Source organism: Paraburkholderia sp. J8-2, from assembly GCF_905220195.1.
In the GTDB taxonomy this organism is placed as follows: Bacteria; Pseudomonadota; Gammaproteobacteria; order Burkholderiales; family Burkholderiaceae; genus Paraburkholderia.
Window position 1 is genome coordinate 569885 of sequence record NZ_CAJMZA010000002.1, and the last position, 57463, is coordinate 627347.

52 protein-coding genes (2 of these 52 cut by a window edge) are annotated in these 57463 nt (G+C 65.9%); 39 read left to right on the forward strand and 13 right to left on the reverse strand.

The genetic code is table 11. The features are described from left to right. From U5A52_RS07860 to U5A52_RS07920, 13 genes are all read left to right on the forward strand, one after another. Window positions 1-55: the end of an endonuclease/exonuclease/phosphatase family protein gene (locus U5A52_RS07860; RefSeq protein WP_321907407.1), read on the forward strand. The gene continues 746 nt to the left of window position 1, outside the view; only the last 55 of its 801 coding nucleotides appear in the window; the start codon falls outside the window, past its left edge; the stop codon is at window positions 53-55. 132 nt (window positions 56-187) lie between these two features. Beyond that, window positions 188-832 carry a LysE family translocator gene (locus tag U5A52_RS07865; RefSeq protein WP_158756696.1) on the forward strand — a complete coding sequence of 215 codons (645 nt, stop codon included), beginning with the start codon at window positions 188-190 and terminating at the stop codon, window positions 830-832. Window positions 833-1492: 660 nt separating this feature from the next. Then, a complete protein-coding gene (locus tag U5A52_RS07870; RefSeq protein WP_321907404.1) occupies window positions 1493-2263 on the forward strand; it encodes a ferredoxin--NADP reductase in 771 nt (256 codons plus the stop codon). Window positions 2264-2680: 417 nt separating this feature from the next. Next, window positions 2681-3646, forward strand: a complete 966-nt coding sequence (locus U5A52_RS07875) for a sensor histidine kinase (protein WP_321934432.1) — start codon at window positions 2681-2683, stop codon at window positions 3644-3646. After that, window positions 3643-4299, forward strand: coding sequence for a response regulator transcription factor RqpR (rqpR, locus tag U5A52_RS07880; RefSeq protein WP_321907401.1), 657 nt, complete (start codon window positions 3643-3645; stop codon window positions 4297-4299). Before U5A52_RS07875 ends, rqpR begins: the two co-directional genes overlap by 4 nt. 300 nt (window positions 4300-4599) lie before the next feature. Then, window positions 4600-6018 carry an amino acid permease gene (locus U5A52_RS07885; RefSeq protein ID WP_321907399.1) on the forward strand — a complete coding sequence of 473 codons (1419 nt, stop codon included), beginning with the start codon at window positions 4600-4602 and terminating at the stop codon, window positions 6016-6018. Window positions 6019-6454: 436 nt separating this feature from the next. Continuing rightward, window positions 6455-6952 carry a (2Fe-2S)-binding protein gene (locus tag U5A52_RS07890; RefSeq protein ID WP_321907397.1) on the forward strand — a complete coding sequence of 166 codons (498 nt, stop codon included), beginning with the start codon at window positions 6455-6457 and terminating at the stop codon, window positions 6950-6952. Between the two features lie 14 nt (window positions 6953-6966). After that, complete coding sequence (locus U5A52_RS07895) at window positions 6967-9357, forward strand: xanthine dehydrogenase family protein molybdopterin-binding subunit (protein ID WP_321907395.1); 2391 nt, start codon at window positions 6967-6969, stop codon at window positions 9355-9357. 13 nt (window positions 9358-9370) lie between these two features. Continuing rightward, the gene (locus tag U5A52_RS07900) at window positions 9371-10168 is read left to right on the forward strand and encodes a xanthine dehydrogenase family protein subunit M (RefSeq protein ID WP_321934433.1); all 798 of its coding nucleotides are present in this window, start codon (window positions 9371-9373) and stop codon (window positions 10166-10168) included. A gap of 78 nt (window positions 10169-10246) precedes the next feature. Continuing rightward, window positions 10247-11134 (forward strand): MoxR family ATPase, encoded by an 888-nt coding sequence (locus U5A52_RS07905; RefSeq protein WP_321934434.1) that lies wholly within the window; start codon window positions 10247-10249, stop codon window positions 11132-11134. Window positions 11135-11139: 5 nt separating this feature from the next. Beyond that, a complete protein-coding gene (locus U5A52_RS07910) occupies window positions 11140-12372 on the forward strand; it encodes a VWA domain-containing protein (RefSeq protein ID WP_321934435.1) in 1233 nt (410 codons plus the stop codon). Beyond that, window positions 12363-12935 (forward strand): carbon monoxide dehydrogenase subunit G, encoded by a 573-nt coding sequence (locus U5A52_RS07915; RefSeq protein ID WP_321934436.1) that lies wholly within the window; start codon window positions 12363-12365, stop codon window positions 12933-12935. Before U5A52_RS07910 ends, U5A52_RS07915 begins: the two co-directional genes overlap by 10 nt. Beyond that, on the forward strand, window positions 12908-13930 hold the full coding sequence (locus U5A52_RS07920; RefSeq protein ID WP_321907387.1) for an XdhC family protein: 1023 nt from the start codon (window positions 12908-12910) through the stop codon (window positions 13928-13930). Before U5A52_RS07915 ends, U5A52_RS07920 begins: the two co-directional genes overlap by 28 nt. 19 nt (window positions 13931-13949) lie before the next feature. Here the strand turns inward: U5A52_RS07920 and U5A52_RS07925 are convergent, their stop codons facing one another. The 3 genes from U5A52_RS07925 to U5A52_RS07935 all read right to left on the reverse strand — a co-directional run bounded on the left by U5A52_RS07925 (window position 13950) and on the right by U5A52_RS07935 (window position 17084). Further along, complete coding sequence (locus U5A52_RS07925; RefSeq protein ID WP_321934437.1) at window positions 13950-15356, reverse strand: DUF308 domain-containing protein; 1407 nt, start codon at window positions 15354-15356, stop codon at window positions 13950-13952. A gap of 185 nt (window positions 15357-15541) precedes the next feature. Continuing rightward, on the reverse strand, window positions 15542-15670 hold the full coding sequence (locus U5A52_RS07930; protein ID WP_321907385.1) for an MFS transporter small subunit: 129 nt from the start codon (window positions 15668-15670) through the stop codon (window positions 15542-15544). Between the two features lie 13 nt (window positions 15671-15683). After that, window positions 15684-17084 (reverse strand): OFA family MFS transporter, encoded by a 1401-nt coding sequence (locus tag U5A52_RS07935; RefSeq protein WP_321907384.1) that lies wholly within the window; start codon window positions 17082-17084, stop codon window positions 15684-15686. Between the two features lie 449 nt (window positions 17085-17533). On the opposite strand from U5A52_RS07935, the gene U5A52_RS07940 reads away from it, so the two are divergent. Further along, entirely contained in the window at window positions 17534-19492 is a 1959-nt protein-coding gene (locus U5A52_RS07940; RefSeq protein WP_321934438.1) for a DUF3857 and transglutaminase domain-containing protein, read from the forward strand. A gap of 22 nt (window positions 19493-19514) precedes the next feature. Here the strand turns inward: U5A52_RS07940 and U5A52_RS07945 are convergent, their stop codons facing one another. Both U5A52_RS07945 and U5A52_RS07950 read right to left on the reverse strand, forming a co-directional pair. Beyond that, window positions 19515-20576, reverse strand: a complete 1062-nt coding sequence (locus tag U5A52_RS07945; RefSeq protein ID WP_415765062.1) for a serine/threonine protein kinase — start codon at window positions 20574-20576, stop codon at window positions 19515-19517. Window positions 20577-20702: 126 nt separating this feature from the next. After that, window positions 20703-20915: a hypothetical protein gene (locus U5A52_RS07950; protein WP_321907377.1), complete on the reverse strand. Its 213-nt coding sequence runs from the start codon at window positions 20913-20915 to the stop codon at window positions 20703-20705. A gap of 547 nt (window positions 20916-21462) precedes the next feature. On the opposite strand from U5A52_RS07950, the gene U5A52_RS07955 reads away from it, so the two are divergent. The 5 genes from U5A52_RS07955 (at window position 21463) to U5A52_RS07975 (ending at window position 29301) form a co-directional block, all read left to right on the forward strand. After that, window positions 21463-24636 carry an efflux RND transporter permease subunit gene (locus U5A52_RS07955; RefSeq protein WP_321934439.1) on the forward strand — a complete coding sequence of 1058 codons (3174 nt, stop codon included), beginning with the start codon at window positions 21463-21465 and terminating at the stop codon, window positions 24634-24636. Window positions 24637-24646: 10 nt separating this feature from the next. Then, window positions 24647-25885, forward strand: coding sequence for an efflux RND transporter periplasmic adaptor subunit (locus tag U5A52_RS07960; RefSeq protein ID WP_321934440.1), 1239 nt, complete (start codon window positions 24647-24649; stop codon window positions 25883-25885). Beyond that, window positions 25882-27447, forward strand: a complete 1566-nt coding sequence (locus U5A52_RS07965) for an efflux transporter outer membrane subunit (protein ID WP_321934441.1) — start codon at window positions 25882-25884, stop codon at window positions 27445-27447. The genes U5A52_RS07960 and U5A52_RS07965 overlap by 4 nt, the downstream gene beginning before the upstream one ends. A gap of 93 nt (window positions 27448-27540) precedes the next feature. Continuing rightward, entirely contained in the window at window positions 27541-28782 is a 1242-nt protein-coding gene (locus U5A52_RS07970) for an MFS transporter (RefSeq protein WP_321934442.1), read from the forward strand. A 333-nt stretch (window positions 28783-29115) separates the two neighbouring features. After that, window positions 29116-29301 carry a hypothetical protein gene (locus U5A52_RS07975; protein WP_028203177.1) on the forward strand — a complete coding sequence of 62 codons (186 nt, stop codon included), beginning with the start codon at window positions 29116-29118 and terminating at the stop codon, window positions 29299-29301. A gap of 85 nt (window positions 29302-29386) precedes the next feature. On the opposite strand, the gene U5A52_RS07980 is transcribed toward U5A52_RS07975, so the two are convergent. After that, window positions 29387-30424, reverse strand: a complete 1038-nt coding sequence (locus U5A52_RS07980) for a fatty acid desaturase family protein (protein WP_321934443.1) — start codon at window positions 30422-30424, stop codon at window positions 29387-29389. Window positions 30425-30583: 159 nt separating this feature from the next. Continuing rightward, a complete protein-coding gene (gene mgrA / locus U5A52_RS07985) occupies window positions 30584-31627 on the reverse strand; it encodes an L-glyceraldehyde 3-phosphate reductase (RefSeq protein ID WP_321907368.1) in 1044 nt (347 codons plus the stop codon). Window positions 31628-31869: 242 nt separating this feature from the next. On the opposite strand from mgrA, the gene U5A52_RS07990 reads away from it, so the two are divergent. After that, window positions 31870-32076, forward strand: a complete 207-nt coding sequence (locus U5A52_RS07990) for a DUF3185 family protein (protein WP_201698297.1) — start codon at window positions 31870-31872, stop codon at window positions 32074-32076. 34 nt (window positions 32077-32110) lie between these two features. Here U5A52_RS07990 and U5A52_RS07995 read toward each other — a convergent pair whose 3' ends face one another. Beyond that, window positions 32111-32872, reverse strand: coding sequence for a phytanoyl-CoA dioxygenase family protein (locus tag U5A52_RS07995; protein WP_321907365.1), 762 nt, complete (start codon window positions 32870-32872; stop codon window positions 32111-32113). Window positions 32873-33411: 539 nt separating this feature from the next. Between U5A52_RS07995 and U5A52_RS08000 the strand changes: the two genes are divergently transcribed. Then, window positions 33412-33780: a hypothetical protein gene (locus U5A52_RS08000; RefSeq protein ID WP_321907364.1), complete on the forward strand. Its 369-nt coding sequence runs from the start codon at window positions 33412-33414 to the stop codon at window positions 33778-33780. Between the two features lie 152 nt (window positions 33781-33932). Here the strand turns inward: U5A52_RS08000 and metK are convergent, their stop codons facing one another. Then, on the reverse strand, window positions 33933-35123 hold the full coding sequence (metK, locus tag U5A52_RS08005; protein WP_321907362.1) for a methionine adenosyltransferase: 1191 nt from the start codon (window positions 35121-35123) through the stop codon (window positions 33933-33935). Window positions 35124-35385: 262 nt separating this feature from the next. Here metK and U5A52_RS08010 point away from each other — a divergent pair, with 262 nt between their 5' ends. The 9 genes from U5A52_RS08010 (at window position 35386) to hslU (ending at window position 44908) form a co-directional block, all read left to right on the forward strand. Next, the gene (locus U5A52_RS08010) at window positions 35386-36273 is read left to right on the forward strand and encodes a lipid A biosynthesis lauroyl acyltransferase (protein WP_321907360.1); all 888 of its coding nucleotides are present in this window, start codon (window positions 35386-35388) and stop codon (window positions 36271-36273) included. A gap of 70 nt (window positions 36274-36343) precedes the next feature. Continuing rightward, window positions 36344-37210, forward strand: a complete 867-nt coding sequence (gene dapF, locus U5A52_RS08015) for a diaminopimelate epimerase (protein WP_321907358.1) — start codon at window positions 36344-36346, stop codon at window positions 37208-37210. Between the two features lie 137 nt (window positions 37211-37347). Further along, window positions 37348-38031: a DUF484 family protein gene (locus tag U5A52_RS08020; RefSeq protein WP_321907356.1), complete on the forward strand. Its 684-nt coding sequence runs from the start codon at window positions 37348-37350 to the stop codon at window positions 38029-38031. A 57-nt stretch (window positions 38032-38088) separates the two neighbouring features. Further along, on the forward strand, window positions 38089-38991 hold the full coding sequence (gene xerC, locus U5A52_RS08025) for a tyrosine recombinase XerC (RefSeq protein WP_321907808.1): 903 nt from the start codon (window positions 38089-38091) through the stop codon (window positions 38989-38991). A gap of 75 nt (window positions 38992-39066) precedes the next feature. Next, the gene (locus tag U5A52_RS08030) at window positions 39067-40269 is read left to right on the forward strand and encodes a class I SAM-dependent rRNA methyltransferase (protein ID WP_321934444.1); all 1203 of its coding nucleotides are present in this window, start codon (window positions 39067-39069) and stop codon (window positions 40267-40269) included. 229 nt (window positions 40270-40498) lie between these two features. Then, window positions 40499-41581: a GTP-binding protein gene (locus tag U5A52_RS08035; RefSeq protein ID WP_321934519.1), complete on the forward strand. Its 1083-nt coding sequence runs from the start codon at window positions 40499-40501 to the stop codon at window positions 41579-41581. 604 nt (window positions 41582-42185) lie between these two features. Further along, a complete protein-coding gene (gene dksA / locus U5A52_RS08040; protein ID WP_028203189.1) occupies window positions 42186-42605 on the forward strand; it encodes an RNA polymerase-binding protein DksA in 420 nt (139 codons plus the stop codon). A 380-nt stretch (window positions 42606-42985) separates the two neighbouring features. Then, entirely contained in the window at window positions 42986-43522 is a 537-nt protein-coding gene (gene hslV, locus U5A52_RS08045) for an ATP-dependent protease subunit HslV (protein WP_321907352.1), read from the forward strand. A gap of 36 nt (window positions 43523-43558) precedes the next feature. Continuing rightward, complete coding sequence (hslU, locus tag U5A52_RS08050) at window positions 43559-44908, forward strand: ATP-dependent protease ATPase subunit HslU (protein ID WP_321907350.1); 1350 nt, start codon at window positions 43559-43561, stop codon at window positions 44906-44908. 67 nt (window positions 44909-44975) lie between these two features. On the opposite strand, the gene U5A52_RS08055 is transcribed toward hslU, so the two are convergent. Both U5A52_RS08055 and U5A52_RS08060 read right to left on the reverse strand, forming a co-directional pair. Continuing rightward, window positions 44976-45518, reverse strand: coding sequence for a response regulator transcription factor (locus tag U5A52_RS08055; RefSeq protein ID WP_321907348.1), 543 nt, complete (start codon window positions 45516-45518; stop codon window positions 44976-44978). 18 nt (window positions 45519-45536) lie between these two features. Next, window positions 45537-46991, reverse strand: a complete 1455-nt coding sequence (locus U5A52_RS08060; protein WP_415773635.1) for an ATP-binding protein — start codon at window positions 46989-46991, stop codon at window positions 45537-45539. 117 nt (window positions 46992-47108) lie between these two features. Here U5A52_RS08060 and U5A52_RS08065 point away from each other — a divergent pair, with 117 nt between their 5' ends. Then, window positions 47109-48782: a hypothetical protein gene (locus U5A52_RS08065; RefSeq protein ID WP_321934445.1), complete on the forward strand. Its 1674-nt coding sequence runs from the start codon at window positions 47109-47111 to the stop codon at window positions 48780-48782. Here U5A52_RS08065 and U5A52_RS43280 read toward each other — a convergent pair. Beyond that, window positions 48772-49008, reverse strand: a complete 237-nt coding sequence (locus U5A52_RS43280; RefSeq protein ID WP_415764966.1) for a cysteine-rich CWC family protein — start codon at window positions 49006-49008, stop codon at window positions 48772-48774. The genes U5A52_RS08065 and U5A52_RS43280 overlap by 11 nt on opposite strands. Window positions 49009-49342: 334 nt before the next feature. Here U5A52_RS43280 and argB point away from each other — a divergent pair, with 334 nt between their 5' ends. The 8 genes from argB (at window position 49343) to U5A52_RS08110 (ending at window position 57174) form a co-directional block, all read left to right on the forward strand. Then, on the forward strand, window positions 49343-50242 hold the full coding sequence (gene argB, locus U5A52_RS08075) for an acetylglutamate kinase (protein WP_233878880.1): 900 nt from the start codon (window positions 49343-49345) through the stop codon (window positions 50240-50242). A 52-nt stretch (window positions 50243-50294) separates the two neighbouring features. Further along, window positions 50295-51095: a pyrimidine 5'-nucleotidase gene (locus U5A52_RS08080; RefSeq protein WP_321934520.1), complete on the forward strand. Its 801-nt coding sequence runs from the start codon at window positions 50295-50297 to the stop codon at window positions 51093-51095. 30 nt (window positions 51096-51125) lie between these two features. Further along, window positions 51126-51812: a nucleoid occlusion factor SlmA gene (gene slmA, locus U5A52_RS08085; protein WP_321907341.1), complete on the forward strand. Its 687-nt coding sequence runs from the start codon at window positions 51126-51128 to the stop codon at window positions 51810-51812. A gap of 60 nt (window positions 51813-51872) precedes the next feature. Next, a complete protein-coding gene (locus U5A52_RS08090) occupies window positions 51873-52463 on the forward strand; it encodes an HdeD family acid-resistance protein (RefSeq protein WP_321907339.1) in 591 nt (196 codons plus the stop codon). Window positions 52464-52775: 312 nt separating this feature from the next. Continuing rightward, window positions 52776-53921 carry a homoserine O-succinyltransferase MetX gene (metX, locus tag U5A52_RS08095; protein ID WP_321907337.1) on the forward strand — a complete coding sequence of 382 codons (1146 nt, stop codon included), beginning with the start codon at window positions 52776-52778 and terminating at the stop codon, window positions 53919-53921. Further along, complete coding sequence (gene metW / locus U5A52_RS08100; RefSeq protein WP_112170109.1) at window positions 53918-54526, forward strand: methionine biosynthesis protein MetW; 609 nt, start codon at window positions 53918-53920, stop codon at window positions 54524-54526. The genes metX and metW overlap by 4 nt, the downstream gene beginning before the upstream one ends. A gap of 81 nt (window positions 54527-54607) precedes the next feature. Then, window positions 54608-56014, forward strand: a complete 1407-nt coding sequence (locus U5A52_RS08105; RefSeq protein WP_321934521.1) for an AmpG family muropeptide MFS transporter — start codon at window positions 54608-54610, stop codon at window positions 56012-56014. Beyond that, a complete protein-coding gene (locus U5A52_RS08110; RefSeq protein ID WP_321934447.1) occupies window positions 56011-57174 on the forward strand; it encodes a M48 family metallopeptidase in 1164 nt (387 codons plus the stop codon). Before U5A52_RS08105 ends, U5A52_RS08110 begins: the two co-directional genes overlap by 4 nt. 30 nt (window positions 57175-57204) lie before the next feature. On the opposite strand, the gene U5A52_RS08115 is transcribed toward U5A52_RS08110, so the two are convergent. Next, on the reverse strand, window positions 57205-57463 hold the final stretch of the coding sequence (locus U5A52_RS08115; protein ID WP_321907334.1) for an exodeoxyribonuclease III. 521 nt of this gene lie beyond the right edge of the window; only the last 259 of its 780 coding nucleotides appear in the window; its start codon lies off the right edge, out of view — the gene reads right to left on this strand; its stop codon occupies window positions 57205-57207.

Here is a 57463-nt window from a genome sequence, read left to right on the forward strand (position 1 = left end):
CGCCTGGCTCTCCGACCACCTGCCGTACATGGCACGCCTGCGCCTCGAAGACTGACGCGCTGAACCTGGGCGCGCCGCCAAGCCGAAGCATCCGCGCGACACTCACCCGATCGCGGCCAGCGGCCCGCGCGAGCCCACGCTAAGATGTCGGGTCGCGCGCGCCGCGCGTTTCGTCAGGTGTCCTCAGATGCATTACCTCGCCACGCTGCTGCAGATCGTTGTCGTCTATCTGTTTGCGCTCATCAGCCCAGGCCCGAACTTCTTCATGGTCACGCAGCTTTCGCTCGCCGGCCGACGGGGCCTCGGCGTAGCGTCGGCCGCGGGCGTCGGGGTGGGCTCCACACTCTGGGCGGCGCTCGCCATGCTCGGCTTCGCGGCCGTGCTGCAGCACATTGGCTGGCTCTACAACGGCGTGCGCGTGGCGGGCGCGCTCTATCTCGTCTGGTTCGGGCTCAAGCTGCTGCGCTCGGGCGTGCGGCGCGAACTGGCCGCCGCGGCGCAAGCCGTCGTCGCACCGCCGCCGCCTGCCGACCGGCGCGCCTGGCTGCGCACCTGGCGCGCCGGACTCATTACCTGCCTCACGAACCCCAAGTCGTGCGTGTTCTGGACCAGCGTATTCGCGGCCGTGTTTCCGGCGCACCCGCCGCTGTGGTTCTACGGTGTCGCGCTCGCCACGGTCGCCACGATGTCGTTCGGCTGGCATTGCAGCCTCGCCTTCCTGTTCGCCGACGACCGCACCCAGCGCGGCTACCGCCGCCTGCGCCGTCCCATCGACGCGTTTTGCGGCGCCGCGCTGATCGGGCTCGGCGTGAAGCTCGCGGCCGACCGCTAGGGCGCGGTCACAGGTCTCGCGCGCCTCATGCATTTCACGCGCCGCGGCGCACTGCCGCACCACTGCTGCAGCGTCGAAAATGGCGCCATTACGCACGCATCGGCGCCTAAAAGTGGCGCCGAAACTGCCCCGCCAACAGGGTCAATGCTGCGGGCTGTCAGAGCTTCCGGTATCATCTAGCCGAAAATTCGCACGCGCCGGTCGCCTGATCGGGATCTGGCGCGCGTTGCCAGCGGCACAAACCCGCTCTCGCGGGTCTTGGCAAGGTGCAGCGCGGGCCCGCGTGAGCGCGCGGCTGACCCCGCCGCCACCTTTTGCCGTCGCCAGCAGACCCCGCCGATGCGCGCCGATACGTGGTGCGCCCGCGTGCGGGAGCCAGCACACACTGCCGCAGCGAGCCACCCTCCCTTGCAGCGCTTGGGGAACCCAACCCGGTTCAGGCGGATCGACAAGCGGGATCGAGCGGGATCACGCAGGTCTTCGCGGCTCGAGCGCGGTAAAATAGCGGATTGCGCTTCGTTCGCAGCGAAGCGAACTGGCAACACAACAGGGACTCGCGCATCCGGGTCCCGGGCATATCGTCAAAGACTACGCTGTACTGGACAGCAGGCCGGCAGGATCGCCGCAGTCAGGCGGCGCTTGTTTCGCACTTCAGGAACCATGAGCAAATTCACCGAAGAAACCGTTCTGAGCGTCCATCACTGGACCGACACGCTTTTCAGCTTCACCTGCACGCGCGACCAGGCCCTGCGGTTCGACAACGGCCAGTTCACGATGGTCGGCCTCGAAGTGGACGGCAAGCCGCTGATGCGCGCGTACTCGCTCGCGAGCGCGAACTATGAAGAGCATCTCGAGTTCCTGAGCATCAAGGTGCCGGACGGCCCGCTCACGTCGCGCCTGCAGCATCTGAAGGTCGGCGACAAGGTTCTGATCGGCAAGAAGCCCGTCGGCACGCTGGTGGCCGACAACCTGCTGCCCGGCAAGGTGCTATGGATGCTCTCGACTGGCACGGGCCTCGCCCCGTTCATGTCGATCATCAAGGACCCGGACATCTACGACCGCTTCGACAAGATCGTGCTCACGCACACCTGCCGTTTCGTCGACGAACTCGCGTACAAGGACTTCATCACCCAAGAGCTGCGCGAGCACGAATACCTCGGCGAGATCGTGCGCGAGAAGCTCGTGTATTACCCGACCGTCACGCGCGAAGTGTTCGACAACCGCGGTCGTATCACCGAGCTGATCGACACGAAGAAGCTGTTCGAAGACCTCGACCTGCCGCCGTTCTCGCCGGAGCGCGACCGCATCATGCTCTGCGGCAGCACGCACATGCTGCGCGACACCGTCGAGCTGCTCGAACAGGCCGGCCTCAAGGAAGGCAGCAACAACGAGCCGGGGCACTACGTGGTGGAAAAGGCGTTCGTCGGCTGAGCGCCGCGCCCTCGTCGCCCGCGACTCGAAAAACCGGAGCCTTGCGCTCCGGTTTTTTTTCGCCCGCGCGCTTTAATTTGGCCCCTTATTTTGTCGAGGATTTGCCGAGAAGGCAGTTACAGTTGTCACACAAATACGATACCTTTCCTGTCAGTATTTTTCCTACATGACAAAGACCTGCGACCTCATGCTACACCTGAGGTTTTGTCGCTAACCCTTGTCCAGCCTGAAGTTTTTTTATTTTTAAGATATTATCGCAGCGCAACATTGGATACACTGCACCGTGTCCAGGGGCAGAGCCAGGTTGTTACTGGTTGTAAATTTCGTTACGCTGCGCCGTGCTGTTTGCCGTCACGCCGGAGAGTCCAATACCGACGGATGTCTGACAGCAGGAACCGGTTCCTGAACGGGGGATGGATGGAAACGTCGAGATATGCCGCGCCGAACGCGCGCACGCCTGCCGGCGATGCGCCGCGCGCCGCTCATGGCGTCGACGTTCTCGCTTTCCTCGCGTGGTCCGCCGCCGACGAAGCGGCCACGGTGGCCGCGCTCGAAGACCTCGACAGGACGCTGTCCCACCGCAGCGCCGCCCAATCCATTCACGCCGACGAAGCCGCGCGCCACCGTCTCGCGCGCGACCTGCACGACAGCGTTGGCGCGGAGCTCGCCGCCACGCACTTCGCGCTCGCCAACGTTCACACCTGGCTGCCCGCCAACGCCCCGCCGCAATGCGCCGAGGCGCTCGCGCTCGTGGCCCGCTCGCTCGAAGCCGCGACTGGCGCGATGCGCCACGTGCTAGACGGCCTGCACGCGCCGCAACTCGATGCGGGCCTTGCTCCCGCGCTCTCGGGCTGGGTGCGAGGCTTCGCCGCGCGCACGGGCCTCGCCGCCCGCGTGGCCAACGCCAGCGACGACGCGCGCCTCGCACGTCTGCCTGCCGAGGCCGCGCTCGCCGTGTTCCGGGTCGCCCAGGAAGCGCTCGCCAACGTGGCGCGCCACGCGCAGGCCACGTGCGCCGAGGTGCGGCTCGAAAGCACCGCGCGCCACCTCACGCTCACCGTCGCCGACGACGGCATCGGCCTCGTGCGCAGCGCCGGCCGCACGCGCCGCAACCCGGCGTACGGTCAGAACGACGGCAGCACCGAAAAACGCGACGCCCGCTCCGGTCACTACGGCCTCGCCGGCATGCGCGAGCGCTGCGCCGCCTTCGGCGGCTCGCTGCGCGCCGTCAAGGGCGGCCTCGCGCGCGCGGTTCACGACGGCGCACAGCACGAAGCCCCCCAGCGCGGCACGACCGTGCGCGCGCGCTTTGCCTGGGACGCGCTGCTTGCCGTCTCCCATTCCGCCTCGCCCCTCCTTATGAAAGAAGGCGCCCGCTCATGACCCATCGCATCCTGCTCGTCGACGACCATGCCGTCGTGCGCCAGGGCGTTCGCCAGCTGCTGCTCGACCGCGGCATCGCCACCGAGGTCATCGAGGCGCAAACGGGCGCCGAAGCGCTCGCCGCGATCGCAAAGCATGTGTGCGACGTGGTCCTGCTCGACATCTCGCTGCCGGACATGAACGGCGTGGAGGTGCTCAAGCGCGCCAAGAAAAAGGCGCCGCGCGTGCCGGTGCTGATGTTCTCGATGTATCGCGAGGATCAATACGCGGTGCGCGCGCTCAAGGCGGGTGCAGCGGGCTATCTCTCGAAGACGGTGGACGCCGCGCAGATGATCGGGGCGATCCAGCAGGTCGCCGCGGGCCGCAAGTACGTGAGCCCGGCCATGGCCGAAGCACTCGCCGACTACGTGCTGGTGGACGGCGAACAACTGCCGCACGAGAAGCTCTCCGACCGCGAATACCAGACGCTGTGCATGCTCGCCTCAGGCAAACGTCTCACCGACATCGCGCACGCGCTCTCGCTTTCGGTGAAGACGGTGAGCGTCTACCGCACGCGCCTGCTCGAAAAAATGAAGCTCACCAACAACGCCGAGCTGACCTTCTACGTGATGAGCAACCGGCTCGTCGACCTCTCGCCTACCGTCAGCGCCTGATCCCAGCCGACATGGCGGCATCAAGGCTGCCTTCTCGCCACAACCCGTTGATCCGGAAATGAAATTCGCCGTTTGCGCGGCTCCCGGCAAGGATCGCGCTCGCGCGTCCCGGTTTGCGGCGGAATCGTCCGCGCAAAACGTACGTTTGCGACCCTGCTCAACCGGTCTCCCACAGTACATCCGCTAAAATTTAGGGTTTCCCCCAGACATCCGGCACGCGAAGCCGGCGAAGGCGGGGGTGGGTCGACCCACCGCGCCGGTTCCTCGCCTTCGCGCGTTTTACGTGGAGTTCCCCGCCAAATGTCCCTCTTTCGCAAGAAGAACGTCGAACACATGCTGCAGGCGAGCGCCAAGGGCGCCGGCCTGAAAAAAGCACTCGGCGCGCTCGACCTCACCTTTCTCGGCATCGGCGCGATCATCGGCACCGGCATTTTCGTGCTGACCGGCACGGGCGCCGTGCAGGCCGGCCCGGCCCTCATGCTCTCGTTCCTGTTCGCGGCGGTGGCCTGCTGCTTCGCCGCGCTCGCCTACGCCGAATTCGCCTCGACCATTCCCGTGGCCGGCTCGATCTACACCTACTCGTACGCCACGCTCGGCGAACTGGCCGCGTGGGTGATCGGCTGGGACCTGATGCTCGAGTACGGGCTCGCCACTTCGGCGGTCTCGGTGGGCTGGTCGGGCTACCTGCAGTCGCTGCTCTCCGGCTTCGGCCTCACGCTGCCCGCGGCGCTCACGGCCGCACCCGGCGCCGTGCCCGGCGTGCACACGCTCTTCAACCTGCCCGCCTTCCTCGTGATGATGGCGATCACGGCGCTCCTCTCCGTGGGCGTGCGCGAATCCACCCGCATCAACAACATCATGGTGGCGATCAAGGTGACCGTGGTGCTGCTCGTGATCGCCGTGGGCGTGTTCCACGTCACCCCCGCGAACTGGCATCCGTTCATGCCCAACGGCTGGCGCGGCGTGTTCGGCGCCGCGGCCGTGATGTTCTTCGCGTTCATCGGCTTCGACTCGGTGTCTTCCGCCGCCGAGGAGGTGAAAAACCCCAAGCGCGATCTGCCTATCGGCATCATCGCCTCGCTCGCCGTGTGCGCGGTGCTGTACGTCGCCGTGGCGGCGGTCGTGACCGGCATCGTGCCGTCGCCGCGCTTCGCCCATGTTGGCCACCCGGTCTCGTTCGCGCTGCAGGTGGTGGGTGAAAACTGGGTTGCGGGCTTCATCGATCTCGGCGCCGTGCTCGGCATGCTCACCGTGATCCTCGTGATGAGCTACGGCCAGACCCGCATCATCTACGCGATGTCGCGCGACGGCCTCTTGCCCGCCAAACTGTCGAAGGTGCACCCGCGCTTCGCCACACCGTTCTTCACGACCTGGCTCGTGGGCATTTTCTTCGGTTTGATCGGCGCGCTCGTGCCGCTGAACGTGCTGGCCGAACTCATCAACATCGGCACGCTCGCCGCGTTCTCGATGGTGTCGATCGCCGTGCTCGTGCTGCGCAAGACCCACCCGCACCTGCCGCGCGCGTTCCGCTGCCCGGGCGTGCCCGTGGTGCCGATTCTCGCGGTGGCCTCGTGCCTCTTTCTCATGATCAACCTCCAGCCGCTCACGTGGGTTGCGTTCCTCGTCTGGACCGGCTTCGGCCTGATCGTCTACTTCGGCTATTCGCGCCGGCATTCGCGCCTCGCGCATGCACCGCACGAGTCGGTGCATCACGATTGATCAGCGCGTGATCCTGCTTTAATCGCTGCACTGCAACGCAAACGGCCCGCCCCGAGTCATCGAGGCGGGCCGTTTTTTTACGCGCTTCGCAAGCATTCTGGAGGGTAAAACCCCGCGCAGCGGAATTCAGCAAAGTGTGCTTTACTGTCCGGGCGTCACCCCCAGGCTTCACTGAACAGCAAGGCACCAGCCGGACCCCGATTCCGCTCCACCCGCACTTGTTCCACTCGCCCGAATCGCCTCGCGCGTTTTGCGCGGCGGCATGCGTTGCGCGCGCAATGAGGCGCAATGCGTGAGACGGGCAAGTTCGATTGCGGGCGGTTATGGCGGTCGATTCAGTGTAAAAAAGCGGGCCCAGGCAGGTCTCTATCCCATCACATGGTATGGGACCGGAGTCACGCGCAGCACCGGCTCCGGTCGACATTGGAGACAATCAATGACGATCAGTATTAGCCTCACGGTCAACGGCGCGCCCGTGACCGCCGAGGTCGAACCCCACACGCTCCTCGTCCAGTTCCTGCGCGAACAGCAGCGTCTCACCGGCACGCACGTCGGCTGCGACACGGCGCAATGCGGGGCCTGCACTGTCCACCTGAACGGCCGCGCGATCAAGTCGTGCAACCAGCTCGCCGTGCAGTGCGACGGCATGGAAGTGACGACGATCGAAGGCCTCGCGAAAAACGGCACGCTGCATCCGATGCAGGCCGCGTTCCGCGAATGCCACGGCCTGCAATGCGGTTTCTGCACGCCTGGCATGGTGATGTGCGCGACCGCGCTCGCCGCCGACAAGCCCGACCTCACCGAAGCGGACGTGCGCGAAGGCCTGGACGGCAACTTCTGCCGCTGTACGGGCTATCACAACATCGTGAAGGCCGTGGTCGCGGGCGCGCAGGAAATGCGCGCGGGCGCAACTGCTGCCGCCACGACGGCGTGACTCGGGAGGCCACCATGAACGCACCCGAACCCAATCGCATGATCGGCGCGCCCGTGAAGCGCAAGGAAGACTACCGCTTCCTCACCGGCGTAGGCCAGTACACCGACGACGTCGTGCTGCCCGCGCAAACCTACGCCGTGTTCGTGCGCTCGCCGCACGCGCATGCGCGTATCAAGAGCATCGACACCAACGCGGCGAAGGCCGCACCCGGCGTCGTGGCTGTTTTCACCGGCGCGGACCTCGCAGCGGAGAACGTGGGCGGCCTGCCGTGCGGCTGGCTCATCCACAGCATCGACGGCACGCCGATGAACGAGCCGCCGCACCCTGTGATCGCGCACGAGAAAGCGCGCCACGTGGGCGACCAGGTCGCACTCGTGATCGCCGATTCAGTCAAGGCCGCGAAGGACGCCGCCGAACTGATCGAAGTCGATTACGAAGAACTGCCCGCCATCGTCGACACGGCGCACGCAGCCGACGCGGGCCAACCGCTCGTGCACGACGGCGTGGCGAACAACACCTGCTACACGTGGGGCCACGGCGACAAGGCCGCGACCGACGCCGCGTTCGCACAGGCCGCGCACGTAACGACGCTCGACATCGTCAACAACCGGCTCATTCCAAACGCCATCGAGCCGCGCGCCGTGAACGCGAGCTACTCGCAGCACGACGACAGCTACACCGTGTACGTGTCCAACCAGAACCCGCACGTCGAGCGCCTGCTCATGGCCGCGTTCGTGCTCGGGCTGCCCGAAACGAAGCTGCGCATCGTCGCGCCCGACGTGGGCGGCGGCTTCGGCTCGAAGATCTTTCTGTATGCCGAAGATGTCGCGCTCACGTGGGCCGCGAAGAAAATCCGCCGTCCGGTGAAGTGGACCGCCGAACGATCGGAGTCCTTCGTATCCGACGCACACGGCCGCGACCATGTCACCAAAGCCGAACTCGCGCTCGACAAGGACGGCAAGTTCCTCGCCATGCGCGTGCACACCACGGCGAACATGGGCGCGTATCTCTCGACGTTCGCTTCCAGCGTGCCGACCATTCTCTACGCCACGCTGCTCGCGGGCCAGTACACCACGCCCGCGATCTACGCAGAAGTGAAAGCCGTGTTCACGAACACGGTGCCGGTGGATGCGTATCGCGGCGCAGGGCGCCCGGAAGCCACCTACGTGGTCGAGCGTCTCGTGGAAACGGCCGCACGCGAGATGAACATCGATCGCGCCGAGATCCGCCGCCGCAACTTCATCACGAGCTTCCCGTATGCCACGCCTGTGGGCCTCACCTATGACACAGGCGACTACGAAGCATGCCTCGGGCGCGCGCTCGAACTCGCCGACGTCAAGGGCTTCGCCGCGCGGCGCGACGCATCGAAGGCGCGAGGCTTGCTACGAGGTCTGGGCTACTCGTGCTACATCGAGGCGTGCGGGCTCGCGCCATCGAACATCGCCGGTGCGCTTGGCGCGCGTGCGGGCCTGTTCGAAGCGGGCGAGGTCCGCGTGAACCCGACCGGTTCCGTCACGGTGTTCACGGGCTCGCACAGCCACGGCCAAGGCCACGAGACGACCTTCGCGCAGGTCGTATCCGATCGATTAGGCGTGCCGATCGAGCAGGTCGAGATCGTGCATGGCGACACCGGCCGCATTCCGTTCGGCATGGGCACCTACGGCTCGCGCTCGATCTCGGTGGGCGGCTCGGCCATCATGAAGGCGCTCGACAAGATCGAAGCGAAGGCGAAGAAGATCGCCGCGCATATGCTCGAAGCGGGCGTGGAGGACATCGAGTTCGTCGACGGCGTATTCCGCGTGGCGGGCACCGACCGCACGAAGACCTTTGCGGAAATCTCGCTGGCCGCGTACGTGCCGCACAACTATCCGCTGGAGACGCTCGAACCGGGCCTCGACGAAAGCGCGTTCTACGACCCGACCAACTTCACGTATCCGTCGGGCGCGTATCTCTGCGAAGTCGAAGTCGATCCCGAGACGGGCGAAACGCGCATCGAACGCTTCACCGCCGTCGACGACTTCGGCAACGTCATCAATCCGATGATCGTCGAAGGCCAGGTGCATGGGGGCCTGGGCCAAGGCATCGGCCAGGCGATGCTCGAACAGTGCGTGTACGACAACGAAAGCGGCCAGCTGCTCTCGGGCTCGTACATGGACTATGCGATGCCGCACGCGTCGGATGTGCCTTCGTACACGGTGGAAACCGCGAAAGGCACGCCGTGCACGCACAATCCGCTTGGCGTGAAGGGCTGCGGCGAAGCCGGCGCGATCGGCTCGCCGCCCGCCGTCATCAACGCGATTCTGGACGCACTCTCGCCGTTAGGCGTGAAGGACCTGCAGATGCCGGCCACGCCGCATCGGGTATGGCAAGCGATCCAGGCCGCGCAGGCCACTTCACAACCTTGAGCGGAGGCGCTCCATGTACGCATTCGACTATCAGCGCGCGACTGACGCGCAAGGCGCCGTGAAAGCCCTCGCGGCCGATGCCGACGCCAAATTCCTCGGCGGCGGCCAGAGCCTGCTCGCGGCGATGAAGCTGCGCCTCGCGCAGCCCACCACGCTCGTGGACGTCACGCGCATTCCCGAGCTCAAAGCCGTGCAGGTGGACGGCAAGGTGGTGAAGATAGGCGCGGCCGTGTGCCATGCCGACGTCGCCGAAAATGCGCAGATCCGCAACGCGCTGCCGGCGCTCGCGGACCTCGCGGGCATGATCGGCGACCGCCAGGTGCGCGCGCTCGGCACGCTCGGCGGCTCGCTCGCGAACGACGACCCCGCCGCCGATTATCCGGCTGCGGTGCTCGCGCTGAACGCGACGGTGGTGACGGACCGGCGGCGCATCGCGGCCGACGACTTCTTCCTCGGCATGTACGAAACGGCGCTGGAGCCCGACGAGCTGATTGTGTCCGTCGAATTCCAGGTGCCCGAACGCGCGGCCTACGAGAAGTTTTGCAATCCGGCCTCGCACTTCGCGCTCACGGGCGTGTTCGTCGCGAAATACCCCGGCGAGGTGCGTGTGGCCGTCACGGGCGCCGGGCCATCGGTGTTCCGCGAAGGCGCGCTGGAAAGCGCGCTGAAGACGAACTTCGCGCCCGAAGCCGCACGCGCGGTAAAAGTCGCCGCCGACGACCTCAACACCGACCTGCACGCGAGCGCGGCGTATCGCGCGCACCTCATACCGGTGCTCGCGGCGCGCGCGGTGGCGAAGGCCAACGGCTAGGCTTGTCTCGAGGGCGAGCGCTTCCTCTTTTGCACGGAAGCGCTCGCCGCCTTTGATCCGCGCCAGCAAGACAGACTCATGCAATCCGCCTCGATCGACGACACCCTCGCGCAGCTCGAAGCGCGCGGCTATTTCGCGAGCCGCGAGCTCGCCACGGCGCTCTTTCTCGCGCTGCGCATGGAGCGGCCGCTCTTTCTCGAAGGCGAACCGGGCGTGGGCAAGACCGAACTCGCGAAGGCCGCCGCGGCGATGCTCGGCACGACGGTTTTGCGCCTGCAATGCTACGAAGGGCTCGACACGGCAAGCGCGCTGTACGAGTGGGACTACCCGCGCCAGATCATGGCGCTGCGTCTTGCCGAAGCCGCCGGCGAAAAGCCACGCAACGACACGCTTTATCGCGACGAATTTCTGTTGAAGCGCCCGCTGCTGCAGTCCCTGCAACCCGATCCGCAGAACCCTTCTGCACGCCGCGTGCTGCTGATCGACGAAATCGACCGTGCCGACGAACCGTTCGAAGCCTTCCTGCTCGAACTCCTTTCGGACTTCCAGGTATCGATTCCCGAGTACGGCACCGTGCACGCGAGTACGCCGCCGCTTGTCATCATCACCTCGAACCGCACACGCGAAGTGCACGACGCGCTCAAGCGGCGCTGTCTTTATCAATGGCTCGGCTACCCCGACCGCGCGCGCGAACTCGCGATCGTGGCTGCGCGCGCGCCTGAAACCGCCCCGGAATTGCAGCATCGCGCCGTGGCGTTCGTGCATCAATTGCGCACCATGGACCTTTTCAAGGCGCCCGGCATTGCCGAAACGATCGACTGGTGCCGCGCGCTTTCCGCGCTCGCCGTGACGGAACTCGATCCGCAATCGGTGCAGGACACGCTGGGCGTGCTGCTGAAGTATCAGGACGACCTCGCTCAGCTCGACGCGCAACGCATCGCGCAAACGCTCGCGCTCGCGGAGTGAGCACGATGTCCGCAGCCGCGAACGAAACCGCCTCGATCAACACCCTGCCCACGTTCGCGCGCAACGTCGTGCATTTCGTGCGCGTGCTGCGCGGCGCGGGCCTGCCGATGTCGCCGTCGCGCGCCGTCGACGCGATCGAAGCGCTGCGCCATATCGACCTCGGCCGCCGCGACGACGTGCATGCGGCGCTCGCCGCGCTCCTCACGAGCGCGCCCGACGAGCGCGAGATCTTCGACGCCGCCTTCGCCCTCTTCTGGCGCGATCCCGATTTCGAAGGCAAGCTGCGCGCGCTCTTGTTACCGAAGGTGCAAGGCGGCGTGCCGCCGCCGCGCCGCAACAACCGCCTCGCCGACGCGCTCGCCGCACGCCCGGCCACCCGCCCCGGCGCGAAGCCGCCGCCCTCGCACGAAGAACATGAATTGCGCGCGCACGCCACGTTCAGCGCCGAAGAACGCCTGCGCCAGCGCGACTTCGACACGCTTTCCGCCGACGAATGGCGCGCGCTGCGCCACCTGATCCGCGCGCGCCGCCTGCCGCTCGCCACGGAACGCACGCGGCGCCTGAAGGCATCGTCGCACGGCACGCACGCCGATTTGCGCGCGAGCGCGCGCCACGCAGTGCGCGCGGGCGGCGACTGGACGGTATGGAAATATCGCGCGCCTGTGGAGCGCAAACTGCCGCTCGTGCTGCTGCTCGACATTTCGGGCTCCATGAGCAGCTATTCGCGCGCGGTGCTCTACTTCTGCCACGCGTTATTGCAATCGCGCGAACGCCTGCAGGTGTTTCTGTTCGGCACGCGCCTCACGCACGCCACGCGCGCGCTGCGCGAACGCGACCCCGATGTCGCGCTTGCGCAGCTCGCCACTCAGGTTGCGGACTGGTCGGGCGGCACTCGCATCGGCGCGACGCTGGCCGAATTCAACCGCCGCTGGGCGCGCCGCATGCTCGGCGGCCGCGCGACGGTGCTGATCGTCACCGACGGGCTCGATCACGATGAATGCAGCCTGCTCGGCGAGGAGATGGCGCGCCTGCACCGCTTCGCGCACCGCGTGACCTGGCTCAATCCGCTCTTGCGCTACCGCGATTTCACCCCCAAAGCGCGCGGCGTGCAGGCAATGCTGCCGCACGTCGACGCGCATTACCCCGTCCACAATCTCGACAGCCTCGAAGCGTTCGCGCGCAGCCTGTGCGAAGCCGCGCCGGTTGCACGTACGCAAGGAGACACACGATGGAGTTGACCGAAAGCCACACGCTGCCGGTGCCGCAACAGCGCGCCTGGGAAGCGCTCAACGACACGGCGATCCTCAAGGCGTGCATACCGGGCTGCGAAAGCATCGAAGCCGATGGCGAGAACGCCTACGCTGTCGCGCTGACCGCCGCCGTGGGTCCGGTGAAGGCGCGCTTCAAGGGCCGCATGCAGCTCGCCGACATCGAAGCACCGAACAGCTATACGATCGTTTTCGAGGGCCAGGGCGGCGCAGCGGGCTTCGGCAAGGGCGACGCGCACGTGAAGCTCGAATCCGCCGGCGACGAGTCGACCACGCTCACGTACACCGCGAACGCCCAGGTGGGCGGCAAGCTCGCCCAGATCGGCTCGCGCCTCGTGGACGGCGCGGCGCGCAAGATCGCAGGCGAGTTTTTCAAGCGTTTCGGGGAACAGCTCGGCGGCGATGCGCAGCACAATACCGACGCAGCGGCGACGCCTGCCGGAAGCGACGCAGAAGGCGAACAGCAAGGCGAAAGCGCAGAGGAAACACCGAAGAGGAAACGATCATGGACAGCGTGGATCTCGAAGTCCTGAAATCCAGCGTGAACTGGCTCGACGCAGGGCACCGCGCGTTGCTGGTGACAGTGGTGAAAACGTGGGGCTCGTCGCCGCGCCCCGAGGGCGCGATGCTCGTGGTGCGAGACGATGGCCACGTGGTCGGCTCCGTTTCGGGCGGCTGCATCGAGGACGATCTGATCGACCGCGTGCGCCGCGAAGGCGTCACGATCGCCAGACCCGAGGCGGTGAAGTACGGCATCACGGCCGAAGAGGCGCATCGTTTCGGACTGCCATGCGGCGGCACGATCCAGCTCGTGCTCGAGCCGCTCTCGGAGGCCTCGGGCATTCGCGAACTGCTTGAAACCGTCGAGCGCGGCGATCTGGTTGCGCGCACACTCGATATGGCGACCGGTCGCGCCACGCTCGGCCCCGCAAAAGCGACCGATGGCGTGGACTTCGACGACGCGCGTCTGCTCACGATTCACGGCCCGCGCTACCGCATGCTGGTGATCGGCGCGGGGCAGCTCTCGCGCTATCTTTGCCAGATCGCGGTGGGGCTCGACTACCAGGTGACCGTGTGCGACCCGCGCGAGGAATACACCGACATCTGGGACGTGCCCGGCACGGCGCTCGTGCGCACCATGCCCGACGACACCGTGCTCGACATGAAGCTCGACGAACGCTGCGCCGTGATCGCACTCACGCACGACCCCAAGCTCGACGACCTCGCGCTAATGGAAGCGCTCAAGACGCCCGCGTTCTACGTGGGCGCGCTGGGCTCACGGCGCAACAATGCGGCGCGGCGCGAGCGGCTCAAGGAGTTCGACCTGAGCGAAGCGGAACTCGCGCGGCTGCATGGCCCGGTGGGCATTTACATCGGCAGCCGCACGCCGCCGGAGATCGCAGTGTCGATCCTCGCGGAAGTCACGGCGGCGAAGAACGGTGTGTCCCTGCCGACCATTCTCCAGGTGGAAGGCGCCAAGGCAGCGCGCGAACATGCCGCGGGTGCGGGATCGACGTGCGACGTGTGAGGCCGGTTTGTTGGTAGCGTCACGCGTGAGGCGAGCGCCCGTCGCGATCGGCCTCGTGCTTGCGCTCGCGCTCGTGCCTGCGCTCCCGTCTTAACATCCGCGCGCGCAGCGATCTGAGCATGCGCGTCCATCCCGAAGGACGCGGGTCCGCCAGCATGCTCAGCGCGCGAGCGTAGTCGAGCGTGAGTCCCGGCGTCCACGCCATTGTCTGGCCGCGTTTGCGCACCTGCGCCGCCACCCATAGCTCCGGCGTCGTGAGCATGCGCGCGAACGCGAGCCACCCGTGGCCCCACACACGCGGCGTCGCGCCTTCGAGCGCCGCCTCCAGCGCGTGCGAAACCGTGCTCGAGCAATTGCGGTGCGTGAGGTTATAGGTCGTGTCCTCGCGATAGCGCTGCCAGAAGCTTTCCAGCCGAAGCGGATCGTAGTTGCGAATGCGCACCTGACGCGTGGACGGACACCACGCCTGCGACTCCGTTACGTAGTCGGGCTGGAAAAGGCCCGGCACGTCGTTCTCGCGGGTCGCGCGCAGCGTGCGCGTGAATTCATCGGGAGAACGATCGATTTCCACGGCCGGATAGAGGCTGATGTACACGCGCTCGGGCGATTCGAGCGCGGCGTGCCCCGTGGAAATCACGCCATCACGATCGACGGCGGCAATATAACGGTCGATGAGCGGCTGGCGCCGCGCCTCGGCTCTCGAAGTGCCCACTGGCGTCCACACGTGTACCGTGAGCGCGTGCTCGTGCGGCGCGGGCGGCCCGTCGAACACGGCTTGTGCGAGTCTCTGCGCCTGGCCTTTGGCCGCATTCGCCGCGCCCACCGCGCTCGCCACGAGCGCTGCCGCGCCGCCCTGCGCCGCCGCCGGATTCACGGCAAGCCGGCGCGCGCGCAACGCGAGCAGCAGCAGGTTCCAGCCGGCGAACATCAGAATGAGCCCGAGGCAGTACGGCACGGTGCCCTTGTAGTGCGTGGGATAAGGCTGGTAGAGAAAGATGGCGATGGCGATCTGCAGCGCGCCGCCCGCCAGCGCGAGACGCCACGTGCGATAGCGCACGACCCAGGCCGACGCGATCTGCAGCAGGCCATCGGCGAGAAAGAGCGTGGCGAACACCATCGAAATAATGAACGACGCGTGCCGGTAGCCCGAAAGCACGAGCACCGCAGTGATGCAAAAACCGAAGCCCTTCACATAGCGCAGCGTGCGCTGGCCGCCCATGCCGGTCCATGCCACCGCGAGCGTGGCGAGGCCTTCGATCAGCAGCAGCCACGCGAACGGCGCGATATGGAAATACAGCACGCCGTCGAGTGCGTCGATAAAGAGCGCCGCGCCCACGAGCGCGCTCATCACGCCCACGGCCATCACGCCGCGCCAGCGCTCGCGCAGATACTCCACGCCTAGCAGGATCATCATGATCCGCACCATCGTCCGTCTCCGGATGCCGCGTTACGAAAACGCATCGTACTGCCGTGCGGCGAGGGATCGCCACAAGCGTGCACGCGACTACGCGCCCCCAAAAAAACTGCGGGCCGCGACTCGCGTCGGCGGCCCGCAGTACGGGTTTTTCGCGGGCGGCTCGCGCCGCCTCGCCTCACTTCAACGTCGAGGCATCAGCCGAACAGCTTCATCGCCTGCGTGAGCGTGTTGGTCACGCCCCACACGAGCGGCACCAGCACGTAAAGCCAGAAGATCGCCATCAGCGCCGTGTTTGACGATTTCGGGGCAGCTTGACTAGACATTGCGCGTTCCTCCTTATTTACCGGCGGCGAGTTGCGTCTCGCTCATGTGATGCTTCGCGTCCACGCGGCGCACGAGCAGATTGCAGATGAAGCCGAGCACGAGCAGCGAAGCCATGATGTGCACAGTCATCGTGTACGCGTCGGCCTTCGCCACGCCGTTGGCGACCTGATAGGCGCGCACGTAGTTCACGAGCACCGGGCCCGCCACGCCTGCAGCCGCCCACGCGGTGAGCAAACGGCCGTGAATGCCGCCGACGAACGCCGTGCCGAACATGTCCGCGAGATACGCGGGCACGGTCGCGAAGCCGCCGCCGTACATCGAGAGGATCAGGCAGTACGCCAGCACGAACAGCACGATGTTGCCGCTCTGCGCGAACTGCGGCACCGCGTAATAGAGCACCGCGCCGAACACGAAGAAAATGAAGTAGGTGTTCTTGCGGCCCACCCAGTCGGAAGCCGAAGCCCACACGAAGCGCCCGCCCATGTTGAAGAGCGAGAGCAGGCCCACGAAGCCCGCCGCCGCTCCGGCGGTCACCGTGTCCTTGAAGCTTTCCTGAATCATGACCGAGGCCTGACCCAGAATGCCGATACCGGCCGTCACGTTGAGGAACAGCACGAGCCAGATCAGGTAGAACTGCGGCGTCTTGAGCGCCTGGTCGATGTGCACGTGCTGGTTCGACACGAGCTTCTTCGCGACGACCGGCGGCGTCCAGCCCGCGGGCTTCCAGTCGGGCGCGGGCACACGAATGGCGAGGGCGCCGATCGACATCGAGATGAAGTACGCCACGCCAAGCACCACGAAGGTCTGGGCGACGCCCGCGCTCGTGTCGCTCGCGAAGTGCTTCATCAGCATGACGGAGAGCGGCGCGGCGATCATCGCGCCGCCGCCGAAGCCCATGATCGCGAGGCCAGTTGCCATGCCGCGGCGGTCGGGGAACCAGCGGATCAGCGTCGAAACCGGCGAGACGTAGCCGAGCCCAAGGCCGATGCCGCCGATCACGCCGTAGCCGAGATAGAGCAGCGCGATCTGATGCAGATACACGCCAAGCGCGGAAACGAGGAAGCCGCCGCCAAAGCAGCATGCCGCGGTAAACATCGTGCGGCGCGGGCCCACACGTTCGAGCCATTTGCCGCCAAAGGCGGCGGAAAGGCCGAGAAACACGATGGCCAGCGAAAAAATCCAGCCCAGCGTGGTGAGCGACCAGTCATCGGGCGCGGACTGCGTAATGCCGATCACCTTCGTGAGCGGCGCGTTGAACACGGAAAACGCATAGGCCTGGCCGATGCACAGATGCACGGCCAGCGCTGCGGGCGGCACCATCCAGCGCGAAAAGCCCGGCGGGGCGACGGTCGCCTCTTTGGAAAAGAAAGGTGCGCTTTGCGCACCGCGCGTCGAATCTGCAACGCTGCTCATGGGATCTCCCGAATCAACCAGAGGTGGAGCGAGGGGTGGGCGCTCTCTCTGGTCCCATCCAAAATGGCTGTTGGTAGGCGTGGTCTTACGTGCTCTTTTGTGCGTTAGCGCACAGAACACTTATTTGCCGCTTGACGGCTGCACGAACCTTAGACCCCAGGCGCTGCCTTGGCAATATGAGGTAAACATACATATGGCCTTCAGCGGCCCGCGCGCCGTCGCGCTCGGCCGATTGTTGCGTGCGCAGCAAACTGGCGGCGGCGCCGCAGGACGCCAGGGACAACAACGCAGGCGGGCATTTCATGGCGCGGCCCAGCATTTAGACTCAATGCTCGATACAGGGCCCCCTGCGGGCTGCGTGCGGGCCATCCGCTTGACAAGCCGGTTGCATGACTTTTAAGTGACGGGAGTAGCGCCCATCCGCGACCCGACCCCTGCCGAGCCCCCCAATGCGCCTCGCTCTCGCTCTTTGCCTAGCCGTGCTCGGCCCCGCTACGGGAACCTTCGCCGCCGACCTGCGCCCGGGCGTGGCGCAGCTCACGCCCGTGCCCCTCGAAACGGGCGAACTGAATCCGGCGGGCAGCGCCGCGCAGGCGCCCTACACCAACGAATCGGAAACGCAGACCTTCACGGTCAACGCGGACGGCTCGTACACCAAGCTCGACTCGCTCACGCTGCGCGTGAACACCGAGGCCGGCATTGCGCGCGCGGGCCAGTACTACGTGTGGTTCAACCGCGAGATGGCCCACGTGGAGGTGCTCGAAGCGTGGACCGAGGACGCCCAGGGCGGCCGCCACGACGTGCGGCCCGAGCAGATCCGCGACGTGCAGGAAGTGCGCTCGTTCGACGCCCCGATGTTCCAGGACGTGCAGGACAAGGTGATCGTGTTCCCGGCCGTGGAGCCCGGCGCGCGCGTGCATCTCACGTGGCGCAAGATCCAGCGCGTGCCGCTCGTGCCGGGCTGGTTCAGCGACTTCACGCCGCCCGACCTCGCGCCCACGCACAACTTCCGCGTGATCTACGACCTGCCCGCGAAAGTGCCGCTCTACGCCGACGCGCGCGGCTTTACCGTTTTGCCGCCCGCCACGGTGAACGGCCGCACGCGCTATGAGTATCGCTACGACAAGGCGAATTTTCAGCGCCTCGAATACGGCTCGGTGGCCTACGTGAGCTACGGCGACCGGCTGATGGTGTCCACCTTCCCCGATTACGCGGCCTTCGCAAAGGTCTATCGCGAGGCGGCCGCCGATCCGACCGTGCGCGACCCGGCCATCGTGCGTCTCGCGCTCACGCTCACGGCGCACGACGACACGCCGCGCGCGAAGGCGCAGTCGCTCTACGACTGGGTGCGCCGCAACATCCGCTACGTGGCGATGAATATCGGGCGCGGCGAGATCGTGCCGCACCGCGCCAGCGACGTGCTCGCAAACCGCTATGGCGACTGCAAGGACCACGTCGCGCTCTACGGCGCGCTGCTCGACGCCGTCGGCATCCGCAGCATGCCGGCGCTCGTGAACAGCGGCACGGTCTACACGCTGCCGAGCGTGCCGGGCTTCGGCGTGATCAATCACGTCATCACCTGGCTGCCCGATCTGCAGATGTTCGCCGACTCCACCGCGAGCAACATCGAGTTCGGCTACCTGCCGTCGACGGATATGGACCGCGTGGCCGTGCTCGCCAGCGACGGCACGCAGGTCCGCACGCCCGCCACGGCCTCGACCACGCGCGAAAGCGATCTCGACATCACGGTCGCGCCCGACGGCTCGGCGCATTTCATCTACCGCTTGCAGGCAGAGGGCTGGTCCGCCGAACAGACACGCAGCGTGCTGCGCCTGCAAACGCCCGCGCAGCGCGAGGAGTCGCTGCAATGGGAGCTGCACAACGCCAACCTGCGCGGCAACGCCACGCTCGCCTCCAGCCCGCTCGACGCCACGGCGGGACCGCTCGTGCTCACGCTCACGGGCACCTTCGACGGTTTCGTCGACCCTGAGATGACCACGCCTGTGCCCACGCTCACGAGCTTCGTGGGTGGACTCGACGCGAATCTGCGCTACTGGCTCGGCGAGCCGCGGCGCACGCAGCCGTTCATGTGCCGCAACGTGGTGATGACCGAGCGCACGCGCATCGTCCTGCCGCCGGGCATGCGCGTGCTCGACGTGCCCATGCCGCAGCACGCCGACAACCGTTTCATCGATTTCAGTTCGCAGTACGCGCTCGACGCAGAGGCGAACGTGCTGCGCGTCACGCGTACGGGCCAGACGCATTTCGCAAGCGACGTGTGCAGCGCCGACGATTTCGCACAGATGCGCCCCGCGTTCGAGACGATGGCGCGCGACCTGCGCGCGCAATTGATCGTCAAGCCATCTGCGCAGGGCGCCTCGCCCGGCAGTCCGGCGAGCGCGCAGTGAGCCTGCGCGCCGCGTTCAGCGTTCACACGGGCCAGAGCGGCCCTTCCTGCATCGCGCCGATCTGCTCGCGCAGTTCGAGAATGCGCTCTTCCCAGTAACGCTGCGTGTTGAACCACGGGAAGGCGGCCGGAAACGCGGGATCGTGCCAGCGGCGCGCGAGCCACGCCGAGTAGTGGATGAGGCGCAGCGTGCGCAGCGCCTCGACGAGATGCAGCTCGCGCGGCTCGAATTCGCAGAAGTCCTCATAACCGGCGAGCAGATCCGCCATCGCACGCGAGGCGCCCGCACGATCGCCGGGCAGCAGCAGCCACAAATCCTGGATAGCGGGACCCATGCGGCTGTCGTCGAAGTCCACAAAATGCGGGCCGGCGTCGGTCCAGAGCACGTTGCTCGGATGGCAGTCGCCGTGCAGGCGCAGCGAACGCACGTCGCCCGCACGCTCGAATGCCGCCTCCACGCCTTCGAGCGCGAGATTGACCGCGGCCTGCCACGCTTCGCGCACATCGGAGGGCACGAAGCCATGTTCCAGCAGATACGTGCGCGGCTCGTAGCCGTACGTCTGAATGTCGAGCGTGGGGCGTGCTGCGTAAGGTTTTGTCGCGCCCACCGCGTGAATGCGGCCGATGAAACGGCCCAGCCATTCGAGCGTGTCGCTGCGGTCGAGATCCGGCGCGCGGCCGCCACGGCGCTCGAAAAGCGAGAAGCGAAACCCGTCGAACTCGTGCAGCGTGCGCCCTTCGAAGGCAAGCGCGGGCACAGCGGGAATCTCGCGCGCGGCGAGTTCGGCGACGAAGGCGTGCTCTTCGAGGATCGCCTCGTCGCTCCAGCGCTCGGGGCGATAGAACTTGGCGATGAGCGGCGCCTCGTCTTCCACGCCCACCTGGTACACGCGATTCTCGTAGCTGTTGAGCGCGAGCATGCGGCCATCCGTGCGGCGGTTGGCCGGCATCAGCACGCCATCCACGGCGTCGAGCACGCATTCAGGCGTGAGACGCGCGTAGGGCGCGGCTTGCGGGTCGCTGGAATCGCCGGGGCCGGAAGGTTCGCCCGGAAGAGGAGAAGGATCGTAATTCATACCCGCAATTGTGCCTCTTGCGGGCAGTGGCTGCGAGCACGCGGTGCGCCACGGCGGGCACGATGAACACAAACGCGGCGCGCAACCCTGCGACGAGGCGCGGCGCGCCTCGTCAGCGTGTCACAGAGCCCAGGCTCAGTGGATCTGCGCGCCGGCGGGCATGACGTGCTCGCCCGTATCGATCAGATCTTCGAGAAAAAAGGGCTCGGTGCTGAGTTGCTTCGACGAGCCAGGCTCCCCGGCATACCAGGTCACCATCGCCATGTCGCCGAGAATGCGCATCACGATGCCGCGCGCGCCCTGTGGCACGGCGATATGAACGGAACGGACGATAGAACCGATTTGCATGATGTTTCCCCGTTACCTCGCTACCTTCGCCGGCTCCCTCGAAGGAAAACCGGTCGGCATGCTGACAAAAAAACCGATGCGCACCAACGGTTGCGCGCGCATCCAAACGTGCCTCGGGCGACCCGCTCGTTCCGCGCGCTTAAGCACGGCCGGACCCTTGGCATCCCCATTGTTGCTTGTTTGAGCGCATGCGCAAAGCGAAAAAATAGGGGGGTGTATCAACGACGCCGTGCAGACGCCGCCTTGCACCGTCACTGCTCCGCCCTGCCTCGTTCGCGCAACTTACGAAAAGCTGACTGTAACAGATGGTAAACCCCATTCTCAGCGCCCTTGCTAGGGCAGTCCCTGAAAAAGTACGCTGATGCCTCGTGACTGGCGCTATAGTCCTGTCCCAACCGTGCACCACAAAGGCCAGGCGCAGCACAGGCAAAGACCTCAAGCGCGCCATCATAGCCGGCCACGATACCGATAACCTAAACGCTCGCCATCGCGGCCAGACCAGCCGCGCGAGCCACACTCCGCCACCAGCGAAGGAACCCGTCGTTCCATGTGGATCGTTCGACTCGCGCTCAAGCGCCCGTACACGTTCGTCGTGCTCGCGTTGCTGCTTTTGATCGTCGGGCCGCTGACGATCCTGCGCACGCCCACGGACATCTTCCCGAACATCGACATCCCGGTGCTCTCGGTGATCTGGACCTACACAGGCCTGCCCGCCGACGAAATGGAAAAGCGCATCGTGCTCAACTACGAGCGCGGCCTTTCCGTGGCGGTCAACGATATCGAGCACACCGAATCGACCTCGCTCAACGGTATCGCGGTCGTGAAGATCTTCTTCCAGCCGCACGCCAATATCCAGGAAGCACTCGCCGAAGTCACGGCGCTTTCGCAAGCGCAGTTGCGCTCGCTGCCGCCTGGCATCCAGCCGCCCTTCATTCTGCGCTACAACGCCTCGACTGTGCCGATCCTGCGCCTGTCGCTTTCCTCACCGCAACTTACCGAGCAGGAGTTGTTCGACTACGGCAACAACTTCCTGAAGACGCAGCTCGCGACCGTGCCGGGCGCCTCCGCGCCGCTGCCCTATGGCGGCAAGCAGCGGCAAATCATGGTTGACATCAACCAGCGCGCGCTGCAGCAGCACAATCTCTCGCCCATGGACGTGGTGAACGCGATCAGCGCGCAGAACCTCATCCTGCCCTCCGGCACGGCGAAAATAGGCGCGACCGAATATTCGGTCACGATGAACGCAAGCCCCAACAGCTTAGCGGGCTTGAACGACATTCCCGTGAAAACCACGGCAAGCGGCACGATCTATATCCGCGACGTCGCGCACGTGCGCGACGGCTACGTGCCGCAAACCAACATCGTGCGCGTGGACGGTCAGCGCGCCTCGCTCCTCACCATCAACAAGAGCGGCAATACGTCCACGCTCGAAATCGTCGATCGCATCAAGGAGATGATGCCGACGCTGCGCAACCTCGTGCCGTCGTCGCTCAATATCGATCCGGTCGCGGATCAGTCTCTTTTCGTGCGCGCCTCCGTGCAGGGCGTGCTGCGCGAGGCGCTCATCGCCGCCGCGCTCACGGCGCTCATGATCCTGCTATTTCTCGGCAACTGGCGCGCCACGCTCATCATCGCGGTCTCGATTCCGCTTTCGATGATCACCTCGGTCATCGTGCTCGCGGCGCTCGGCGAGACCATCAACATCATGACGCTCGGCGGGCTTGCGCTCGCGGTGGGCATTCTCGTTGACGACGCAACGGTCGCCATCGAGAACATCAGCCAGCAGCTGGAGCAAGGCAAGACGCTGGAACAGGCGATTCTCGACGGCGCGCACCAGATCGCGATTCCCACGCTGGTCTCCACGCTCTCCATCTGCATTGTGTTCGTGCCGATGTTCCTGCTCACGGGCGTGGCGCATTACCTCTTCATCCCGCTCGCGGAAGCCGTGGTATTCGCCATGCTGGCCTCGTACTTCTTCTCGCGTACGCTCGTGCCCACGCTCGCGAAGTACCTGATGCGCCATCATCACAAGGCCGCCGACCTGCATCGCACGACACGCAATCCGTTCATGCGCGTGCACCTCGCGTTCGAGCGCGGCTTCGAGGGGCTGCGCGAGCGCTACCGCGTGTTTCTCGCGGCGCGCGTGAAGCATCCCGTGTGGTTCGTCGTGGCGTTTCTCGCCTGCTGTGGCGCCTCGCTGTTGCTCATGCCGTTCCTCGGGCGAGACTTCTTTCCGCAAGTCGATGCCGGCACCATCGCGCTGCACGTGCGCGCGAAAACCGGCATGCGTGTGGAAGAAACGGCCGTGCTCGTCGATCGGATCGACAAGCGCGTGCGTACATTGATTCCGCCGGGCGAGCTGCATTCGATCATCGACAACATCGGCCTGCCGGTCTCGGGTATCAACCTGTCGTACAGCAACACGGGCACCATCGGCACCTCCGACGCCGACGTGCTGATCTCGCTGAACGAAGATCACCACGCCACGGCGGATTACGTGCGCCTGTTGCGCCGCACGCTCAACGACGAGTTCCCGGGCGTGCAGTTCGCCTTCCTGCCCGCCGATATCGTGAGCCAGACGCTGAACTTCGGCATGCCCTCGCCTATCGACGTGCAGATCGTGGGCCGCGACGTGGCGGGAAACCGCGCGTTCGCGGCGAAGCTGCTCGCGCGACTGCGCGGCGTGCCCGGCTTCGTCGACGCGCGCATCCAGCAGCCCGCGGACCTGCCGCGCATCTTCATCGACGTGGACCGCACGCGCGCGCAGCAGGCGGGCTTCACGCAGAAGGACGTGGCAAGCGATCTGCTCATCACGCTCTCGGGCAGCCAGCAGACCACGCCCACGTTCTGGCTCAACCCGGTCAACGGCGTGAGCTACAACGTCGTGACCGAAGCGCCGCAATACACGATCGATTCGCTGCAGTCGCTCGCCAACATTCCGCTCACCGCGAACGGCCGCAGCAATATTCTCGGCTCGCTCGCGAGCATGCAGCGCGTGGCGGGCGACGCGGTGGTCACGCACTACAACGCGCAGACCACCATCGACATTTACGGCACCGCCGACGGGCGCGACCTCGGCGCCGTTTCCGACGACATCGCGAAGATCATCGACCAGACGCGCGACGCGCTGCCGAAAACCTCCACCGTCAAGCTGCGCGGCCAGGTGCAGACGATGAACGATTCGTTCTCCGGATTGTTCGGCGGTCTCGTCTTCGCGATCGTGCTCGTGTATCTGCTGATCGTCGTGAACTTCCAGTCGTGGCTCGATCCGTTCATCATCATCACGGCGCTGCCGGGCGCGCTTGCGGGCATCGTCTGGATGCTGTTCCTCACGCACACCACGCTGTCCATTCCCGCGCTCACGGGCGCGATCATGTGTATCGGCATTGCCACGGCGAACTCCATTCTCGTCATCAGCTTCGCGCGCGAGCAGTTGCGCCTGCACGGCGACGCGGCGCGCGCCGCGATCGAAGCGGGCTACACGCGTTTTCGCCCGGTGCTCATGACCGCGCTCGCCATGGTGATCGGCATGGTGCCGATGGCCATTGGCCTTGGCGAAGGCGGCGAGCAAAATGCGCCGCTCGGGCGCGCCGTGATCGGCGGCCTCGCGGTGGGCACGCTCGCCACGCTGATCTTCGTACCCGTGGTGTTCTCGCTCATCTACCGCAAGCTCGGCGAGCGCCGCCAGCGCGCCAGTGAAAACGTGGTGCCCAAATCATGAATACCCTGTCATGACGAATCATTCGCAAACGCCTCCGCCGCAAGCGCCGCATAGCCCGCATAAAGCACGGCGCTGGCCCATCGTGCTCGCTGCGCTCATCGTGATCGGGCTCGCGGCGCAAGGCATCTGGTCGCGCCATAGCGCGCATGCGGCGCTCGAGCGCGACGCGAAAACCGCGAGCACGCTTTCCGTGCAGGTGGTCACGCCACAGCGCTCGGCGCGCGCGCTCGACCTCGTGTTGCCCGGCAACGTGCAGGCGTTTCTCGACACGCCGATCTACGCGCGCACCAATGGCTATCTGCGCAAGTGGTACTTCGACATCGGCGCGCACGTGAAGGCGGGCCAGTTGCTCGCCGAAATCGACGCACCCGAAGTGGATGACCAGCTGCGTGCCGCGCGCGCCGATCTCGCCAACGCCGAAGCCAATTACGCGCTCGCGAAAACCACGGCCGACCGCTGGACGCAGATGCTGCAAACGCGCTCGGTGGCGAAACAGGACGCCGACGAAAAAGTCGGCGACATGCTCGCGAAAAAGGCCACGCTCGATTCCGCGCGCTTCAACGTCTCGCGGCTCTCGCAACTGCAGTCGTACGAACGCGTGACGGCGCCCTTCGACGGCATCGTCACCGCGCGCAACGTGGACGTGGGCGCGCTCATCGACGCGGGCAACGGCGGCAGCTCGCAGAAAGAGCTGTTTCATCTCGCGCAGGCCGACCGGCTGCGCGTGTACGCGAACGTGCCGCAGGCTTACGCGCAGCAGATCCGCGTGCAGCAGCATGCGTATCTCACGCTCAACGAGGAACAGGGCAAGCCCTTCCCTGGCATCGTCGCGCGCACGGCGGGCGCGGTCGATACGCAGCAGCGCACGATGCTCGTGGAAGTCGATGTGGACAACCGCAGCGGCGAACTGCTGCCCGGCGCGTATGCGCAGGTGCACTTCGCGCTCGACGGCTCGGGCACGCCGATGACACTGCCCGGCAACGCCTTCCTGTTCCGCCCGGACGGCGTGAAGGTGGCGACCGTCGACGCGCAAAACCGCGTGAAGCTGGTGAAGGTCACGCTCGGCACCGACTTCGGCACCCGCGTCGCTGTGGCCGCGGGGCTCGCGGGAGACGAGCGCGTGATCGTCAATCCGCAGGACGCGATCGTCGACGGCACGCCCGTGCGCATCGTGCAGCCGCAGCACGAGGCAGGTGCGGCGCATGGCGCGAGCGGTGCGGGTAGCAACACGCAGGCGCAGGGCGAATGATGAGGCGCGCACGCGTTCGACTTCTCGCGTTGGCCCTGCTCGGGGCGCTCGGCGCCTGCACGGTCGGGCCCGACTACGTACGCCCCAGCATGCCCTTGGCCGCGACGTTCAAGGAGCTCGAAGGCACGGGCTGGACGATTGCGCAGCCTGCCGACAACGTGCCGCGCGGCGCGTGGTGGACGATCTACGAGGACCCCACGCTCGACAAGTTCGAAGCCCAGGTCGAGAGCGCGAACCAGAACGTGCAAGCCGCACAGGCGCACTTTCGCGCGGCGCGCGCGAACGTGGCGCAGCAGCGCTCGAGCTATTTTCCGCTCGTGACGGCGAGCGGCGACTATTCGCGCTACCGCACCTCGCAGAACGTCCTGTACACGTCGAAGGCCGGTCAAACGATCAACGATTACGCCGTCGGCATCGACGCCACATGGGAGCCCGATATCTGGGGCCGCGTCGCGCGCAACGTCGAGGCCGCGAAGGCGAATGCACAGGCAAGCGCTGCCGACATGCAGGCCGTGCTGCTCTCCATGCAGGCCGAACTCGCGACCGATTACTTCGAGCTGCGCGGCCTCGACCGCGAACGGCAATTGCTCGACGACACGATCCAGGCTTATCGCGAATCGCTCGAACTGACGCAGCATCGCTACGCAGGCGGCATCGCCACCGACGCGGACGTGGGCCAGGCGCAAACGCAGCTGCAGACCACCGAGGCGCAGGCGATCGATCTCGGCGTGCAGCGCGCGCAGCTCGAACATGCCATCGCGATTCTCATCGGGCAGTCGCCTTCCACGTTCACGCTCGCCGTCGCACCGAAGGAGGCCTACACGGTGCGCGCGATCACGAGCCCGCCGGGCGTGCCATCCACGCTGCTCGAACGGCGCCCCGACATTGCCGCTGCCGAGCGCCGCGTGGCCGCCGCGAACGCGCAAGTGGGCGTGGCGACGGCGGCGTTCTTCCCGACCCTCATGCTCGCGGTCACGGGCGGCCTGGAGGCCACCAACTTCAGCCAGTGGCTCGTCGCGCCCGCGCGCTTCTGGTCGCTCGGACCGACGCTCGCGGGCACGCTGATCGACTTCGGCGGGCGCGAGGCCGTGCGCAACGAAGCGCGCGCCCAGTACGACGAGAACGTGGCGCAGTACCGCCAAACGGTGCTCGACGCCTTTGGCGACGTCGAGGACAACCTCGCGGCGCTGCGCGTGCTGGAGCAGGAGGCGACGGCCCAGGACCGCGCGGTGGACGCCGCGCAGCGCACGCTCGTCACCATCAACAATCGCTATCTCGGCGGTGCGATTACGTACCTCGACGTGGTCGTCGCGCAAACCACGGCGCTCAACAACGAACGCCAGGCCGTGGCGATCTCGCGCCGGCGCATGGCGGCGAGCGTCGCGCTCGTGAAGGCGCTGGGCGGCGGCTGGAGCGCGGCGGATCTGCCCAGCGATGCGGCGCTCGTGCATCCGGACGACTTGCAAAAAGCGCAGCCCGCCAGCGGGCCACAAGGCGCTTCGGCGAGCGCGCCAAGCGCCGCTCGCGGCGCGCAGCCAGGCGCCGCCCGCTCGCCGGGCTAAGCCGCCGGCGCCGCCTCTCCTGCGGCGCTCGACCACGCTGATCGCCCAACAGGCGTATCGTTGCGCCTTTGTAATATTGCTGGAGATTCACTCGTGACTGCATCACCGGGCGCCTCGCGCAATTCCGCGCCCTCCGCCGTTCCGTACATCGAACGCGGCACCCCCGAATTCTGGCGCGCGAGCCTCGCGCTTCTGTTCGCCGGCTACGCCACTTTTTCGCTTCTCTACTGCGTGCAGCCGCTGCTGCCTGCGTTCTCCGAAACCTTCGGCGTGAGCCCCGCGCAGAGCAGCCTCTCGCTCTCGTTCACCACGGCGGCGCTCGCCATCGCGATCTTCATTGCGGGCTTTGTCTCCGAAGGCTGGAGCCGGCGCGGCATGATGACCGCGTCGCTGTGCGCGTCGTCGCTGCTCACGCTCGCCACCGCCTTCGTGCCGCACTGGCATCAGCTACTCGTGCTGCGCACGCTGCAGGGCATTGCGCTCGGTGGCGTGCCCGCCGTGGCCATGGCCTGGCTCGCCGAAGAAATGCACCCGGACGGCCTCGGCCTTTCGATGGGCCTTTACGTGGGCGGCACGGCCATCGGCGGGATGGCGGGGCGCGTGATCACGGGCATCGTCACCGACCTGTTCGGCTGGCGTGCGGCAGTCGCCGTGATCGGCGTGCTCGGGCTCGCTTCCATGTTGGCGTTCCGCTCGCTCCTGCCGCCCTCGCGACACTTCGTGCCGAAGAGCGGCCTCGGCTTGACGCATCATCGCTCGGCGCTGCTGCGCCATTTCGCGCGGCCGGAGCTGCCCATGCTGTTCGCCATGGGCTTCGTGCTGATGGGCAGCTTCGTCACGCTCTACAACTACATCGGCTACCGGCTGATCGCGCCGCCCTATCGCATGAGTCAGGCAGCGATCGGCGCGATTTTCCTTGTCTACCTGACCGGCGTGGTCGCCTCGCCGTGGTCGGGCCGCATGGCCGACACCTTCGGGCGCGGCCGCGTGCTGGTCGCCAGTCTCGCGCTGATGCTCACGGGCGTCGTGCTCACGCTGTTCGCGCCGCTCGCGGCCATTGCAGCCGGCATCGCGTGCCTGACCATTGGCTTCTTCGCCGGGCATGCGGTGGCGAGCGGCTGGGTTGGACGGCTCGCGCGCGAAGCGAAGGGCCAGGCCGCCGCGCTGTACCTGCTGGCCTATTACGTCGGCTCGAGCGTAATGGGTTCCATCGGCGGGCACTTCTGGACTGCGGCGGGCTGGGCCGGCGTCGCCGGCCTCGTGATCGTGCTGCTGGTCGTGGGGCTCGCGCTGGCGCTCAGGTTGCGGGCACGCGAACGCACTGGGGCGGCCTGAGTTCGCGATATCGCCCGGCGCGGAACACAACGTGCGCACTTGCATCGTTGTGCGCCGCGCGCCGCGGCAATCGAAAGGCGTCCGTAATATTTAGACGACTGGCGAATTGCGCCCCGCGCGCATCGCACCGCAGCGCAACGCCGCTTCTGGCGGGCTTTTGCGGCGCGACATGCGCTTCACGATGCGCGTCACGGCACACACACGCGCCGCCGCGCTCGCCGCCCTCACCTATACTCGATTTCAGGCCCGGGGCCGCAACGTCATGCCATTGGCATGGCAACGAGAACGACAACCATTGCGCGCCCGCGTCGCCCATACGATAAGGAGACGAGCATGGAAGGTTATTTCACGATTGGCGATTTCGTGATGATCATCCCGATGGCCCTCGCTGGCGCGCTCTTTCTTGGCGCGGTGCCGTGCGCGACGGAATTCAGACACAACACGCTACGCGTGATCGGCGCGCTGATCGGCGTGCTCGCAGCCGTTGCGCTTGTCGAGACGCTGCCGGCGCTGATGTAGCCGGCGCAAATTGACGAAGCGGCACCTCGCGGCGCAACGCGCCGCGGTTTGCGCGCACGCGCGCCATTCGCTCGCACCCTCCACCTCAGCCGGGATCGACGCCCGGCTGCAATCCCTTGAACTGACGCAACGCGGCGGCAAGATAGTCCGCCCGCGCCGCCGCGCCTGCGGCCTCTTCGGCGTGCGCGATTGCGGGCAGCGCCGTCCACGGCAGCGTCGGATGCAGATGATGCTGGCGATGCAGGTGATGATTCATGAGCAGCACGCCCAGAACGCGCGGCACACGGAAATCCCGCGCGCGGCCCGGTTCGTCGAGCGCGACGCCGTAGTGCGGCAGGTTATCGGCTACCGATAGCCACAGTCCACGCAGGTACATCGCCGCGAGCAGCACGGGCCAAGCCTTGCCGTACAGCGCGAACGAAGCGGCGTACAGCGCGAGCGAGGCGAGCCAGTCGCGCCGCGCGCGGCTGCGCCTCACGGGATCGGCGGCGTGGTTCGCGAAGAGCCGCTGCACCTGCACGCCTTCGCGTCCGTGCGCCCCCACGCCACGCTCGATGATGGCGCGTGCGAGGCGCACGGGCATGAAAGCCAGCAGCGGCAGCAGCAATTCGGCCGCGTACAGGCCGCCCATCAACCGCGCATAGTACGAAACACGGCGACGCCAGCGCGGGCCGCTCGCGTCATGCTGGTCGAGCACATCGGGGCGGTCGAACGGCTCACGTGTGAAGCGGTGATGCATCAGGTGTCCGAAACGCACGGCGTCGAACGGCATCGCCAGGCCGATCGCGAGCACGCGCGCGAGCCACTCGTTCACGCGCCGGTCGCGCGAAAGTTGTCCGTGTATGCCTTCGTGGATGAGCCCCCAATGGATCGGCGTGGCGAGCACGACGGGCGCAAGCGTTGCCAGCAGGGCGAACGTCGGGCCGCCTGCCGCGTCCAGCAAAAGCGGCAAGCCCACGAGTTCGTAGCACAGCGCTGTGAACGCGAACGCAAGTATTGCGGCATTTGCGCGAGCCGACGTTGCGGGCTGCGGCGGGCGCATCGCACGTTCGGGCCGCCCGGCGGGTTCGGTGCGCGTGGCGGTGGGGGAAAGCGCTTCGGATTCGGCGCTCAAGGACTCCATGGAAATTCCTCGCGGCAAAGGCTGCCGCGACGTTAGCAGGGCCACATGACAAACCGAAGAATGGCGCGCCTCGCTGCCGCCGCACGCACTTTGCCGATCTTTCGCGCATAAAAAACCGCCTCGCAAGGAGGCGGTTCGTTGTGCCGGGAAGCGTGCCGTTCAGATGTGCTGATCAGTCGACGGCTTCTCCCACAGGTTCACGCCGCCTTCGGTCGCATAGCGGTCGATTTCCGCGAGTTCTTCCTTCGAAAACTCCAGGTTCTTCAACGCGGCAACGTTCTCGCGCACCTGCTCCGCGCGGCTCGCGCCGATCAGCGCCGAGGTCACGCGGCCGCCGCGCAGCGTCCAGGCAATCGCCATTTGCGCGAGGCTCTGGCCGCGGCGCAGCGCGAGGTCGTTGAGCTTGCGCACGTGCTCGATGTTCTGGGTGCTCAGATGCTCGCTCTTAAGCGAGCCGCCTCCCGGGCGGTTCACGCGCGCGTCTTCGGGCACGCCGTTCAGGTACTTGTTCGTGAGCACGCCCTGCGCGAGCGGCGTGAACGCGATGCTGCCCGTGCCGAGGTCCTCGAGCGTGTCGAGCAGTTCTTCCTCGACCCAGCGGTTGAGCATGTTGTACGACGGCTGGTGAATGAGCAGCGGCACCTTGTATTCGGCGAGCAGCTTCGCCATTTCGCGCGTCTTGGCGGGCGAATACGACGAGATGCCGACATACAGCGCCTTGCCCTGCTGCACGGCCGTCGCCAGCGCGCCAGCCGTTTCCTCGAGCGGCGTTTCCACGTCGAAACGATGCGAATAGAAGATGTCGACGTAGTCGAGGCCCATGCGCTGCAGGCTCTGGTCGAGGCTCGCGAGCACGTACTTGCGCGAGCCGCCGCCCTGGCCGTACGGGCCCGGCCACATGTCCCAGCCTGCCTTCGACGAGATCAGCAACTCGTCGCGGTACGGACGGAAATCGTCCTTGAAAATGCGGCCGAAGTTCGTTTCGGCGCTGCCGTACGGCGGGCCGTAGTTGTTCGCGAGGTCGAAGTGCGTGATGCCGAGATCGAACGCGGTGCGCAGGATGTCGCGTTGGGTCGAGATCGGCGTGGTATCGCCGAAGTTGTGCCACAGACCGAGCGAAAGTGCGGGCAGCTTGAGCCCCGACTTGCCGCAAAAGCGGTACTGCATGTCCGAATAGCGTTCTGAGGCTGCTTCGTAAGCCATGGTGATCCTCGGCGAAAACGGGTAGTGAGCGAAGGGATGGGCGCGGGCGCGCTGTGGGGCGTGCTGCTCGCGTGAGGCAGCTATGTTAGCCAATCCGCCCGAGCCGTGCAGATGCCCACTATGCGGGAAAGGCGATGTAAGGTAGGCGAGCGCGCACGCCGGGCTGCCAGATAAACCGTACCCTGGACGCGCCGCGGCCGCTCGCCTACACTGCGGCGTCCATCCTTTGCGAGAGGTTGTTCATGGCCAAAGCGATTTCGATCGCGCTTATCGCCTGTGGCGTCGTCCTGTTGTACTTCGGCGGCCAGTCGCTCCATTCGTTCGCGAACGACATGTCGCGTCTCTTCACCGGCGCGCCCACCAACCGCACGATCCTCCTGATCGGGGGCGGCATCGCGGCAACGCTCGCGGGCATCACCGGCCTCACGATGTCGGGGCGCCGGCGCTAGGCGAACGCCACGCAGCGCCGGCCCGGAACTTTACTCAGAACTTCACCTCGGGCTTGGCCGCCGAGCGCGTGCCCGGCAGCGGCACGTTGCTCGCGCCGTGGTACGTGTACACGAGCGAAAACTTCACCTGATCGCTCTGGTTCTGCCCCGCCGAATGCAGCGTGTTGCAGTGAAAGAAAACCACGTCGCCGGCGGCGAGCGTCGGGGCGATCGCGCGGTCGATCCACGCCTGGTTCTCGGGCAGGTCGGCGCGGAAGAATTTCGCGGCGTCGAAGCGCTCCGAGGTGAACGGCGCCTCGTGCGAGCCCGGCACGAACCACAGGCCGCCGTTTTCCATCTTCTCCGGCCCGAGCGCGAGCCAGACCGAAACGAGGTCGTCGCGCTCGAACGACCAGTAGCGCACGTCGCGGTGCCAGCCCGTGAGGCTGCCGTAGTGCGGGTGCTTCGTCATCATGCAGTTGTGATGCGCGCACGAGAGGACCGGCTCCTCGCCGAAATACAACTCCATCCACCCCGCGATTTCCGGCGACGTGGCCCATTCGCGATACAGCGCGTGGCGCGAGTAGGCGTCGAGCAGGCGCCGCACCGTATGGCCGCCCGGGGCGTCCTTCGATTCGGGCGCGCCCGGGTAGCGCAAATCGGCTTCGAATTCGAGCGGCGCGGCAGCCGCCTGCAACTGCTCCTGCGCAACCTGCTTGATCGCCTCGCAGCGCTCGGGCGAGACGAGCCCCGGCACGACCACGAAGCCGCGCTCGCGCAGCGCCTGCACCTGTTCTTTCTTTGACTGGACTGACATGGGACTTCCGTTATGCGATCTCGATGCGAGCAAGGGCCGCAGCCTGCGTTCGTGGCTTCGTTACACGATGCCGCGAAACGAAGAGGCTGAGGCGTCGGCGCGCGCCGACGCTTCGATTGTAAAGCGTGCCGGCACGGCCGGAAGGACCACGCTGTCACACGAGGTGGCTCCATGCGTCGCGTCGATGGAGCCGCACGCGAATGGCGCGCGCGCACCGCGATGAGGACTAAGGGTGGGATCGTGTGCATCAAAGGCGCGCAGGGCCGGGTATTAACCGACTTTCTGCAGTCATGATTCGCGTGTAGCCTGTTGCGCATGTTGTTTTACATTGCCGAATTCTCTTCGCATCGACCGATCGCCGTGAACGCCTTGCCGCACAAGGCGCTCCAACAGAAGAATCCGTCGCTTCGCGTCCCACGCCGCGCCATGCGGCCCGTCTCCCGTCCACCCAATTCGTGATGCCCTGGAAGACAGGCACGTTTGCTGCTCGACGCAAAGCGTCGCGCGAGGCGCACCTCGAACCCGATTGCTCAACCGCCATGCATACCCTCTTCGATACTCAACGCATGTCTCACGCCGCCCACACCGCCCTGAAAGCGGCCCGCCCGGCCCGCCGTCATCTGGTGCGTGCACTGCGACACCACGCCGCGCGCACCCGCGCGCTCGCACAACAGGTTCGGGAGACGAAGCCCGTCGACGGCATGCGCACCTGGTTCCACTCGTTCTTCGCCGTACTGCGCATGCGCTCGGGCTCGCGCCACTTCTCGCTGCGCACGCTGCTCTATCGCCCGAACGCGCCGCTGCGCACGCTCGCCGCGCCCACCACGGTGCATGTGGCGCGCAGCACGCGCAAGCCGCGCCGCATGGGCGCGAGCAGCACGGGCTGGTTCGGCTTCGCCATGCGCTAAGACCCGCGCCAGGCCCACGCTGCGCGGTTCGCAGCAGGCACCGCAAAAAACAAAAACCCCGCACGGGCTTGCGCCCTGCGGGGTTTTTTTCGGCACCGCATCGCGCTTGACCGGCGTTGCCGCCGGCCAGCGCGATGCCACCTTGCGAATGCTTACGCGATGGCTGCGCTCACCGGCTCCGTGCCGGCGGCTTCGGCCAGCGCGAGTGCGCGGTCGGTCGCTTCCCACGAGAATTCCGGCTCTTCGCGGCCGAAGTGGCCATAAGCGGCGGTCTTTTCGTAGATCGGGCGCAGCAGGTCGAGCATCTGGATGATGCCCTTCGGACGCAGGTCGAAGTGCTCGCGCACGAGCTTCGTGATGGTCGCATCCGACACCTTGCCGGTGCCGAACGTGTTGACCATGACCGAAGTCGGCTCAGCCACGCCGATCGCGTACGAAACCTGGATCAGGCAGCGCGACGCGAGGCCGGCGGCCACGATGTTCTTCGCGACGTAACGGCCTGCGTAGGCGGCCGAACGGTCCACCTTCGACGGATCCTTGCCCGAGAATGCGCCGCCGCCGTGCGGGGCTGCGCCGCCGTACGTGTCGACGATGATCTTGCGGCCCGTGAGGCCGCAATCGCCCTGCGGGCCGCCGATCACGAAGCGACCGGTCGGATTCACGAGGAACTTGATGTCGCCCTTGATGAGTTCGGACGGCAGCACCGGCTTGATGACTTCTTCGATCACGGCTTCGCGCAGCGTGCCGAGGTCGATGTCCGGCGAGTGCTGCGTGGAGAGAACGACCGTGTCGATGGCGTGCGGCTTGCCGTCGACGTAGCGGATCGTGACCTGCGACTTCGCGTCCGGACGCAGCCAGGGCAGACGGCCGTCGCGGCGCAGGTTCGACTGGCGCTCGACCAGACGGTGCGAAAGGTGGATCGGCAGCGGCATCAGCTCGGGCGTTTCGTCGCACGCATAGCCGAACATCAGGCCCTGGTCGCCGGCGCCCTGGTCGAGGTTGTTGTCGTGCGCGCGGTCCACGCCCTGGGCGATGTCCGGCGACTGCTTGTCGTAAGCGACGAGCACCGCGCAGCCGCGGTAGTCGATGCCGTAGTCGGTGTTGTCGTAACCGATGCGCTTGATCGTGTCGCGCGCGACCTGAATGTAGTCGACGTTGGCCGTGGTGGTGATTTCACCGGCGAGCACGACGAGACCCGTGTTGCACAGCGTTTCCGCTGCAACGCGCGAGTACTTGTCTTGCGTGAGGATGGCGTCGAGGATCGCGTCCGAGATCTGGTCGGCGACCTTGTCCGGATGGCCTTCGGAGACGGATTCGGAGGTGAAGAAATAGTCGTTTGCCACGTGTCAGGCTCCTTGTAGCTGGTGACGGTTGAGTTCACGTAGCCAGCTTCGGGAGCTTTGAAGCGGCGACGCTTTAGCGGAATTGCTGCCCGGTTGCTGTCAGTGACTCAGTCATTGACTGGCATCCGGCTTCGCCCCGCAAGTTGTCTATTAACTCGGCGAAGCCCTTATTATAGCGACTTCCTTAAATTGTCGCAGGGTACTCCCGCGTGCCGTTCGTTTCCTTCCTCATCGTTTGCAAGCCTTGCAGCGGAGTTCACGCATGCTAGGCAAACTCGGCTCCCGTTTCGCCATCGGCTTGCTCAAGCTGTTCGCGATCCTGCCCTATGGCTTTGTCGCGCGTCTGGGCGACGGCCTCGGCTGGCTGCTCTACAAGATTCCGAGCCGCCGCAAGCGCGTTGTTCATACGAATCTGCGCTTGTGCTTTCCCGAGTGGAGCGACGAAAAGCGCGAGGAAGTGGCGGGGCAGCACTTCCGTCACGCCATTCGCAGCTACATGGAGCGCAGCGTGCAATGGTTCGCGTCGGCGAAGAAGCTCGAGAAGATCGTCGAGCTCGACAGCGAGATCGATCTCACCGATCCGAACCTGCCGCCCACGCTCTTCCTCGGCTTGCATTTCGTGGGCATCGAGGCGGGCTCCATGTTCCTCAACTACTCGCTGCACCGGCCCTGCGGCTCGCTCTACCAGCCGTTCTCGAACCCCGAGTTCGAAGCCGCGGCGAAGGCGGGACGCAGCCGTTTCGGCGCGGAAATGGTCAGCCGCGCGGACAGCGCGCGCGCCGTGCTGCGCTGGCTGCGCGACAAGAAGCCCGTGATGCTCGGCGCCGATATGGACTACGGCATGCGCAACTCCACGTTCGTACCCTTCTTCGGCGTGCCGGCGTGCACACTCACGGCGGTCGGGCGTTTGGCGAAGGTGGGTCATGCGCAGGTCGTACCGTTCATCGGCGAGGTGTTGCCCAATTACAAGGGTTATCGGCTGAAAGTGTTCAAACCTTGGGAAAATTATCCAACCGGCGACGACGATCTCGACGCGCGCCGCATGAACGCTTTCCTCGAAGAACAGATTCCGCGCATTCCCGAGCAGTATTACTGGGTCCACAAGCGCTTCAAGACGCGGCCGCCGGGCGAACCCAGCGTCTACAGCTGAACGATGCGCTGAACGTTGCGCCCACGCTCGAGGCCCGGGTTTTCGCCCGGGCCTCGCTTACAATAACGGCATGAAACTCAAATTCACCAAGATGCACGGCGCGGGCAACGACTTCGTCGTGCTCGACGGCTACAGCCAGGACCTCGCGCTCACGCCCGAGCGTGTGCGCGCGCTCGCCGACCGCCACTTCGGCATCGGCGCGGACCAGTTGCTGATCGTCGAGAAGCCGACCGTGGAAGGCGTGGACTTCCGCTATCGCATCTTCAATTGCGACGGCGGCGAGGTCGAGCACTGCGGCAACGGCGCGCGCTGCTTCGTGAAATTCGTGCGCGACCGCAAGCTCACTGATTCGAAGCGTGTGCGAGTGCAGGTGCAGAAGGGCACGATCACGCTCGTCGTGCAGGAAAACGGTGAAGTCGTCGTCGATATGGATCGTCCCGAGTTCGAACCCGCGCTCGTGCCGTTCAACGCGAACGGCCTGGAAGGCCGCCGCGAAGGCAACGACACGCTCTGGCCGCTCGACGTGAATGGTGCGCGGCGCTGGGTGTCGGTCGTCTCGATGGGCAACCCGCACGCGGTGCAGGTTGTCGACGACGTCGAAGCGTACCCGGTGAAGGCCGAAGGCGCGGCCATCGAAACGCACGCGCGTTTCCCGAACAAGGTGAACGCCGGTTTCATGCAGATCGTTTCGCGCAACGAAGTGAAGCTGCGCGTATTCGAGCGCGGCGCAGGCGAAACGCTCGCGTGCGGCACGGGCGCGTGCGCGGCCGTCGCGGCGGGCATTCGCCGCGGGCTGCTCGACTCGCCCGTGAAGGTGCATACGCATGGCGGCATGCTGACCATCGCCTGGGACGGCGCGCGCGACGAATCCGCCGCGCTCACCATGGCGGGCCCGGCCGCCACCGTGTTCGAAGGCGAGATCGAGCTGGCCGACTAGCGCGCTTCGGGCCGAATTCGGCTCGCTTCGGGCCTTGCGGCGCACGTAATGAGAGAACGTCGCGCCGCACGAAAACTCAAACGCATGACAGACTGCGCGCCACCGTGCGCGCCTTACAACTACAACGCGTCCACAACATGAACGATCGCGAAGTTGCCGACTATCTGCTCGCCCACCCCGATTTTTTCGTTGAGCACGCCGAACTGCTCGCGACGATCAAGCTAGGCAATCCGCACGGCAAGGCTGCCGTTTCGCTGCAGGAACGCCAGATGGAAATGCTGCGCGAGAAGAACAAGCATCTCGAGCGCCGTCTTTCGGAACTGCTGCGCTACGGCCACGAGAACGATTCGATCGCCGCGAAGTTCAACCGCTGGACCACGCGCATGATCGCCGAGCGCGACCCGCACGCGCTGCCGCGCTCCATCACGCAGAATCTGCGCGACGTGTTCGACATGCCGCAAGCCGCGCTGCGCCTGTGGGACGTGGCGGAGGCCTACGGGCAGGCCGATTTCGCGCGCCAGACCGGCGAGGAAGTGCGCATCTTCGCGAACAGCCTCGAAACGCCGTACTGCGGCGCGAACACCGGCTTCGAGGCCGCGCAATGGCTCGACTCGACCGACGGCACCGCTGAATCGGTCGCGATCATCGCGCTGCGCGTACCCGCCGTTGCCTCGAACGATGCGCCAGCGGGCGAAGCCTTCGGCCTGCTGGTGATGGGCTCGCCCGACCCGCGCCGCTTCCACGACGGCATGGCTACGGACTTTCTCACGCAGATCGGCGCACTCGCGAGCGCGGCGCTCTCGCGCCTGCTGCCGCACTGACGCTCATCCAGGCCGCCCAACGTGAACCCGACCGATCCGATCGCCGACTACCTCGCGATGCTCGAACACGAGCGGCGGCTCTCGGAGCACACGCTGCGCGGCTACACGCATGAACTCGACGAGCTGAAGAAGCTCGCGGGCGGCAAGCCGCTCGAATCGGTCACGCCCGCGCAAGTGCGCGGCGCGGTGGCGCGCGCGCATGCGGGCGGCCTTTCGGCGCGCTCCATCGCGCACCGGTTGTCGGCCTGGCGCGCCTTCTATCGCTGGCTCGCGGGCCGCATCGAAATCGACGCCAATCCCGTGGCCGCCGTGCGTGCGCCCAAACGCGCCAAAACGCTGCCGAAGGCGCTTTCCGTCGACGATGCCACGCATCTCATGGAAGCGCCCGCCATCGCCGGCGTGGAAGCAGGCGGCCCCGAGGCGTTGCGCGACCGCGCCATGCTCGAGCTGTTTTACTCGTCGGGGCTGCGTCTCGCGGAACTCGTGGGGCTCGATGTGCATTACGTGAAGCGCGACGGCTACGAATCGGCGGGTTGGCTCAAGCGCGACGCCGCCGAAGTCGAAGTGCTCGGCAAGGGCAACCGCCACCGCATGGTGCCGGTCGGGCGCAAGGCGCTCGACGCGCTCGACGCCTGGCTCGCCGCCCGCAGCGCCTTCGTGAAGCACGACGACGCCCCGCTCTTTCTCTCCGTGCGCGGCAACCGCATGGCGCCGGGCGTGGTGCGCGAGCGCGTGAAGCGCGCCGCCATCGCGGCGGGCATTCCGGCGAACGTGCACCCTCACGTGCTGCGCCACTCGTTCGCCACGCATCTGCTGCAGTCGAGCGGCGACCTGCGCGCCGTGCAGGAACTGCTCGGCCACGCGAGCATCGCGGCCACCCAGGTCTACACGTCGCTCGACTTTCAGCACCTCGCGAAGGTCTACGACACCGCGCATCCGCGCGCCAAGAAGCGCGATTAAAGCGCGTCGGAGTTCGCGCCACGTGGCTTGCAACGCCACGCGGCGCATGCTCCGTCACCCAGCATTGAAGCCATCATGAATATCGTCACCCTCAAGCCGTCCAAAGAAAAATCCCTGCTGCGCCGCCATCCGTGGGTCTACGCGAACGCGATCGAGCGCGTGGAAGGCAAGCCCGCGCCCGGCGCGACCGTCATCGTGCGCGCGGCCGACGGCCGCTTTCTCGGGCGCGCCGCCTACAGCCCGCATTCGCAGATCCGCGCACGCGTGTGGAGCTTCGACGAAAACGAGCCGATCGACCATGCGTTCTTCAAGCGCCGCGTGCAGCGCGCCGTGGCCGACCGCCGCGCAATGGTGAGCGGCACGGGCGCGGTGCGCCTCATCTTCGGCGAGGCCGACGGCCTGCCGGGGCTGATCGTCGACTACTACATCGAAGACGCTGGCGAAGGCCGCGGCCAGCTCGTGTGCCAGTTCATGGCGGCGGGCGTCGAGGCGTGGAAGGAAGCGATCGTGGCGGCGCTCACCTCGGCAACGGGCTGCCCGAACGTGTACGAGCGCTCGGACGTATCGATCCGCGAAAAGGAAGGGCTCGAACAGATCACCGGCCTGCTCGCCGGCAGCGAGCCGCCTGAAACGATCATCACGAGCGAGAACGGCGTGCGCTATCACGTGGACGTGCGCAACGGCCACAAGACCGGCTTCTACGTGGACCAGCGCGACAACCGCGCGCTCGTGCAGACCTACGCGCGCGAGCGCGAGGTGCTCAACTGCTTCTGCTATACCGGCGGCTTCTCGCTCGCGGCCATGAAGGGCAGCGCAAAACGCGTGGTGTCGATCGACTCGTCGGGCGAAGCGCTCACCACGGCGCAGAAAAACGTCGAGGCGAACGGCTTCGATGCGGCGCTCGCCACCTGGCTCGACGCCGACGCCTTCAAGACGCTGCGCCGCCTCTACGACGAAGGCGAGCGCTTCGATCTCGTGGTGCTCGATCCGCCCAAGTTCGCGGCCTCGCGCGAGCACGTGGACCGCGCCGCGCGCGCCTACAAGGACATCAATCTCACGGGTTTCAAGCTGCTGCGTCCAGGCGGTCTGTTGTTCACCTATTCGTGCTCGGGCGCGATCGATTCGGCGCTGTTCCAGAAGATCGTGGCGGGCGCCGCCGCCGACGCCCGAGTGGACGCGCGCATCCTCAAGCGCCTGGGCGCCGGCGTGGATCACCCGCTGCTCACGGCGTTTCCGGAAGGCGAATATCTGAAGGGCCTGCTGTTGCAAATCGCCTGAAGCGGCCTTATTTGAGCCCTTTCGGCGGCGCGCCGCAGCGCCTCTTTCACGGTCTGTTCCCGCCCCGAATGGCGCTCGCCGGTCTCGCACCCGGCCGCCGCATGCGGGCGCGGCGCAGATATGTTTCAATAGGAAGTTATGTTGTAACACTCGAAGGCCGCGACAGCATGAAGCGGCGCGCCCGAACGTACCCCCGAACACCTACCAGGCAGACAGCATGGCAACCAGCATGATTCCCGTCACCATCCTGACCGGCTTTCTCGGCAGCGGCAAAACCACGCTGCTCAAGCGCATCCTGAACGAGAAGCACGGCATGAAGATCGCCGTGATCGAGAACGAGTTCGGCGAAGAGAACATCGACAACGAAATCCTCGTGCAGGACAGCAACGAGCAGATCATCCAGATGAGCAACGGCTGCATCTGCTGCACGATCCGCGGCGATCTCTCGCGCGTGCTCGGCGACCTCGCGCAGCAAAAGCGCGACGGCAAGCTGGACTTCGACCGTGTGGTGATCGAAACCACCGGTCTCGCGAATCCGGGCCCGGTCGCGCAGACGTTCTTCATGGACAACGAGATCGCCGACGAATTCCTGCTCGACGCGATCATCACGCTCGTGGATGCCAAGCACGGCAACCATCAGCTCGACGAACACGAAGTGGTGCAGCGCCAGGTCGGTTTCGCCGACCGCCTGTTCATCACGAAGGCCGACCTCGTCGACGAACAGGAACTCGCCGACCTGCGTCATCGTGTGCTGCACATGAACCCGAAGGCGCAGATCCGCCAGGTGAATTTCGGCGAAGCCGACATCAAGGAGGTGTTCGACCTGCGCGGCTTCAACCTGAACGCCAAGCTCGAAATCGACCCGGACTTCCTCGCCGAAGACGATCACGACCACGGTCACGCGCACGCGCATGATCACGCGCATGATCACGATCACGCCGACTGCGACCACGATCACGGCCAGTGCAGCCACGAAGGCCACGACCACGGCCACCACCATCACGCGCACCACGACGACAAGATCAAGTCGTTCGTCTACCGCAGCGACCGCCCGTTCGATCCGAACCGCCTGGAGGACTTCCTCGGCGGCATCCTGCAGATCTACGGCGAGCGCCTCCTGCGCTACAAGGGCGTGCTCTACATGAAGGGCGTGGACCGCAAGGTGGTGTTCCAGGGTGTGCACCAGATGATGGGCAGCGACCTGGCCGCCAAGTGGCTGCCGATTGAGAAGAAAAGCAGCAAGATGGTGTTCATCGGCATCGAGCTGCCGCAGGACCTCATCACCGACGGGCTCGACGCCTGCCTCGCCTGACGGAATCTTCCCGTTTTCCAGGCTTTTTCAGATACGCCCGGCCCACAGCCGGGCGTTTTCGTCTGGATTTTGCGCGCCGCAACGTGGCGCTAGCGCTGCGTCTGCGGCCTGCGCAACGATCTCTTCCCGCTTCGTGCGCCAAATAACGTACCCGACCATCGCTTTTTCACGATTGGCGCGTTATATTTTCTGGATATCGACCGGTCCGCAAACGGCCTGGTGACAGGCGGGCCACTGCAGGGATTTCCCGCTTGCGGCGCAAGTTTGCGGTTCGGTTACAATACGGCCCCACTGGAAGAGAGGTGCCCCGGTTTTCAGCCGAGGGACGCCCCGCCGGCAGCGCATCGCGTCGCAGCGCGCAGTCGGTACGATATATGCCTCAGGAGCATCTGAAGACCGGTTTCCAGAGGAGTTCGGCCCCGCAGCGGCGCTTCGGGCGTCACGACAGTTCATCGTCCGTGCCCGCCAGCGCGCAATAACGGCGCGGTAACTGCGCCTGGCAAAGTGGTAAAGGTTGGTAACGGCCACCGCGGCCACTGCGGGCAACACAAAAGTGCAGGCAAGATGTGCCAGTTTTGCCTCACTCATTGAAGAAGCAAGCCAGATGACGACGAAACGACTCTTGACCGAAGCCGAAATCCTGAAGATGAGCGACAAGGATTACATGAACGAGGATCAGCTCGCCTTCTTCAAGAACCGGCTCGAACAGCTGCAGGCGGAAATCCTCCGCAATGCGGGCCAGACCACTGAGAATCTGCGCGAAACCGTGATCGTTCCCGATCCGGCCGACCGCGCGACGATCGAAGAAGAGCATGCGCTCGAGCTGCGCACGCGCGACCGCGAACGCAAGCTGCTCAAGAAGGTGCAGCAATCGCTCGCGCGCATCGATTCCGGCGACTACGGCTGGTGCGAAGAAACGGGCGAGCCGATCGGCATCCCGCGTCTGCTCGCGCGCCCGACCGCCACGCTCTCGCTCGAAGCGCAGGAGCGGCGCGAACTGCGCCAGAAGCTGTTCGGCGATTGAGCTTTTTTCTGGCCGCGAAGCGCTGCTTGCGCGGCTAGCGACTTGCCTTCCCTGTCGAAGCGCACGGAGCCCCGTGCGCTTTTTTCTTTTGCGCGCGCGTTTTTCTTCGGCCGTCGCCGCCCGTTGCGCGTGCGTGCCCGCGCCGTTGCACACAAGGCCACCGCGCCGTTTTCTGCACCCGCGGCCCTTGATATGCCCAGCGCCGCCCTAAACTCCAGGTGATATGCGCTCGCGGCGCGTTCAAGGCGCGCGACGCACCCGGATTCAGGGCAGTGGCGCCCCGATGCATGTAAAACGCGCGAGCGCCGCTGCGCCCACCGAAAGCGGCAGGCATTCCACCTACGCATCCAACCCGGCATCAACGGTAAAAAGGAACGCACATGGAGCAATTTCACGGCACGACGATCGTATCCGTGCGGCGCGGCGACAAGGTCGCGCTCGGCGGCGACGGCCAGGTCACGCTCGGCAACATCGTCATGAAGGGTGGCGCGAAGAAGGTCCGGCGCATTTACGGCGGCAAGGTGATGGTCGGCTTCGCCGGCGGCACCGCCGACGCGTTCTCGCTGCTCGACCGCTTCGAAGCCAAGCTCGAAAAGCATCAGGGCAACCTCACGCGCGCCGCTGTCGAACTCGCCAAAGACTGGCGCACCGACCGCATGCTGCGCCGCCTCGAAGCCATGCTGATCGCCGCCGACGCGACCACGACGCTCGTGATCACCGGCAACGGCGACGTGCTCGACCCCGAAGAAGGCATCTGCGCGATCGGCTCGGGCGGCGCGTATGCGCAGGCCGCGGCACGCGCGCTCGTGGACAACACCGAACTCTCGCCGCGCGAGATCGTCGAAAAATCGCTCGAAATCGCGGGCGACATGTGTATCTACACGAATCACAACCGCGTGATCGAAACCATCGAATAACTCGCGAAACCGCCGGACAGACGAGAAGGAATCAGGATGAGCACCATGACCCCCGCCGAGATCGTCTCGGAACTCGACAAGCACATCATCGGCCAGGCGAACGCGAAGAAGGCCGTGGCCGTCGCGCTGCGCAACCGCTGGCGCCGCCAGCAGGTCGCCGACCCGCTGCGCCAGGAAATCACGCCGAAGAACATCCTCATGATCGGGCCGACGGGCGTCGGCAAGACCGAGATCGCGCGACGCCTCGCGAAACTCGCCGATGCGCCGTTCATCAAGATCGAAGCGACCAAGTTCACTGAAGTGGGCTACGTGGGCCGCGACGTGGACAGCATCGTGCGCGATCTCATCGAGATTTCGGTGAAGCAGACGCGCGAAACGGAAATGCGCAAGGTGCGCAGCAAGGCCACCGACCAGGCCGAAGACCGCATCCTCGACATCTTGCTGCCGAGCGCGCGTCCGGTAGGCTTCGGTTCGTCCGACGCAACGAGCCACGCCGAAGGCAGCGACAATGCCACACGTCAGACCTTCCGCAAGCGCCTGCGCGAAGGCCAGCTCGACGACAAGGAAATCGAGCTCGATGTCGAGCAGCCGCAAGTGGGCATGGACATCATGGGGCCGCCGGGCATGGAAGACATGACCGAGCAGATCCGCTCGATGTTCGCCAACCTCGGCGGCGGCAAGAAAACGCGGCGCAAGCTCAAGGTGAAGGAAGCGCTCAAGGTCCTGACCGACGAAGAAGCGTCGAAGATGCTCAACGACGAAGAGGTCAAGACCAAGGCCGTGCAGAACGTCGAGCAGAACGGCATCGTGTTCCTCGACGAAATCGACAAGATCGCCTCGCGCAACAACGAAGGCAGCGGCGGTGAGGTTTCGCGCCAGGGCGTGCAGCGCGATCTGCTGCCGCTCGTGGAAGGCACGACCATCAACACGAAGTACGGGATGGTGAAGACCGATCACATCCTGTTCATTGCGAGTGGCGCATTCCACCTCGCGAAGCCGAGCGATCTGATCCCCGAACTGCAGGGCCGTTTCCCGATTCGCGTGGAACTCGACTCGCTCTCCGTGAAGGACTTCGAAGCGATTCTGGTCGCGACGGATGCGAGCCTCGTCAAGCAGTATCAGGCGCTGCTCGCAACCGAGGACGTGCAGCTCGATTTCGCCGAAGACGGTATTCGCCGCCTCGCGGAGATCGCCTACTCCGTGAACGAGAAGACCGAGAATATCGGCGCACGCCGTCTGTACACGGTGATCGAAAAGCTGCTGGAAGACGTGTCGTTCGCAGCGGGCAATCACGCGGGCAAGAGCGTGACGATCGACGCGGCCTATGTCGACAAGGCGCTCGGCGAAGTGGCGCAGGACGAAGACCTGTCGCGCTACGTGCTCTAAGCGCGAAACATGACGCATGAAAAAGGGACCCCGCGGGGTCCCTTTTCTTTTGCCGCGTCTGGCGTGCTTACTGGCGCACCGGGCGCTTTGCGAGCTTGCGCTGCAGCGTGCGGCGGTGCATGTTGAGCGCGCGCGCCGTGGCCGAGATGTTGCCGTTGTGCTCGGCCAGCACGCGCTGGATGTGCTCCCATTCGAGGCGCGCCACCGAGAGCGGCGCGGGGTGCTCGATGGCTTCTTCGGCCTGCATGGCGCTCGCATCGCTTTGGAGTGCCGAGAGAATCATCTCGACGTTCGCGGGCTTGGCGAGATAGTTGTCCGCACCGTCCTTCACGGCTTGCACCGCCGTGGCGATGCTCGCGTAACCCGTGAGCACGAGCATGCGCGAGTCCGGCTGCAGTTCGCGCAGCGGCGCGATGAGCGACAGGCCTGAATCGTTGCCGAGATGCAGGTCCACGGTGATCTGCGAGAACTTTTGCTGGTTGGCGAAACGAATCGCCTCTTCCGCATTGTGTGCCTGCTTCACCTCGAAGCCGCGCCGCGTGAGGCCGCGCGTGAGGATGTCCGAGAACACTTCGTCGTCGTCGATGACCAGAAAACTCATTTCGCTCATGCCTAATTCTCCGTGTTGTTACGCGGCGTCTGGCCGGCTAGGCCCCTCGCCTGATCCAATCTCCAAACCCGCGGACGCTGCGCCTTCTCGCGCCGCCGCTGCCGGGTTCGCCTGACCCGCCTCACCCGCCTCACCCGCCTTGACCTGCTTTGCCGGCAAGCGCAGCACCGCACGGGTGCCGCGCGCGCGGCGCGTGCGCATGCCGCTGCCGGTTGCGGCGCCGGCCGGCGTCTCGTCGTCTGCGCCGCTCACTTCGCCCGACGCGCTGCCGGGCGACGTGACATCGTTGAGCTCGATCGAGCCGCCAAGCCGCGCCGCAGACGAAAACGCCAGATACAGTCCGACGCCGTGACCGCCCTGGGTGCTATCTACAGGCGCGGCGCCAAGCGATGCGCGCAGCGATGACGGAATGCCGGGCCCCGCATCGCAGACTTCGAAATCGACGTAGCCGGCTCGCGCGGCCGCATAGGCGCGCAAGGTCACGAAATCGCGGCTGGCGCGTGCGGCATTGTCGAGCAGGATGGTGAGAATCTGCCCAACGGCGACGGTATCGTCGAGCGCAAAGTCGCCCGGTCCATTGTCGAGGAGTTCGAACTTCACATGCGGATGGCGCAGGCGCCATTGCTCGACGAACGGCCCGAGCCATTCGCTCACGAGCTGGCGCGCGCCCGTGGACGAAGCGCGGCTTCTGAGCCGTGCGAGCGCCGAGGTGCAAAGCGAGATCTGCTTGTCGAGCAGTTCGAGGTCGGCGCAATACGGCGCGAGGCCCTTGTCGGTGCGCGCGACATCGCGCAGTTCCTCGGTGAGCATGGCGATGGTCGACAGCGGCGTGCCGATCTCGTGCGCCACGGTGGCGGCCTGCACGCCCAGCGCCACGGCGCGCTCGTCGCGCAACAGGCGCTGCTGCGCGTCGCCAAGCGCTGTGTCACGTTGACGCAGCGCGCGCGACATACGCGCGACGAACCACACGATCAGGCACACGCTCACCATGAAGTTCACCCACATGCCCGCGCGATAGTAGTCGAACAGGTTGGCGGGGTTGTCGAGATTGAGCGGCACGTTGTCGAAGCCGAGCAGCACGTAGCAGGCCACGGCAAAGGCCGCGAGCCACGCGGTCAGATACCACGGCAGCACGGCGGCCGCGATGGCGAGCGAAGGCAGATAAAGCGAGACGAACGGATTGGTCGTGCCGCCGGAAAGGAAGAGCAGCGCGGAAAGCGCGCCGAGATCGACCCAAAGCTGGCCGAACAACTCGAGATTCGACTCGGGCCGATCCTGCGTGACGCGCAGCCAGGTCACGCCGTTGAACGCCACTTCCATGGCGATCACGAACAGCATGGCGGGCAGCGGCAACTGCACGCCGATGAAGAGCTGCACGAACGCGATCGTGCAGAGCTGGCCGATGATGGCGAGACTGCGCAGCCAGAACAGATGGCTGAGATTGACACGAGCACTGACGGTTATGCGATGCATGCTGTCAGTTTACCGGTTAAGACTTGTCTGATTCATCATCTTGAAAAGGTTTGCTTCAATCTATGTCATCCGCCGACGACATTTGCGTCGGCGCTTTCTGACAAGCAAGAACGAATCATGCAGACCTCGCTTCCTGACGTGCTCCAACCTGTGCGCAGTCTCTTTCTCGATTTCATCGACGCGGCCGCCGCCGGTGCGACCGCGCAGGCAACCGATGCGTCCGCACACGAATTGCTGGCCGCCGCGCGCACCTTGATGCGTGGCTTCGACGACGACACGCTCATGCTCATCGCGGCCCGCGCACAGGATAGCGCCTTGGCGGAAGAAGCCGTGCGCGTGAGTACCGCGCTCGCCCGGCTCGCGCCGGAGCGGGCCGCCGCGTGGTTCGCCGCGGGCCTCGCGCTGCAGTTTGCAAACCGTCATGCCGAAGCGGTAGAACCTTACCGTCACGCGCTGGCGATCGCGCGTACGTTTCCAAATCTGCGCAACAATCTTGCAACGGCTTTGATGCAGATCAATTTTGGAGATGCCCAGATTCTGCCGCTGCTGGAAGAAACGGTCACCGAAGTGCCCGGTGACGCCAATGCCTGGATCAACCTTGCGCGCGTATTCCCAACGGATAGCGACCCGGCGCGTTCGATCGAAGCCAGCCGACGGGCGCTCGAACTCGCGCCTCAGAGCCCGCTTGCCCTGAACAACTACGCGATGGCCTGCAAGGAAGCCCGGCAGTGGGACGAGGCCGAACGCGCCGCGCGCGCCGGTTGCCAGTATGCGCCCAACGACGCATCGCTACGCGTGAACCTGTCGATGACCCAGCTTCTAAGGGGCAACTATGCGCAAGGCTGGCCCGGACATGAGTTGCGCTGGAGCGGGGCGAGCGAGCTGGCCGCGGGCCGCCCGGTCTTTCCGAAGCCTGAGTGGCGCGGCGAGCCACTCGCGGGACGCACGTTGCTGGTATGGGGCGAACAGGGCATGGGCGACCTGCTGCAGTTCTGCCGCTACGTGCCCATGCTCGCCGAGCGCGTGCATCACGAAGGCGGCCGGCTCGTCTGGAATTCGTTCCCGCAGATGGGTGCGCTGCTCGAGCGCAGCCTGGGCAGTCATTGCGACCTGTACAGCGTGGGCGGCCCCGTCGAAAACCTGCCGCCGTACGATTGCGAAGTCTCGCTGCTGAGCCTGCCGCTCATCTTCGGCACTCAGGAAGCGACGATCCCCGGACCCACCGGTTACCTCAAGGCCGCCCCCGAGGCGGCGGCGCACTGGCGCGAACGCCTGGCGGGCGAAAAGCGCCTGAAGGTCGGGCTTGCGTGGACAGGCAGCCTCACGCACAAACGCAATCCGTTTCGTCGCGTCGGGCTCGACCGGTATGCCCGGCATTTCGCAGGCATCGAGGGCGTGGCGTTCTACTCGCTGCAGCCCGGCGCAGAGGAAGACATCGCCGCGGCACGCCATGCCGGCTTCGAGGTGGACGACTTCAGCGCGCAGTGGAAAACCTTCGACGACACCGCGGCGTTCATCGACTCGCTCGATCTGGTGATTTCCGTGTGCACGTCGAGCGCCCACCTCGCGGGCGCGCTCGGCAAGCGCACCTGGGTCTTGCTCGACGTGAATCCGCATTGGGTCTGGCTGCTCGATCGCAGCGACAGCCCGTGGTATCCGAATACCCGGCTGTACCGGCAAAAGACGTTCAAACAGTGGGAGCCCGTGCTCGACGAGGTCAGCGCCGATCTCGCGGCGCTTGCGCGGGGTTCGCAACGCGGTGCGCAAGCGGGTGCGCGGGTCAAGGCATAGCGCGCCTGCCCTTCGGCGCGGCTCCCAAGGCCGGAGCTGCCGCCGCCGCGAGGCATTCGGGGCAGAGGCACCGCCCGCGCGGGTCGAGTTCGCTCACAGGCAAGGCGGGCAGCGACTTGCACCAGCAATCGAAGGGTTCGGTGTTCCTGCCGCAGTCGAAGCTTTTCCCGCAGCGCGGGCAGCGGGCGCTTTTCATGCCTGTGGCGGACACGGCGGAGGCGGTCATGGCGCGCACTCCTCTCGAAGCCATGGGTTGGCGACACAGAGATGATGCCACAGCCCGCGCGCTTGCCCTTCGCCGGGTTCGCCACGGGCCGCCTTCGCCACCCGCCGCTTTCTCCCGATTTCGCCCCGTTTTACCGCGCTGCCGGCGCGATGGCGTCCATGTTGCGCACGCGCCGCGCCGCCCGTCCGACGTGCGTCGTTTCCCCGCCGTTTTCCCTGTTGCACCGCGCCAGTCCTGTACAATCCGGCCTGTTTCGACCGTTTTGCGGCCGCGTTTTTCGTCCGCGGATCTTCGTCCGCGAGTTTCGTCCGTTTTTCGTCCAGTCTCCGCCGCCATGTCCGAGCCTCTCGACCTTTCGCAGATCGCACCCACCCTGAAAGCCGAAATTCTGGCCGAAGCGCTGCCTTACATCCGCCAGTACCACGGTAAAACCGTCGTCATCAAGTACGGCGGCAACGCCATGACCGAAGAGCGTCTCAAGCAGGGCTTCGCGCGCGACGTCATCCTGCTCAAGCTCGTGGGCATCAATCCGGTCATCGTGCACGGCGGCGGCCCGCAGATCGACACGGCGCTCAAGAAGATCGGCAAGCAAGGCACGTTCATCCAGGGCATGCGCGTGACCGACGAGGAAACCATGGAAGTCGTCGAGTGGGTGCTCGGCGGCGAGGTGCAGCAGGACATCGTCACGCTCATCAACCACTTCGGCGGCCACGCGGTCGGCCTGACCGGCAAGGACGGCGGCCTGATCCACGCACGCAAGCTGATGATGCCGGACCGCGACAACCCCGGTCAGTACATTGACATCGGCCAGGTGGGCGAAGTCGAGGCGATCAACCCGGCAGTCGTGAAGGCGCTCCAGGACGATGCGTTCATTCCGGTGATCTCGCCGATCGGTTTCGGCGAAGACGGCCTCTCGTACAACATCAACGCCGACCTCGTGGCGGGCAAGCTCGCGGTGGTGCTCAACGCCGAAAAGCTCGTGATGATGACGAACATCCCCGGCGTGATGGACAAGGCGGGCAATCTGCTCACCGACCTCTCGGCCCGCGAGATCGACGCCCTGTTCGAAGACGGCACGATCTCGGGCGGCATGCTGCCGAAGATCTCGTCCGCGCTCGACGCGGCCAAGAGCGGCGTGCGCTCGGTTCACATCATCGACGGCCGCATCGAGCACTCGGTGCTGCTGGAAATCCTGACCGAACAGCCGTTCGGCACGATGATCCGCTCGCATTAAGCGAGCGCCCACCGGCGGCGGCTGCGTGCCGCCGTCGCGTCTCACGCACGAGATGACCGACTCCAGCCTTCATGCCAGGCGTGTCCGGCATCGGCCGCGCCGCGTCGCCCGCACGCCGGGCGTCGCCTCTCGCGGCCCGGGCTACGGCGCCCCCACCTCTCGCGGCCCGGTCTGGCTCTTCGATCTCGACAACACGCTGCACAACGCGTCGCGTGCGATCTTCCCAGCCATCAACGCCGGGATGACGCAGTACATCGTCGACGCGCTCGGCGTGAGCCGCGACGAAGCCAATCACCTGCGCACGAGCTACACGCGCCGCTACGGTGCGACGCTGCTCGGCCTCGCGCGCCACCATCCGATCGACCCGCACGACTTTCTCAAGGTCGTGCACACGTTCGACGACCTGCACGGCATGCTGCACGCCGAGCGCGGGCTCGCGCGCACGCTCGCCGCGCTGCCCGGGCGCAAGATCGTCCTCACCAACGGCCCCGAAGACTACGCGCACGCGGTGCTCGCAGCGCTCGGCATCGAGCGGCTCTTCGAACGTGTGATCGCCATCGAAGGCATGCGCTCGCGCAGCCACTGGCGCGCCAAGCCCGACTGCGGGATGTTGCGCGGCACGCTGCGCCGCGCGGGCGTGGCGCTCGCGGACGCCATCCTGGTCGAAGACACGCGCAGCCACCTCAAGCGTTACCGGCGCCTTGGCATCCGCACCGTCTGGATCACCGGGCATTTGCCGGCGCATCTGCCGGGCACCGGCAGGCCTCACTATGTCGATCGTCGCATTCGTTCGCTAAAATCCCTGAAACCAGGCCTGCAGTCGGGACGCTCGAAGTCAAACGGGGGAGCGTAAGCCCAGGGGCCAACGCCAGGGACGATATCCATGCAGCCGACAGAAACGCGTGAAGCAGTCGAAGCAGCAGAATCGCCGGGCGCGGCCCGCCGCGCCCCCCGCCCGAAACCGGGCGAACGCCGTATCCACATTCTCCAGACGCTCGCCACCATGCTCGAGGCGCCGCGCGGCGAGAAAATCACCACGGCGGCACTCGCCGCGCGCCTCGGCGTTTCCGAAGCCGCGCTGTATCGCCATTTCGCGAGCAAGGCCCAGATGTACGAGGGCCTGATCGATTTCATCGAGCAGACGCTCTTCGGGCTCATCAACCAGATCGTCGAAAAAGAGCCGAGCGGCGTCCTGCAGGCGCGCGCGATCGCCCTCATGCTCGTCAACTTTTCCACGCGCAATGCGGGCATGACCCGCGTGCTGACCTGCGAGGCCCTCGTGGGCGAGCACGAGCGCCTCGCCGAGCGCGTGAACCAGATGCTCGATCGCGTCGAGGCGTCGCTGCGCCAGTGCCTGCGCGTTGACCTCGCACAAGAGGCGGAGCGTAAAGCGATCTCGGGGTCTGACCATGTCAACGCGAAGCCCGCCGCCAAGGGATACGATCCAACCGTACGTGCGAATCTGGTCGTGCGTTATGTGATCGGCTGCTGGCATCGCTATGCGCAAAGCGGTTTCACGCGTTCGCCGAGCGAGCACGCCGAAGAGCAGATCCGCATCATTCTTCAATAGCGCGGCCGCGCGGCGTTTTTCCGTGGCGGCTGCTCGCGTCGCTACAAGGAGAACCGCCGCATGAACCGTCCCGTTCCTCCCTTCGGCCTGCCGCCCATCCTCACGAGCCTCTCCGCCCATTGGGGCTGGCTCATCGCACGCGGCATCGCCGCCATCGTCTTTGGCGTGCTCGCCTTCTCGCTGCCCGGGCTCACCGTGCTCACGCTTGCCATCGTCTGGGGCGCCTACGCCATCGTCGACGGCGCGTTCGCGCTCATCTACGGTGCGCGCGGCGGCGGCACGCGGCGCTGGACCTACGTCATCATCGGTCTGATCGGCGTGATCGCCGGGCTCGTCGCGTTCTTCTGGCCCGGCGAGACTGCCATCGTCCTCGTAATGATCATCGGCGTGTGGGCGTTCTTCACGGGCATCTTCGAAATCGTCTACGCGATCCAGTACCGGCACGCCATTGCCCATCCGTGGGCGGTCGGGATCTCGGGGCTGCTCTCGGCCACGGTGGGCTTTTTCTTCGCGATGTTCCCCGGCGCGGGCGCGCTCTCGCTGATCTGGGTGATCGCCGCTTACGCGGTACTCTACGGCCTCCTGATGATCATCGCGGCCTTGCAGCTGCGCCGCTGGCGCAACGCACATCCTTCCGCGCCGAAGACGTGATAAGGCTTCGCAGCCTCGTGCGGCGCGCGGACACGTGAAGGGCGGACGCAACTGCGACGGGCGAGACCACGCCGCCCGGCGCGCCTTCCTGTGCGCCGCGCGTCGCTTTGCACTTTTTCCGATATACTCTGCGTTCCTTATGCAATACCCACGCGCCGATTTGCTGACTCGATTGCGGGCGCGTGAACTCCCAGAGCCTCTGGCCTGGAGTTCGATATAAATGCGGCTAAAGAGGTCGTCAGCTGCGCCAACCCCTTCGCACTCCGCGCCCGCCGACACCGTTTAGCCGCCCGAACAACCAAGGCGGAACGAATGGAATCGATCGGCATCGTCGCTCCTCAAACACTGCATTTCGACGAGCCCCTGCAACTGCAGAACGGCACGGCGCTGGCCGGGTACGACCTCGTGGTCGAGACCTACGGCACGCTCAACGCCGCGCGCAGCAACGCGGTGCTCGTCTGTCACGCGCTCAACGCCTCGCACCACGTGGCGGGCGTCTATGAGGACGATCCCAAAAATGTGGGCTGGTGGGACAACATGGTCGGCCCGGGCAAGCCGCTCGACACCAACCGCTTCTTCGTGATCGGTGTGAACAACCTCGGCTCGTGCTTTGGCTCGACCGGCCCGATGAGCATCGACCCGGCTACCGGCCAGCCCTATGGCGCGAAGTTTCCGGTCGTGACCGTCGAAGACTGGGTGGACGCCCAGGCGCGCGTGGCCGATCGCTTCGGCATTGATAAGTTCGCCGCGGTCATGGGCGGCAGCCTGGGCGGCATGCAGGCGCTTGCATGGAGCCTGCGCTATCCGGAGCGCCTGGGCCACTGCATCGTGGTCGCTTCCACGCCCAAGCTCTCGGCGCAGAACATCGCGTTCAACGAGGTCGCGCGCTCTGCCATCCTCTCGGACCCCGACTTCCACGGCGGCGACTACTACGCGCACAACGTGAAGCCGCGCCGCGGCCTGCGCGTGGCGCGCATGATCGGCCACATCACCTATCTGTCCGACGACGACATGGCCGAAAAATTCGGCCGCGCGCTGCGCCGCGCGGAAGGCGCCGTCGACGAATACAACTTCAACTTCGACGTGGAATTCGAAGTGGAGTCGTACCTGCGCTATCAGGGCGACAAGTTCGCCGACTACTTCGACGCCAACACCTACCTGCTGATCACGCGCGCGCTCGACTACTTCGACCCGGCCAAGGCGTATGACGGCGACCTCACGCGCGCGCTCGCGCACACGAAGGCGAAGTACCTCGTGGCGAGCTTCGCGACCGACTGGCGTTTCGCGCCCGCGCGCTCGCGCGAACTCGTGAAGGCGCTGCTCGATCACAAGCGCCAGGTGACCTACGCGGAAATCGACGCGCCGCACGGCCACGACGCCTTCCTGCTCGACGACGCGCGCTATCACAATGTGGTGCGCGCTTACTACGAACGCATTGCTGCTGAGGTGGGCGCATGAACCAGAGCGCTTTCGACAGTCTTTCCGCCCGTCCCGACTTTCGCACCATCGCGCGCTGGATCGAACCGCGCGCGAAGGTGCTCGACCTCGGCTGCGGCGACGGCTCGCTGCTCTCGCTCCTCACCGAAGAGCTGGAATGCACGGGCTACGGCATCGAGATCAACGACGCGGGCGTGCTCGCTTCGGTGAAGAACGGCATCAACGTGATCCAGCAGAACCTGGAAGACGGCCTGCGTCTGTTCGAAGACGCGAGCTTCGACTTCGCGATCCTCTCGCAAACGCTGCAGACCATTCACCAGACGGCGGCCATCCTGCGCGAGACGGCGCGCGTGGGCAAGGAGTGCATCGTCTCGTTCCCGAACTTCGGTTACTGGCCGCACCGGCTTTCGGTGCTGCGCGGACGCATGCCGGTTTCGAAGTCGCTGCCCTACCAGTGGCATAACACGCCGAACGTGCGTGTTCTCACGGTGAAGGACTTCGAGGCGCTCGCGCCCGAGGTGGGCATCGAAATTCTCGACCGCGCCGTGCTGCATGGGGGTCAGACCGTGCGTTGGGGTGTGAACTGGCGTGGTAGTCTTGCGGTCTATCGCGTGAGAAAAAAATGACGCCGTGCGCGGCGTCGTGTGTTTTTCTGACCGACCGGTCCATCAGTGACCGCACCCAACACCGCCGCCGCTAACGACGACATGCAGAATCCGCCCCACGAGGCACCCGCCCGCAACGATCACCTCGCCGCTCACGAATCCCACCCCGGCTGGCGTGCGTATCTGAATACGCACATGCTGATCTGCGTGTTCCTCGGCTTTACCTCCGGGCTACCGCTCTTCACGCTCGTCTATCTGGTGCAGGCGTGGCTGCGCTCCGAAGGCGTCAATCTCAAGGAGATCGGCCTCTTCGCGCTGATCCAGTTCCCGTACACCTGGAAGTTCGTCTGGGCGCCGCTCATGGACCGCTACGTGCCGCGCCTGCCGGGCTGGCGCCCGGGGCGGCGGCGCGGCTGGATGCTCGTCACGCAAATTCTCGTGGCGCTCGCCATCGGCACACTTGGCTACGTTTCGCCGAAAGATTCGATCTGGACCGTGGCCGCGCTCACCGCGCTCGTGGCGTTCTTCGGCGCGAGCCAGGACATCTCCATCGACGCCTACCGGCGCGAACTGCTCACCGACACGCAGCAGGGTCTCGGCAACGCAGTACATGTGAACGCGTACAAGATCGCGGCGCTCGTGCCGGGCTCGCTCGCGCTGATCCTCTCCGACCACCTGCCGTGGAGCACCGTGTTCGTGGTCACGGCGGCGTTCATGATTCCCGGCATGATCATGACGCTCGTGGTGAAAGAGCCCGAAGTGCATGGCGCGCCGCCGAAGAACCTGCGTGAAGCGATCGTGCAGCCGTTCGCCGAGTTCGTACACCGCGACGGCCTCGCCGCAGCCTTGTTCGTGCTCGCCTTCATCTTCCTCTACAAGCTTGGCGACACGATGGCGACCACGCTGTCCACATCGTTCTTCCTCGACATCGGCTATTCGCGCACCGAGATCGGCGTGATCGCCAAGATGACCGCGTTTGGCGCGAGCCTCGCGGGCGGCATTATCGGCGGCGTGGCGCTGGTGAAGATCGGCATTGGGCGCGGGCTCTGGATCTTCGGTTTCCTGCAGATGATTTCGACGCTCGGCTTCGCGTGGCTCGCGCAGCTCGGCGCAGGCTCGCCCTCGCTCGCGGCGATCTACGATGCGGTGATCGCCGTGAGCCACGCGGTCTCGTGGGCAGCAGGTCTCTTCGGCGCGAACGTGCAATTCACACTCGACCCGCGCGCGGTAGCGCTCGCGCTCGTGTACGGTTTCGAGACCTTTGCGACAGGCCTCACGCTCGCCGCGTTCACTGCCTATATCGCAAGCACGACCGATCCGCGTTACACCGCCACGCAGTTCGCACTCTTTACGAGTCTCGCCTCCGTGCCGCGTACGCTGGCCTCCGCCGCGAGCGGCTACGTGGTCGCGCGAATCGGCTGGTTCGACTATTTCATCGTCTGCACGGTGCTCGCGGTACCGGGTATGCTCCTGCTCATTCGTATTGCCCCGTGGAGAGTCCGGTCGTGAGCACGCATGAGACCGCCGTGCAACGCCAGCGCGCGCCGCAGCGCCGCGGTGTGCGCGCGCTCGCGATGGCCCTTGCCGCGGCCTGGCCGGCCCTCGGCGCATGGCATGCGTGGGCTGCCGACAGCCCGGGCGCCACGAGCGCCCCGGCGGCCGTGCCGGGCAACGCCGCAACGCCGCCAACGGGCAGCGCCGCGAGTGCAAGCAACGGCGCAGTCAATCCAACGAGTAACGCAAACGGTACGGTGAACAGCGCGGTGAACAGCGCGGGAAACAACGCAGCAAACAGCACTGCGAATGCGAATGCGAACGCGACGCAGGGCACCCTCTCCCCCGGTGTGCCGAACACCGGCCGCGTGGTGCGATTCGGCAATGCCGCGGTGTACCGCAACCTGATTCCCTCACCGATGCTCGAAGCGCAGGCCACTGCGGAATTCAACGAGATCGTGCGCGGCGCGGCCCATTCGAACCGCCTCTATGCCGAAAGCGATCCGCACGTGCAGCGCGTGCGCGCGTTCGTCGACCGGCTCGCGCCTTACGCGCTGAAGTGGAGCGATCGCGTCAAGAACTGGAAGTGGGAAGTGGCGGTGATCCGCTCGAACGACATTCGCATGTACGCGCTGCCGGGCGGCAAGATCGTCGTGTACGGCGGCCTGCTCGACCGCGTGAAGCTCAACGACAACGAGTTCGGCATGCTGCTCGGCCACGAGATCGCGCATGCGGTGCGCGAGCACGTGCGCGAGCGCCTGGGCGAGCAGCAAGCCGCGCAAATCGAATCGGGCAGCGTGCCGCAACTCTTCGGGCTCGCGGATCTCGGGGTGTTTCCGCTCGGCATCGGCTCGCAGCTCGTGGAGATGCACTATGGCCGCGCCGACGAAACCGAAGCCGACGTGATCGGCAGCGATATCGCCTCGCGTGCGGGCTTCGATCCGCGCGCGGCGCTCACGCTCTGGGACAAGCTCGCGGCGGCGACGCGCGCCGACCGCGATCAGGGCTTCATCTACGTGCATCCGTACACGCCGGCGCGGCGCGCCGATATTGCCAAGCGCCTCGCCGACATGATGCCGCTCTATGCGAAGGCGATCGGCAAGCCGCTTGCCGAGTTGCCCGACTACCAAGGCATCCCGGCCGTGCAGAAGCGCAAGGTGGTTTCGGCGCCCTGAAAGCGGTTTCGCGGCGCGCCGGGGCGAGCGTCAGCGCTTGACCTTGTAGTCGTAGTCGATGGTCAGCGGCGCGTGGTCGCTGAACTTGATGTCCCTGAAGATCGACGTGTTCTTCGCCTTGTGCGCAATGCCGGGCGTCGCGATCTGATAATCGATACGCCACCCTACGTTCTTCGCATACGCCTGGCCGCGGTTGCTCCACCACGTGTATTGCTCGGGGCGCGGGTCGAGCGTGCGGAACACGTCCACGTAGCCCACATCGTCGAAGAGGCTTGTGAGCCACGCGCGT

Coding starts and splice junctions, on each gene's coding strand:
- U5A52_RS07865 (WP_158756696.1), top strand. CDS start 188: ATGCATTACCTCGCCACGCTGCTGCAGATCGTTGTCGTCTATCTGTTT.
- U5A52_RS07870 (WP_321907404.1), top strand. CDS start 1,493: ATGAGCAAATTCACCGAAGAAACCGTTCTGAGCGTCCATCACTGGACC.
- U5A52_RS07875 (WP_321934432.1), top strand. CDS start 2,681: ATGGAAACGTCGAGATATGCCGCGCCGAACGCGCGCACGCCTGCCGGC.
- rqpR (WP_321907401.1), top strand. CDS start 3,643: ATGACCCATCGCATCCTGCTCGTCGACGACCATGCCGTCGTGCGCCAG.
- U5A52_RS07885 (WP_321907399.1), top strand. CDS start 4,600: ATGTCCCTCTTTCGCAAGAAGAACGTCGAACACATGCTGCAGGCGAGC.
- U5A52_RS07890 (WP_321907397.1), top strand. CDS start 6,455: ATGACGATCAGTATTAGCCTCACGGTCAACGGCGCGCCCGTGACCGCC.
- U5A52_RS07895 (WP_321907395.1), top strand. CDS start 6,967: ATGAACGCACCCGAACCCAATCGCATGATCGGCGCGCCCGTGAAGCGC.
- U5A52_RS07900 (WP_321934433.1), top strand. CDS start 9,371: ATGTACGCATTCGACTATCAGCGCGCGACTGACGCGCAAGGCGCCGTG.
- U5A52_RS07905 (WP_321934434.1), top strand. CDS start 10,247: ATGCAATCCGCCTCGATCGACGACACCCTCGCGCAGCTCGAAGCGCGC.
- U5A52_RS07910 (WP_321934435.1), top strand. CDS start 11,140: ATGTCCGCAGCCGCGAACGAAACCGCCTCGATCAACACCCTGCCCACG.
- U5A52_RS07915 (WP_321934436.1), top strand. CDS start 12,363: ATGGAGTTGACCGAAAGCCACACGCTGCCGGTGCCGCAACAGCGCGCC.
- U5A52_RS07920 (WP_321907387.1), top strand. CDS start 12,908: ATGGACAGCGTGGATCTCGAAGTCCTGAAATCCAGCGTGAACTGGCTC.
- U5A52_RS07925 (WP_321934437.1), bottom strand. CDS start 15,356: ATGGTGCGGATCATGATGATCCTGCTAGGCGTGGAGTATCTGCGCGAG.
- U5A52_RS07930 (WP_321907385.1), bottom strand. CDS start 15,670: ATGTCTAGTCAAGCTGCCCCGAAATCGTCAAACACGGCGCTGATGGCG.
- U5A52_RS07935 (WP_321907384.1), bottom strand. CDS start 17,084: ATGAGCAGCGTTGCAGATTCGACGCGCGGTGCGCAAAGCGCACCTTTC.
- U5A52_RS07940 (WP_321934438.1), top strand. CDS start 17,534: ATGCGCCTCGCTCTCGCTCTTTGCCTAGCCGTGCTCGGCCCCGCTACG.
- U5A52_RS07950 (WP_321907377.1), bottom strand. CDS start 20,915: ATGCAAATCGGTTCTATCGTCCGTTCCGTTCATATCGCCGTGCCACAG.
- U5A52_RS07955 (WP_321934439.1), top strand. CDS start 21,463: ATGTGGATCGTTCGACTCGCGCTCAAGCGCCCGTACACGTTCGTCGTG.
- U5A52_RS07960 (WP_321934440.1), top strand. CDS start 24,647: ATGACGAATCATTCGCAAACGCCTCCGCCGCAAGCGCCGCATAGCCCG.
- U5A52_RS07965 (WP_321934441.1), top strand. CDS start 25,882: ATGATGAGGCGCGCACGCGTTCGACTTCTCGCGTTGGCCCTGCTCGGG.
- U5A52_RS07975 (WP_028203177.1), top strand. CDS start 29,116: ATGGAAGGTTATTTCACGATTGGCGATTTCGTGATGATCATCCCGATG.
- U5A52_RS07980 (WP_321934443.1), bottom strand. CDS start 30,424: ATGGAGTCCTTGAGCGCCGAATCCGAAGCGCTTTCCCCCACCGCCACG.
- mgrA (WP_321907368.1), bottom strand. CDS start 31,627: ATGGCTTACGAAGCAGCCTCAGAACGCTATTCGGACATGCAGTACCGC.
- U5A52_RS07990 (WP_201698297.1), top strand. CDS start 31,870: ATGGCCAAAGCGATTTCGATCGCGCTTATCGCCTGTGGCGTCGTCCTG.
- U5A52_RS07995 (WP_321907365.1), bottom strand. CDS start 32,872: ATGTCAGTCCAGTCAAAGAAAGAACAGGTGCAGGCGCTGCGCGAGCGC.
- U5A52_RS08000 (WP_321907364.1), top strand. CDS start 33,412: ATGCATACCCTCTTCGATACTCAACGCATGTCTCACGCCGCCCACACC.
- U5A52_RS08010 (WP_321907360.1), top strand. CDS start 35,386: ATGCTAGGCAAACTCGGCTCCCGTTTCGCCATCGGCTTGCTCAAGCTG.
- dapF (WP_321907358.1), top strand. CDS start 36,344: ATGAAACTCAAATTCACCAAGATGCACGGCGCGGGCAACGACTTCGTC.
- U5A52_RS08020 (WP_321907356.1), top strand. CDS start 37,348: ATGAACGATCGCGAAGTTGCCGACTATCTGCTCGCCCACCCCGATTTT.
- xerC (WP_321907808.1), top strand. CDS start 38,089: ATGCTCGAACACGAGCGGCGGCTCTCGGAGCACACGCTGCGCGGCTAC.
- U5A52_RS08030 (WP_321934444.1), top strand. CDS start 39,067: ATGAATATCGTCACCCTCAAGCCGTCCAAAGAAAAATCCCTGCTGCGC.
- U5A52_RS08035 (WP_321934519.1), top strand. CDS start 40,499: ATGATTCCCGTCACCATCCTGACCGGCTTTCTCGGCAGCGGCAAAACC.
- dksA (WP_028203189.1), top strand. CDS start 42,186: ATGACGACGAAACGACTCTTGACCGAAGCCGAAATCCTGAAGATGAGC.
- hslV (WP_321907352.1), top strand. CDS start 42,986: ATGGAGCAATTTCACGGCACGACGATCGTATCCGTGCGGCGCGGCGAC.
- hslU (WP_321907350.1), top strand. CDS start 43,559: ATGAGCACCATGACCCCCGCCGAGATCGTCTCGGAACTCGACAAGCAC.
- U5A52_RS08055 (WP_321907348.1), bottom strand. CDS start 45,518: ATGAGCGAAATGAGTTTTCTGGTCATCGACGACGACGAAGTGTTCTCG.
- U5A52_RS08060 (WP_415773635.1), bottom strand. CDS start 46,991: ATGCATCGCATAACCGTCAGTGCTCGTGTCAATCTCAGCCATCTGTTC.
- U5A52_RS08065 (WP_321934445.1), top strand. CDS start 47,109: ATGCAGACCTCGCTTCCTGACGTGCTCCAACCTGTGCGCAGTCTCTTT.
- U5A52_RS43280 (WP_415764966.1), bottom strand. CDS start 49,008: ATGACCGCCTCCGCCGTGTCCGCCACAGGCATGAAAAGCGCCCGCTGC.
- argB (WP_233878880.1), top strand. CDS start 49,343: ATGTCCGAGCCTCTCGACCTTTCGCAGATCGCACCCACCCTGAAAGCC.
- U5A52_RS08080 (WP_321934520.1), top strand. CDS start 50,295: ATGACCGACTCCAGCCTTCATGCCAGGCGTGTCCGGCATCGGCCGCGC.
- slmA (WP_321907341.1), top strand. CDS start 51,126: ATGCAGCCGACAGAAACGCGTGAAGCAGTCGAAGCAGCAGAATCGCCG.
- U5A52_RS08090 (WP_321907339.1), top strand. CDS start 51,873: ATGAACCGTCCCGTTCCTCCCTTCGGCCTGCCGCCCATCCTCACGAGC.
- metX (WP_321907337.1), top strand. CDS start 52,776: ATGGAATCGATCGGCATCGTCGCTCCTCAAACACTGCATTTCGACGAG.
- metW (WP_112170109.1), top strand. CDS start 53,918: ATGAACCAGAGCGCTTTCGACAGTCTTTCCGCCCGTCCCGACTTTCGC.
- U5A52_RS08105 (WP_321934521.1), top strand. CDS start 54,608: ATGCAGAATCCGCCCCACGAGGCACCCGCCCGCAACGATCACCTCGCC.